General features: G+C 63.4%; 52 protein-coding genes (2 of these 52 cut by a window edge). 19 read left to right on the top strand and 33 right to left on the bottom strand.

Going from position 1 to position 57,404, the window contains the following annotated elements; genetic code table 11:
* The 7 genes from ACZ9H4_RS19475 to ACZ9H4_RS19445 all read left to right on the top strand — a co-directional run.
* Positions 1–190: the final stretch of a bifunctional DedA family/phosphatase PAP2 family protein gene (locus ACZ9H4_RS19475; RefSeq protein WP_476120347.1), read on the top strand. 1,814 nt of this gene lie to the left of the window's left edge; only the last 190 of its 2,004 coding nucleotides appear in the window; its start codon lies beyond the left edge, outside the window; the stop codon is at positions 188–190.
* A 378-nt stretch (positions 191–568) separates the two neighbouring features.
* Entirely contained in the window at positions 569–784 is a 216-nt protein-coding gene (locus ACZ9H4_RS19470; RefSeq protein ID WP_476120345.1) for a sulfotransferase, read from the top strand.
* A gap of 257 nt (positions 785–1,041) precedes the next feature.
* The gene (locus tag ACZ9H4_RS19465) at positions 1,042–1,833 is read left to right on the top strand and encodes a phytanoyl-CoA dioxygenase family protein (RefSeq protein ID WP_408149701.1); all 792 of its coding nucleotides are present in this window, start codon (positions 1,042–1,044) and stop codon (positions 1,831–1,833) included.
* A gap of 89 nt (positions 1,834–1,922) precedes the next feature.
* Complete coding sequence (locus ACZ9H4_RS19460) at positions 1,923–2,426, top strand: hypothetical protein (RefSeq protein WP_408153002.1); 504 nt, start codon at positions 1,923–1,925, stop codon at positions 2,424–2,426.
* A 441-nt stretch (positions 2,427–2,867) separates the two neighbouring features.
* A complete protein-coding gene (locus ACZ9H4_RS19455; RefSeq protein ID WP_408323915.1) occupies positions 2,868–4,184 on the top strand; it encodes a phospholipase A in 1,317 nt (438 codons plus the stop codon).
* A gap of 737 nt (positions 4,185–4,921) precedes the next feature.
* A complete protein-coding gene (locus ACZ9H4_RS19450; protein ID WP_476120342.1) occupies positions 4,922–6,148 on the top strand; it encodes a hypothetical protein in 1,227 nt (408 codons plus the stop codon).
* A gap of 16 nt (positions 6,149–6,164) precedes the next feature.
* Complete coding sequence (locus ACZ9H4_RS19445) at positions 6,165–8,717, top strand: hybrid sensor histidine kinase/response regulator (RefSeq protein WP_408149693.1); 2,553 nt, start codon at positions 6,165–6,167, stop codon at positions 8,715–8,717.
* A gap of 42 nt (positions 8,718–8,759) precedes the next feature.
* Here the strand turns inward: ACZ9H4_RS19445 and ACZ9H4_RS19440 are convergent, their stop codons facing one another.
* From ACZ9H4_RS19440 to ACZ9H4_RS19420, 5 genes are all read right to left on the bottom strand, one after another.
* Positions 8,760–9,890 (bottom strand): hybrid sensor histidine kinase/response regulator, encoded by a 1,131-nt coding sequence (locus ACZ9H4_RS19440; protein ID WP_408149691.1) that lies wholly within the window; start codon positions 9,888–9,890, stop codon positions 8,760–8,762.
* Between the two features lie 464 nt (positions 9,891–10,354).
* Positions 10,355–11,332 carry an aliphatic sulfonate ABC transporter substrate-binding protein gene (locus ACZ9H4_RS19435; protein ID WP_408153007.1) on the bottom strand — a complete coding sequence of 326 codons (978 nt, stop codon included), beginning with the start codon at positions 11,330–11,332 and terminating at the stop codon, positions 10,355–10,357.
* A gap of 192 nt (positions 11,333–11,524) precedes the next feature.
* Positions 11,525–12,364, bottom strand: a complete 840-nt coding sequence (locus ACZ9H4_RS19430) for a CmcJ/NvfI family oxidoreductase (RefSeq protein ID WP_408149687.1) — start codon at positions 12,362–12,364, stop codon at positions 11,525–11,527.
* Positions 12,365–12,382: 18 nt separating this feature from the next.
* Positions 12,383–13,138, bottom strand: a complete 756-nt coding sequence (locus tag ACZ9H4_RS19425) for an SDR family NAD(P)-dependent oxidoreductase (protein ID WP_408149686.1) — start codon at positions 13,136–13,138, stop codon at positions 12,383–12,385.
* 166 nt (positions 13,139–13,304) lie between these two features.
* Positions 13,305–13,547 (bottom strand): hypothetical protein, encoded by a 243-nt coding sequence (locus ACZ9H4_RS19420; protein WP_476120338.1) that lies wholly within the window; start codon positions 13,545–13,547, stop codon positions 13,305–13,307.
* A 489-nt stretch (positions 13,548–14,036) separates the two neighbouring features.
* Between ACZ9H4_RS19420 and ACZ9H4_RS19415 the strand changes: the two genes are divergently transcribed.
* From ACZ9H4_RS19415 to ACZ9H4_RS19395, 5 genes are all read left to right on the top strand, one after another.
* On the top strand, positions 14,037–15,104 hold the full coding sequence (locus tag ACZ9H4_RS19415; RefSeq protein ID WP_476120336.1) for an ABC transporter substrate-binding protein: 1,068 nt from the start codon (positions 14,037–14,039) through the stop codon (positions 15,102–15,104).
* 12 nt (positions 15,105–15,116) lie between these two features.
* Complete coding sequence (locus ACZ9H4_RS19410) at positions 15,117–15,968, top strand: ABC transporter permease (RefSeq protein WP_476120334.1); 852 nt, start codon at positions 15,117–15,119, stop codon at positions 15,966–15,968.
* Between the two features lie 35 nt (positions 15,969–16,003).
* The gene (locus ACZ9H4_RS19405) at positions 16,004–16,885 is read left to right on the top strand and encodes an ABC transporter permease (RefSeq protein WP_476120332.1); all 882 of its coding nucleotides are present in this window, start codon (positions 16,004–16,006) and stop codon (positions 16,883–16,885) included.
* Between the two features lie 29 nt (positions 16,886–16,914).
* Entirely contained in the window at positions 16,915–17,778 is an 864-nt protein-coding gene (locus ACZ9H4_RS19400; RefSeq protein ID WP_476120330.1) for an ABC transporter ATP-binding protein, read from the top strand.
* 68 nt (positions 17,779–17,846) lie between these two features.
* Positions 17,847–19,214, top strand: coding sequence for an LLM class flavin-dependent oxidoreductase (locus ACZ9H4_RS19395; protein ID WP_476120328.1), 1,368 nt, complete (start codon positions 17,847–17,849; stop codon positions 19,212–19,214).
* A 365-nt stretch (positions 19,215–19,579) separates the two neighbouring features.
* On the opposite strand, the gene ACZ9H4_RS19390 is transcribed toward ACZ9H4_RS19395, so the two are convergent.
* The 9 genes from ACZ9H4_RS19390 to ACZ9H4_RS19350 all read right to left on the bottom strand — a co-directional run bounded on the left by ACZ9H4_RS19390 (position 19,580) and on the right by ACZ9H4_RS19350 (position 30,595).
* Positions 19,580–20,278 (bottom strand): amino acid ABC transporter permease, encoded by a 699-nt coding sequence (locus ACZ9H4_RS19390; RefSeq protein WP_476120326.1) that lies wholly within the window; start codon positions 20,276–20,278, stop codon positions 19,580–19,582.
* On the bottom strand, positions 20,275–21,033 hold the full coding sequence (locus tag ACZ9H4_RS19385; RefSeq protein WP_476120324.1) for an amino acid ABC transporter permease: 759 nt from the start codon (positions 21,031–21,033) through the stop codon (positions 20,275–20,277). The genes ACZ9H4_RS19390 and ACZ9H4_RS19385 overlap by 4 nt, the downstream gene beginning before the upstream one ends.
* A 95-nt stretch (positions 21,034–21,128) precedes the next feature.
* A complete protein-coding gene (locus tag ACZ9H4_RS19380) occupies positions 21,129–21,947 on the bottom strand; it encodes an ABC transporter substrate-binding protein (protein WP_408149669.1) in 819 nt (272 codons plus the stop codon).
* 235 nt (positions 21,948–22,182) lie between these two features.
* Positions 22,183–23,838: a bifunctional aspartate transaminase/aspartate 4-decarboxylase gene (locus tag ACZ9H4_RS19375; protein WP_408149667.1), complete on the bottom strand. Its 1,656-nt coding sequence runs from the start codon at positions 23,836–23,838 to the stop codon at positions 22,183–22,185.
* Positions 23,839–23,896: 58 nt separating this feature from the next.
* A complete protein-coding gene (aspT, locus tag ACZ9H4_RS19370; RefSeq protein WP_476120322.1) occupies positions 23,897–25,642 on the bottom strand; it encodes an aspartate-alanine antiporter in 1,746 nt (581 codons plus the stop codon).
* 201 nt (positions 25,643–25,843) lie between these two features.
* A complete protein-coding gene (locus ACZ9H4_RS19365) occupies positions 25,844–26,194 on the bottom strand; it encodes an RT0821/Lpp0805 family surface protein (protein WP_408149663.1) in 351 nt (116 codons plus the stop codon).
* Between the two features lie 83 nt (positions 26,195–26,277).
* Complete coding sequence (locus tag ACZ9H4_RS19360) at positions 26,278–28,044, bottom strand: SulP family inorganic anion transporter (protein WP_476120319.1); 1,767 nt, start codon at positions 28,042–28,044, stop codon at positions 26,278–26,280.
* 210 nt (positions 28,045–28,254) lie between these two features.
* Positions 28,255–29,220 carry a DUF2950 domain-containing protein gene (locus tag ACZ9H4_RS19355; protein ID WP_476120317.1) on the bottom strand — a complete coding sequence of 322 codons (966 nt, stop codon included), beginning with the start codon at positions 29,218–29,220 and terminating at the stop codon, positions 28,255–28,257.
* A gap of 4 nt (positions 29,221–29,224) precedes the next feature.
* Positions 29,225–30,595, bottom strand: coding sequence for a DUF3300 domain-containing protein (locus ACZ9H4_RS19350; RefSeq protein WP_476120315.1), 1,371 nt, complete (start codon positions 30,593–30,595; stop codon positions 29,225–29,227).
* 389 nt (positions 30,596–30,984) lie between these two features.
* Between ACZ9H4_RS19350 and ACZ9H4_RS19345 the strand changes: the two genes are divergently transcribed.
* The 3 genes from ACZ9H4_RS19345 (at position 30,985) to ydiK (ending at position 33,430) form a co-directional block, all read left to right on the top strand.
* Positions 30,985–31,410, top strand: coding sequence for a glycine zipper family protein (locus ACZ9H4_RS19345; protein ID WP_408142489.1), 426 nt, complete (start codon positions 30,985–30,987; stop codon positions 31,408–31,410).
* A 59-nt stretch (positions 31,411–31,469) separates the two neighbouring features.
* Positions 31,470–32,054, top strand: a complete 585-nt coding sequence (locus ACZ9H4_RS19340; protein ID WP_476120390.1) for a hypothetical protein — start codon at positions 31,470–31,472, stop codon at positions 32,052–32,054.
* A 218-nt stretch (positions 32,055–32,272) separates the two neighbouring features.
* The gene (gene ydiK / locus ACZ9H4_RS19335; protein ID WP_408153020.1) at positions 32,273–33,430 is read left to right on the top strand and encodes an AI-2E family transporter YdiK; all 1,158 of its coding nucleotides are present in this window, start codon (positions 32,273–32,275) and stop codon (positions 33,428–33,430) included.
* Between the two features lie 54 nt (positions 33,431–33,484).
* On the opposite strand, the gene ACZ9H4_RS19330 is transcribed toward ydiK, so the two are convergent.
* The 17 genes from ACZ9H4_RS19330 to ACZ9H4_RS19250 all read right to left on the bottom strand — a co-directional run bounded on the left by ACZ9H4_RS19330 (position 33,485) and on the right by ACZ9H4_RS19250 (position 52,262).
* Positions 33,485–33,781 (bottom strand): hypothetical protein, encoded by a 297-nt coding sequence (locus ACZ9H4_RS19330; RefSeq protein WP_476120313.1) that lies wholly within the window; start codon positions 33,779–33,781, stop codon positions 33,485–33,487.
* 34 nt (positions 33,782–33,815) lie between these two features.
* Entirely contained in the window at positions 33,816–34,838 is a 1,023-nt protein-coding gene (locus ACZ9H4_RS19325) for a hypothetical protein (RefSeq protein ID WP_408323937.1), read from the bottom strand.
* 17 nt (positions 34,839–34,855) lie between these two features.
* Positions 34,856–35,113, bottom strand: coding sequence for an RNA recognition motif domain-containing protein (locus tag ACZ9H4_RS19320; protein WP_408153023.1), 258 nt, complete (start codon positions 35,111–35,113; stop codon positions 34,856–34,858).
* A 63-nt stretch (positions 35,114–35,176) separates the two neighbouring features.
* Entirely contained in the window at positions 35,177–35,773 is a 597-nt protein-coding gene (locus ACZ9H4_RS19315; protein ID WP_476120311.1) for a PqiC family protein, read from the bottom strand.
* Positions 35,770–37,389, bottom strand: coding sequence for a PqiB family protein (locus ACZ9H4_RS19310; protein WP_408323938.1), 1,620 nt, complete (start codon positions 37,387–37,389; stop codon positions 35,770–35,772). The genes ACZ9H4_RS19315 and ACZ9H4_RS19310 overlap by 4 nt, the downstream gene beginning before the upstream one ends.
* A complete protein-coding gene (locus ACZ9H4_RS19305) occupies positions 37,373–38,665 on the bottom strand; it encodes a paraquat-inducible protein A (RefSeq protein ID WP_408323940.1) in 1,293 nt (430 codons plus the stop codon). Before ACZ9H4_RS19305 ends, ACZ9H4_RS19310 begins: the two co-directional genes overlap by 17 nt.
* Positions 38,662–40,203, bottom strand: coding sequence for an efflux transporter outer membrane subunit (locus ACZ9H4_RS19300; protein ID WP_408323942.1), 1,542 nt, complete (start codon positions 40,201–40,203; stop codon positions 38,662–38,664). The genes ACZ9H4_RS19305 and ACZ9H4_RS19300 overlap by 4 nt, the downstream gene beginning before the upstream one ends.
* 1 nt (position 40,204) lies before the next feature.
* Positions 40,205–43,423, bottom strand: coding sequence for an efflux RND transporter permease subunit (locus ACZ9H4_RS19295; protein WP_476120307.1), 3,219 nt, complete (start codon positions 43,421–43,423; stop codon positions 40,205–40,207).
* 13 nt (positions 43,424–43,436) lie between these two features.
* The gene (locus ACZ9H4_RS19290; RefSeq protein WP_476120305.1) at positions 43,437–44,741 is read right to left on the bottom strand and encodes an efflux RND transporter periplasmic adaptor subunit; all 1,305 of its coding nucleotides are present in this window, start codon (positions 44,739–44,741) and stop codon (positions 43,437–43,439) included.
* Positions 44,742–44,757: 16 nt separating this feature from the next.
* Positions 44,758–45,150, bottom strand: coding sequence for a hypothetical protein (locus ACZ9H4_RS19285; protein ID WP_408153030.1), 393 nt, complete (start codon positions 45,148–45,150; stop codon positions 44,758–44,760).
* A 211-nt stretch (positions 45,151–45,361) separates the two neighbouring features.
* Complete coding sequence (locus ACZ9H4_RS19280; RefSeq protein ID WP_408142511.1) at positions 45,362–45,748, bottom strand: response regulator transcription factor; 387 nt, start codon at positions 45,746–45,748, stop codon at positions 45,362–45,364.
* 161 nt (positions 45,749–45,909) lie between these two features.
* Positions 45,910–46,623, bottom strand: coding sequence for a response regulator transcription factor (locus ACZ9H4_RS19275; RefSeq protein WP_476120303.1), 714 nt, complete (start codon positions 46,621–46,623; stop codon positions 45,910–45,912).
* The gene (locus ACZ9H4_RS19270) at positions 46,551–47,984 is read right to left on the bottom strand and encodes a PAS domain-containing sensor histidine kinase (protein ID WP_476120301.1); all 1,434 of its coding nucleotides are present in this window, start codon (positions 47,982–47,984) and stop codon (positions 46,551–46,553) included. Before ACZ9H4_RS19270 ends, ACZ9H4_RS19275 begins: the two co-directional genes overlap by 73 nt.
* An 886-nt stretch (positions 47,985–48,870) precedes the next feature.
* Complete coding sequence (locus ACZ9H4_RS19265) at positions 48,871–50,292, bottom strand: DUF2252 domain-containing protein (protein ID WP_476120299.1); 1,422 nt, start codon at positions 50,290–50,292, stop codon at positions 48,871–48,873.
* Between the two features lie 2 nt (positions 50,293–50,294).
* Positions 50,295–50,483 carry a hypothetical protein gene (locus tag ACZ9H4_RS19260; protein ID WP_408142517.1) on the bottom strand — a complete coding sequence of 63 codons (189 nt, stop codon included), beginning with the start codon at positions 50,481–50,483 and terminating at the stop codon, positions 50,295–50,297.
* Between the two features lie 83 nt (positions 50,484–50,566).
* Complete coding sequence (locus tag ACZ9H4_RS19255; protein WP_408142519.1) at positions 50,567–51,154, bottom strand: BPSL1445 family SYLF domain-containing lipoprotein; 588 nt, start codon at positions 51,152–51,154, stop codon at positions 50,567–50,569.
* A gap of 427 nt (positions 51,155–51,581) precedes the next feature.
* A complete protein-coding gene (locus tag ACZ9H4_RS19250; protein WP_408142521.1) occupies positions 51,582–52,262 on the bottom strand; it encodes a hypothetical protein in 681 nt (226 codons plus the stop codon).
* Between the two features lie 203 nt (positions 52,263–52,465).
* Here ACZ9H4_RS19250 and ppk2 point away from each other — a divergent pair, with 203 nt between their 5' ends.
* Positions 52,466–53,281 (top strand): polyphosphate kinase 2, encoded by an 816-nt coding sequence (gene ppk2, locus ACZ9H4_RS19245; protein ID WP_408142523.1) that lies wholly within the window; start codon positions 52,466–52,468, stop codon positions 53,279–53,281.
* A 134-nt stretch (positions 53,282–53,415) separates the two neighbouring features.
* On the opposite strand, the gene ACZ9H4_RS19240 is transcribed toward ppk2, so the two are convergent.
* Positions 53,416–54,048, bottom strand: a complete 633-nt coding sequence (locus tag ACZ9H4_RS19240) for a PH domain-containing protein (RefSeq protein WP_408142525.1) — start codon at positions 54,046–54,048, stop codon at positions 53,416–53,418.
* 595 nt (positions 54,049–54,643) lie between these two features.
* Here ACZ9H4_RS19240 and ACZ9H4_RS19235 point away from each other — a divergent pair.
* On the top strand, positions 54,644–54,946 hold the full coding sequence (locus tag ACZ9H4_RS19235) for an ArsR/SmtB family transcription factor (protein WP_121321401.1): 303 nt from the start codon (positions 54,644–54,646) through the stop codon (positions 54,944–54,946).
* A gap of 83 nt (positions 54,947–55,029) precedes the next feature.
* Complete coding sequence (locus tag ACZ9H4_RS19230; RefSeq protein ID WP_408153036.1) at positions 55,030–56,091, top strand: alkene reductase; 1,062 nt, start codon at positions 55,030–55,032, stop codon at positions 56,089–56,091.
* A gap of 154 nt (positions 56,092–56,245) precedes the next feature.
* Here ACZ9H4_RS19230 and ACZ9H4_RS19225 read toward each other — a convergent pair whose 3' ends face one another.
* On the bottom strand, positions 56,246–56,773 hold the full coding sequence (locus tag ACZ9H4_RS19225) for a GNAT family N-acetyltransferase (protein WP_476120294.1): 528 nt from the start codon (positions 56,771–56,773) through the stop codon (positions 56,246–56,248).
* A 114-nt stretch (positions 56,774–56,887) separates the two neighbouring features.
* Here ACZ9H4_RS19225 and ACZ9H4_RS19220 point away from each other — a divergent pair, with 114 nt between their 5' ends.
* Positions 56,888–57,404 carry the 5' portion of a VTT domain-containing protein gene (locus ACZ9H4_RS19220; RefSeq protein ID WP_408142531.1) on the top strand. Its footprint extends 131 nt past the window's final position, so 517 of the gene's 648 nt are visible here — the first part of the coding sequence; its start codon is at positions 56,888–56,890; its stop codon lies beyond the right edge, outside the window.

Raw genomic sequence — 57,404 nt, 5'->3', positions numbered from 1 at the left:
GTGGGTCGGCGCGCTGGCGCACGAGCGGCTTTCGCGGCCGACGTGGCCCATCAACATTCTGCGGGTGGACAGGCAGGCGGCTGCTTTCGATGCGCGCGGGAAACCGGGCGCCGGATTCGGCGCCGCGATTCTGGCCAAGGTGGATTGTCACGGCGTGCCGGTGTCGTTGCTGGCGTCGCCCGTGGAATGAGCCGCGGGAGGGCGGCCGTTTGGTGCGGGCGCGCACAGTGCGCACGTTCGTTGGACCACCTGACAATTCGTCTTGCGCTCAAGGAGTTAGAGCGATTGGCCAGGACTTGTCCACAAGGATATGAACATTTTCTGTGGATAAGCCTGGCAGTGCGGATGGCATTCTTCCGTGGCGTCGTTTTGTGCCCTTGCCCTATGTCTCCATGGTCGGCAAGCATGCCGAAGCGTTCGGACTGCGCACGTCCCGCACGCTCCACAAGGCCCCCACCGAAGTCCATTCCTGTCGAATGGCTGTCAATCGCGAGCCCCTCGCCAAACCCGCCCGACCAGCCGACCGTCGAGCCATCCCCGCGTCAGCTTCACGCCACCGTCGACCGGTATGCCGGGACCCGTGCGATTCCGAGGAGCGAGACGTGGCGTCGTTCCGCTGTTCCTCGTTGGCTCGCCCAGGTCAGGCACGACCTGTCTGTGCGGCGTCCTCAATGTGCGCCCGCTGATTCAACCGACCAACGAGTGCCGGGTCTTTGCACGGGCTCAAAGACACACTGAAAATTGGCAGCAACCGGCCGGGCCTGCTGAGTTCCGCGTGCCGTGAGCGCTTTGGCCGGTTCAGCCGGCGCATGCTGCTGGCGCTCGCGGGAAATGCAGCGACGCATCTGGGGTATGCGGCCGCGTAAACCTGGTATGCCTACGGATCGGTCAGCATCAGCCTCCCCTCGGACACCCGCCGTCCCCTCCTCCCGCAAAGCGGAAAACATTCACACCTGTCATCCACGTGTCGCTCGCATCGTCGGGAGAAGCTAAGATAAGCGCTGGCCTATCGGGCCCGACGACGATATCAAGGAGACGACGGTGGAACGCTTCACGGCCGGACAACTCGATGAATACGCCGCGACATTCGAGCGTGACGGCATGGTCATCCTGCGGCGCCACTTCGCGAAGGCGACCCTCCACGCGTGGCGCGCGGCGTTCGCCCCGCTACTCGAAGAACGCATTGCATCGAATGCGACCGCCGTGCGCGGCGCGAACCGGCACTACATCACGCTGCCGTTCAGCGGCGTGTTCGCCGATGAAAGCATCTTCTGCGATCCGGACGTGCTCGGCATTGTCGAGCGAGTCGCGGGCGACGACCCGGTGATGTGCCAGCTCGCCACCGACACGCCGCTGAACGGCTCGACGTATCAGGATATCCATCGCGATACGCCGGCCCTCTTCGACGGGATGCCGGAAACGCCTTCCTTCCAATTGGCTGTCAATTTCCCGCTGTGCGACGTCACGCCGGAAAACGGTCCGTTCGAGACCACGCTCGGCACCCATCGTATGCGCGCCGAGGACGCGATGAATGCCTGGCGCGAAGGCCGCCTGCCCTTGCACGCAATTCCGATGGAGCTTGGCGACGTGATGATCCGCGACGTGCGCGCTCTGCATCGCGGCACGCCGAACGGGACCGACGCGCCTCGTCCGATGGTGGTGATCGGCTACAGCAGGAGCTGGTACTTCCGTCCCGAGGTGCACATCGACGTGCCCGTCGCGGTAGATGAACAGTTGAGTCCGCGCGCGAAGCGGCTGCTTCGCCACATGCCGCGGGTCGATCAGGCGGACGGCGCGTCGGCGCCCGAGCAGTACCGGAAATTCGCCTACTGATCGCACTGGAGTACCGTCCCGGCCTGCCGTTCAAAGCGGCGAGAGTGCCGGGCGAGATTGTGACAGCCCCCCCCTCTGGAGAAGCGTGTATGCCCTCACGCCCGGACCCGCTCTTCGCCGTCGCCGAGCGGCTGATATTGAGCCTGTACGACGGCGGTGTATTGTCGCCCGCCGTGCTGGAACGTGTGATTGCCTCGCTCGCCGGGACCCGGTGGGAGACTCGTCCCGGCTCGCACGCGAACGACCAACGCTCATTGCCGGAAGTCGTGGTCTCGGTCATGATGCCCGGCAACGCACTCGACAATGTCGAGCAGGATTACGCGGCTGTGATCGACCATATCGTCGGCGCGGCGAAGGAAGCCGCGCGGCCGGCCAGGAGCGGCGACAGGCGCGCTCCCGGCAAGCCGCGCAAAAGCTCCGCGGCCCCGCCAATCGAGAACGACGATGACCCGGACTCCGAACTGCTTGAACAACTGGCAGGGACACGCGCTACGTCGAACAAAAAGCCGAAGCCGTCTCGCACCGGTCGCAATACTCGGGCGGGTTCCGGCTTCAACCCTCTGCAAAACGCGGCCCCCCCGAGGAAGCGCTAACGATGTCGACCGAAGCTCTTGTCGACGCGACGCTCGCACTGACGAACCTCAACGGACATCCCACCATTCGTTCGTTGCAGAAATGCAACGGCGATCAGATTCTTCGCGCACCCTTGCGGTTCGAGTAGAAGAAGTTCTGCGCAAATCTTTTTTTCACTTGCGCAATTCATCGGACTGGCTGGCAGAATCAGCTAGTACCCACGCCCGGAGAAGATACCGGTCAATCAATCGATCGACGCTGAAGAAACGCGGTCGCCGCACAAGAACCTCGGGAGTACCGGTATTTGAAAGCAGGAGAGCCGATCACCGACATGTATTGGCGCTTCTGTCGTTGATAACACATGCCCCTAATTTTTTTACCCAACGGCCCGCTTTAACGCTATCGTTTCACTGCAACCCGAATTCGTAGATCAATGGGAGTTCCGTGTGTGGAATCGATTGATGTTTCGAGTAAAGAAAGGCGGCAAATTTATTGTCGGCGGCAAACACTCATATGTGTCGGGGTTATCTCTAGGAATAAGCGCGTTGGTGTTGTGCTATCCGGCGTTCAGCTTTGCCGGCGTTGCCGTCCTGCGTCCGCCGCGCGAGGCACTGTCGAGCGCCCCACTCGAAGTCACGATTCTCTATTCCGGCGATCAGCCGGACGGCTCGGAATACAACGTTCCCGCCCAATTGAAAGTCGCCGTTAGCAACATCGACGTCATACCGACTCCATTGATGCTCACTCGCGATAGCGGCACGCCCAATCACATCAAGCTGGCAACGGGCGATCTCAAAGCGGTCCGCTATCGCGGCACGTGGCCCAAATGGGCTCGCGGCGCGATGAAGATCGATATTCCCGAGCTCGATGCTTCCCCCTCTTTCGTGATGCTCACCCGTCCGCCCAACGCCGGCAAAACGACGGAACTGGCTGCATCGGAAGGCGCACCGGGCACGCCGGCTCAGGTGTCGACTATCGCGGAACAGCCCGCGAGCACCTTCCCTGTTTCACCCGCGCCGGCACCCGCCCGCGCCGATGTACCCTCACCGGAGGTGAATAGCTTCCTGAGCCGTTTCTCCGCATTCGAACCCATGTATTTCGCCGATGGCTCGAATGGAGAGAACCTCGCGAGGTTTCAGTTGAGTTTCAAGTTCCGCGTGGTCATCCCGGACGACCCGCGCTCGAAACGTTTCGTCGACAACCTGTACTTTGGGTATACGCAAACTTCGCTGTGGGATCTCGGCGAGTACTCCGCGCCCTTCCGCGACACGAGCTACATGCCTCAATTGTTCTATTCTCTGGACGACACGGGCTGGAAGAGTTCGCTATTCAGCAAGATGAGTCTGATGGCGGGCTACGGTCACGAATCGAATGGCCGCGACGGTCCGGAATCGCGTGGCATCGATATTTTATTCGTGCGCCCCACGTGGGAGTTCGGCGACCTGAATGCCAACCATCTGACCGTGTCGCCGAAGTTCTATTACTACGTGCATATCGCGGGCGAGAACCACGATATCGCGGACTACCGCGGCTACGTGGATCTATTGCTCAAGTACGGCAGTACCGATGGCTGGCAACTGGCCACCACGTTGAGAAAAGGCACGAAGTCCACCAAGGGCAGTATCGATACACAGTTCACCTATCCGTTGGCAAAGCTGGTCAACAGCGCGTGGGGCGGCTATCTGTGGGTCGGGTTCTTTACGGGTTATGGCGAGGATATTCTCGACTACAACCAGCATCGATGGATTGCGCGAATCGGGTATAGCATCACGCGGTAGTGAGTGGGTGAGAGAGCATTCTGGCAAATACCCGCCACGGCCAGTTTCGGATGCGACGACACGCGGATAACGACCCGAAAGAAGGGCCGCCCGACGAAGCGGCCCTTCGCATTGATAGGCATGCCAACCAAAATAACATGATCGGCGGCTCACCACGTCGGTCGCCGCGGCGTTCGCGGCACCTGCCGTCACGGCTTGCGCGTTGACCGGAGCCGCCAGCGCCGACCGCTTGCGCGGCCAATGTGGAAACCGTCAGCTGGAGTGCGAGGCGGCGCGAATCGGAATGTGGGACAGTTGATCTCGTAGCGGCGGTTAGGGTGATCAGCGACAGTATGGACGACCCCCCCAAGCCGCGCTACGCCAAGGCCCCCGCGCGGCCTCGGGCTCCGGCGTCCAGGCTCGCACGGCGGAACATCCGCGTTATCGTTCGGTCATTTGTTCCGCTCCCGCGCGATGCCATTTGCATCGACGGCAGGGCGCTATTGCCCCACGAGCCTGTCAAAAAAGCCGGACGCCCAGACGCCTCTCACCCTATTCGTAGTCAATTCATCTCCGCTTGCCGGTTCACCGACAATAACTCCGACGCGCTGACTCGCTGAACGCCGGACTCAATGCTCTGTGAACGAACAGACGGGCACACAACAGCACTTTTCTCTAGAGTTGAAGGGTCGCCCGTCAATCCTGACCGGCAACATTCCGCTGATTTAGCAGCGTAATTCCAACATTAGGGAAATCCAATGAAAACTTCTGTTCTCAAGGAAGTGTCGACCCATTCCGAACCGCACGCCGGGCTGAATTTGCATCTGAATAGTGCACCGCTGGCACTCAAAAACACCATTCACCCTGAACAGATCCGGGATAACCTGCCCGCGGGTCACGGCGGAGTCGGCTTTTTATTTCACGCTACGGATTGGGATACGCTTTCATTTTCTTTTCACAATGTCAAGCATCGAAACGCATCATTTGAAGAGGAGCTTTGGAATACCAAACCTTTTATTGCATCGCCGATCTATTCGGGATCCCAGGTCATCGGAGCGAATATCGCCTGTCCGGTGCCGCTCGAAATGTGGCTCGGCAGTCCACGCGGCATCAAGCGGTTCCGGGAGACGCAATTTTTCCCGGCTCTGGAACTGGCGAGGCAAGCGGGTCTGAACATGCTGGCGATGGGCGCGTCCACGCCGTACGCGTGCAACTACGGCGCCCTGCCGCGCCATACGAAACCGCCCCACATCACGACGGGCCACGCGGCCACGGCGGCGATGCTCAAGGACTGGGCGGTCCATTGCTGCAACGAGCTCGACCTCGAATTCGGCAACACCAGGCTCGCCCTTTTCGGGGCGGCCGGACGGCTCGGCGCGACGGTGGCCAAGTATCTGCTCTACAAGGATGCCCCGCAAGAGCTGGTGCTGATCGACCTGCCCGACAAACTCAATCTGCTCACCGAACAGGCCAAAGAACTGCTGGCATCGGACCTGCTGGGCAAGTCGCGGGTATCGGTGCATACGTTCAGCCCCGATACGCCGCTGCCGCGGTTCGACGGCGCGATCCTCGCGAGCAGCACCAGCGTGCCCTACCTCACCGCGTCCGACCTCGGACGCGCGCAGTTCTGGATCGACGACTCCCATCCCCGGGCGGCGAGCGTCGAGGCCGAACTCGCGTCACGCGGCCAGACGCTATATATTGAGTGTTTCGCCCGTGGTCCCGCCGGACTCGACACCACCTTCCCGTTCAGGCTGCCGTCCACGCGCGACTGCTATACCTGCTTCGCCGAGGGCTACTCCGCCTGGCAGGAAGGCATTGCGTCCGATTTCATCATCGGCAGTCCGCCCGTGTGGTCTGTCTCTTATACTCACGGTCTCTTGAAGACGTACGGGTTTTCGGTCGGCCCTTTCCACGGGAAAAACGGCTCGCCGATCAGCCTCGAAACACAACAACGCAGCAACCCTGAATTGATGGGGTCGTAATATCAACGGAGGCCTGATGGCGATATCGCGCGAAAACATGCGGGATATGCTTGAACGAAGCAGGTTTGCAATTCGATGGGGGGGCGCACTTGGCCTCCTGTGCCACCCCATCTATTACGTCGTGTGGACCTATATCCTGCCGCAGCCATACGACAATCTTCTGCTCCGGTTGAGCGCGGCGTTCATCTGTATTCCATTGCTTTTTCAAGCGTACTGGCCAAAGCGGTTTAACCATTACCTGCTGATTTACTGGCATTGCGCGCTGATCTACGTATTGCCATTCGTTTGCACATTCCTTACGGTCAGGAATTCATTCTCCACGATGTGGATGATGACCGAAGTCATGATGGTCTTCATTCTGGCGCTCTGTATCGACAACCCACTTTTGCTGATCGCGTGTATCGGCATTGGCGCACTGTCCGGCACGCTGGCGGCGGTCGTGTCGTCGCCGGAGCCGATCGTGCTCGCCGCGGACGACAAGTCGAATCTCGCAGTGATGCCGGTGGTCGTTCTGTGCAGCATGGCCTTCAGTCACGCGATCAGCAAAGGACGCATCTTCGTCGAAAAGAACCGTGCGCTGCAGGCACTCGCGGGTTCCATCGCGCATGAAATGCGCAATCCTCTGAGTCAGTTGCGGCACGTTCTGGATCGCGTGGAAGAAGCGCTGCCCGTCACCACGGAATCCAGCCGCGCGCCCGCTTTGTCGCACGAGAATGCGGCCTCGTTGTACGGTCATCTCGCCCACGGACAGTTGTCGATCGAGCGCGGCCTGCGCATCATCGCCATGACGCTCGACGAAGTCAGCGCGAAGTCCATCCGCTCGGACCGGCTGATCTATCTGAATGCGGCGGCCGCCACGCGCAAGGCGCTGGAAGAATACGGCTTCGACGACGATAAGGCGCGCGCCAAGGTCAGCCTCGTGGTGAAGGAGGATTTCGTCTTCAAGGTCGACGAAACGGTCTATCTCTTCACGCTGTTCAATCTGATCAAGAACGCGCTCTATCACATCGCCACGCATCCGCTCGCCACGCTCACGCTCACCGTCGACAAGCAGTCTGTGATCGTTCGCGACACGGGCGCCGGTATCGCGCCCGAGATCCTGCCGCATCTGTTCGAGCCGTTTCGCACGGCGGGCAATTCGGGCGGCACGGGGCTGGGACTCGCGTATTGCCAGCGCGCCATGCACGCGTTCGGCGGCACGATCGCCTGCCGGTCGGAACTCGGCAGGTTCACAGAGTTCGTGCTGCGCTTTCCGGTCGTCTCGAAGGACGAAGCCGACGATTACGAGCGCAGGATTTTCGAACGCGCGGCGCCGGTCTTCCAGGGCAAGCGCATTCTCATCGTCGATGACGACGCCGGTCAGCGGGCAAGAACCCGTCGCGCGTTGACGAAGGCAGGCGCCTATGTGAGCGAGGCGGAAAACGGCGAGATCGCGTTGACGACGCTGCGGCGCTCGTCGCCCTACGATCTCGTGCTGATGGACATCAGCATGCCGGTGCTGGACGGCTACGCCGCCACCGAGCGGATTCGCGCCGACCACGAGTGTCCGAATCGCAGCGTGCTGATTGCCGCCTATACGGCCGAGCCCGGCAACGCGGTGCGCGTCCATGCGCGGCGAGCCGGCATGGATGAAATCATCAGCAAATCGGCCAGCGTGCAGGAATTGATCAGCGCGTTGCAGGCGCTCTTCGAGAACGGCGCCCGCCACCATCTGAGCCAGCGATCCGACGGCTTCGCCGGCAAATCGATTCTGATTGCCGACGACGACACGTACAGTCGACTCATCTCCAAAGCCTATCTGGAACGCTGCGGGGCGACCGTCCTCGAGGCGGAACATGGTCAGGCCGTGCTGGCCCGTCTGCAGGAGGACGGGGTGATCGACGCGATCCTGATGGACATCAACATGCCGGGCATGAGCGGCGTCGAAACCACCGCGTCGATTCGCGCGCGCACCGACGCCTATGCGCAGGTGCCGATCATTGCGTTGACGGGCCAATCCGACATCGAGTCCGTGCAGGCGTGCCTCGCCGCCGGCATGAATGAAGTCATGATCAAACCCGTGCAGGCGGGCTCGCTTCACGCGTGCCTGACGAGACAGTTCGCGCCGCAAAGCGCATCGGACTCGCCGGACGCATCGGCGCAACAGGATTTGCCGGCAACACCGGAGTCTGCCGGCCAGCTTGCGCCGATCCCCGATGACGATCTGCTCGACGAGGAACACCTCGAAGAACTGGTCGCGCTCGATCTGCTCGACGAAACGTTCCTCAACGGCATCGAGCAGATTCGCTCGCTGATCGCGCGGCTCACCACCAGCGTCGCGGCGCTCGACATCAAAGCGACGCACAGCGCATTGCACGTCCTGCTTGGCGTCAGCGGCAATATCGGCGCCAAGGCGCTGCATCGATTCGCGCGGCAGATCTATCCGCGCGTGATTGACGGCGAATGGCCCACGGAGCCCGACTGGCTCGCGCACATCGGCACGTTGGGCGGGCGTTCGGCCGACGCGCTGCAGAAGTATTACGCGTCGGCCAAAGCACGCCACGATCATCGGGATGCGTTGAGCGATTAACAGTGCGGCGCGAACGGAAGGGTTATCGCGTGCGCCGCCTCACTAGCCGCCGTCTTGCAGTCGGCCTTTCGGTTGGGGAAAGCCCATCGTGACCGTGGTCCCCTCACCGAGCGTGGACTCGATCCGCAGGCAGCCGCCAAAAGACTGCATGATGCGGTTGCAGAAGATCATGCCCATGCCGTGACCGCCCGCGCCGGCGTAAGTCGTGACCGGGTCCAGCAGCAACCGCGCCTTGATCTCCGGTGCAATGCCGGGGCCGTTGTCGCACATGCGGATCTCGGGCTCGGGGCTGTCCACCACTTCGAGGCGCAGTGCGGGAGCCGCCGTGCCTTCGAGCGCGCGCAGCGCATTGGACAGCAGCGAAGACAGCACGAGCGCCACGCAATTGGGCATCGCACGCACCACGAAATCGCCGCGCACATCGACCTGTATCCCGTCGCGCTGCGACCCGACGAACGGATAGGTGTCGAGCAACGTGGCGATCAGGCGCGTCGCCCTGACCTCGCGAATGCCGCCCTCCTGCGCGGACTGCTGGCCGCCGCTTTTGTGCACCGTCTCCCAGAACGACGAGATCAGCGTGAGGCAATACTGCGCATTGTTCAGCATCGATCTGGCCGCGTGACCGATCTCCTGCTGGCGTTGCGGATCGTACTGCTCGGCCACGTCGGTTTCGACGGAGCGCGCAAACAGCGAGATCGTGGCGAGCGGCGTATTCAGTTCGTGCGCGAGGAACGCCAGCGTTTCGTCCATCGCCAGGAGCCGCTGCTGCCGGGTTTCCCGCTCGGCGTAGCGCGCAATGGCCAGTTGCAGGACTTCCCGAACCTTTTCCGTGCGCAGCGGTTTTTCGAGGATACGGAACACCTCGCCGTTATTGACCGTCTGCAACAGCATGTCCTTGTCGGCGTACGCGGTCACGAGAATCCGCACGATCTGCGGATATTCCTGCGCCACCTGGCGCAGCAGGTCGTCGCCGTCGCGCCCGGGCATGCGGTAGTCGGTCACGAGGACGGCGATCTCGGCGCCGTGCTCGCTCAGCACGGCGATCGCCTCGTCTGCGCTCTGCGCGACGTGCACGCAGTAGTCCGCGCGGATCGCGCGGGCGAAGTGATTGCGCGACAACTCCTCGTCATCGACGAAGAGGATGGAAAACGGGGGCTGCGTGGTATCGCTCATTGCATTCTCGGCGGATCGCGGCAGGTAAAAATTGAAGCGGGCAACCTGGCGGGTGATGAAAACGAAGTTCGCCAGGATCATAGCGAAAGCTTGAGCGCCTGAGGGTTTCCGTTGCTGATTCGCACGGTCCGGTTTGGGCTGCAATCCTGCGCATTGTGCCTGAACTGCCATGCGGGGCGCCTCGTGCTCTCGCCCGGTGAAATACGCGAGCTTCAACCGGGCGCTATTGCGCCGCTCGATGCGTCTATGCGTAGTGGGTTGCGTGATGACCAGGAACGCGGCGCACTGTGCGACCGGTTCGGAATGGCTGCGGCTCGTGAGTCCGCGAGCAGGCGCGAAGCGCGTGCTGCGACCGCCGGCGTCGGCGGTTCATGCGCGGCTTTCAATGCTCAGGCTGTGGCCTGTTTGCGTTCACGCTGGAGTGAACGGCGCGGTACGGGGTTGTCGAGGTGTTCCTGCGCGCCCTATCCGCCCGGCGTCGCGGACGCGGATGCCGTAGTCGAAGCGCCCGCCGCTTCGGCCCGCTTCGTCGTGAAGTTCCAGCGCAGCGCCGTGGCCGTATCGACCGGCGCGGGCAGAAGACCCGCGCGGTAGAACGTGTCGGCGATCTTTTGCTGCTCGCCGAAATTCGCCACATCCACGGCGCGCACGGCATAGCTGCGGCGTCCGTTCGCACGTTCGATCGTGGCCGCGTCCAGCCCCCATACCGGCGCGAGCAGCTTCGCGGCATCGTCGGGATGGGCGCGAACCCATACGCCCGCCGACGTCAACTGCGCAAAAACTGTGCTGATCACATCCGGGTGCGCCGCGGCGAAACTGCTCGACGCGAGGTAGTACCGTTGATACGACGCGAGGCCTTCGCCATTGGCGAGAATGCGCACGTCGGGCGCCTTGTCGACCGACGCGACGTACGGGTCCCACGTAATCCACGCGTCCACGCTGCCGCGTTCGAACGCGGCCCGTCCGTCGGCGGGCGTCAGATAGCTGATGCGCACGTCGGCCGGCGTCAGGCCCGCTTTGGCGAGCGCGGCCAGCAGCAGATAATGGCTGCCCGCCGCCTTGGTCACCGCTATGCGCCGGTCCTTCAGATCGGCCAGCGTATGCAGCGGCCCGTCCCGCTTCACGATGATGGCCTGCGCGCCCGGCGAAGGCGCTTCCTGCGCGACATACACGAACCGTGCATGCGCGGCCTGAGCGAACACCGGCACGGTATCGGCGACATCGGCACTGAAGTCGACCGCGTCCGCATTGAGCGCTTCGGTCAGCGGCAAGCCGCTCGCGAACTCGTTCCAGCTAATGGTCACGCCGAGCGGCGCCAGCGCCTGTTCGAGCGAGCCGCGCGCTTTGAGGATCGTGATGAGCGTCGACGACTTCTGGTAGCCGATCCGCAGTTTCACCGGCGTCGGCGGATGAGCGGCGGTTTGTGCGTGGGCGGCGCTCATGAGGAGCGCCGAAGTCAACGTCGCGCGGGCGAGCAAACGAAAGAGTGAAAATGTCACGGCTCGAAATTCCGGTGGGGTCAATCCGACAAGACCTCGATCGTAGCAATGCCGGATCGCACGGATAAGCGAGCGTTTTTTCTATGCTTAGCAGGTAAAGGCATAACGACGCCGGCCTGCTTCGCACGCATGAAATCAGAAGAACAGCAGTGCGCGCAGTTCGATGCTTCGGCGCGGGGGTGCATCCGCCGCCGACGTCGGATCGTCGAATGCCGAATGCGCGGTGAGCCGCGCAATCGAATCGCCCGCGGAATCGTAGATTTTCAGCAGCAGGAATTCGTCGGGCGTCATGTGCGGGAAGTAATACCAGCGGTGCCGCGGATTGAACACCAGCGCATAGGTCTCGCCGACCTTGTCCGGATAGACGAGGTCCGACGCAACCAGATCGTTCAGCGCGATGCTGCGCGAATCGCACAGCGCAAGCGGCGACGATTGCACGGTTTCGCCGATGGGCCGCCACAGGTTGACGATCGCCACGCGCCCTTGCAGCAGACGCTGCGCTTCGCCCGCCGGCAGATGATCGCGCACGCGGCGCGGCCCGGACACGAAGGTCTGGTCGTTATGGATGTATTTGACCGGCTCGCGCACGCCTTCGGCACGCCGAGGCTTGCCGTCACGCAGCGTGTGATCGAACACCACCACGCGCCGCGCGCCGGTGGCCTGCTTGAGCAGGGCTTCTGCTTCGAGGTAGTAGATGGATTCGATCCGCGCCGCGTCGGAGAAATCGCTCAGCGCGCTCGCATGCCGATGCAGTTCGAAGCCGTTACGGTCGAGCGACAACCCGCCTGGCGGCGGCGCTACGCGCGCATTCGCAATCCGCACCCGATGCGACCGGTATACCCCGCTGCGCTTCGGCACACCCGGCGGCGGCTCGTACTGGTACGACACGGGTTTCTCGCCGGTGAATTCGAGGTAGTTCAGCTCGGCTTCGATCGCCGCGGCCGACGCAGGCGCATCGATGACGATATCGCTCATGTTCACGTCCCCATCACGCTAAAACGATTCATTGAAGGGCCGCAGATCGATTTCCTGCGACCACGCACTGCGTCCCTGACGATGCAGATACCAGTAAGCCTCCGCGATATCCGCCGGATCGAGCAGGCCATCCGGGCCGCGCTCGGCAACCCGCTGCGGCGCGGAAGCGCGCAGACGCTCGCCGTCGATGCCGCCATCCACCACCACATGCGCAACGTGGATATTGCGCGGACCGAATTCACGCGCAAGACTCTGCGTGAGAGAACGCAAGCCGGCCTTGGCCGAGGCGAACGCCGCAAACGGTGGACGTCCCCGCAGCGATGCGGTCGCGCCGGTAAAAAACAGCGAGCCGCGCCCGCTCTCCAGCAACGGTTGCAGCGCCGCGCGGGCAAACAGGAACGCGCCGAACGTCGTGACACGCCAGGCCGCTTCGAACTGCGCCGGCGTGAGTTCGAGCGTAGGGGCGCGCGTCGCGCCGGCGGCGTTGAAAATGGCGACTTCGAGCGTGCCGGCATCGGCGAGTTGCCGGGTGATCGCGGCCAGATCGTTTTCGCTGCTGACATCGCCGGGCAATGCAAGCGCGTGGCCGCCTGCGCCGCGAATTTCGCCGGCCAGCGCGTCGAGCCGCTCGCGCGAACGCCCGGTCACGCCGACCGTGAAGCCCTCGCGGGCGAAGCGGCGCGCGAGCGCGGCGCCGAGTCCGGCGCTCGCGCCGACTCCGGCTATCCACGCGAGACGCGTGGCGTCATGTTTGAACTCAAGGGGCTCGGTCATCGGAATCTCCATCGCATCGGGCCGCGGCACGCGGCGCGTGGCGGCAATGGGCATGCAACGCCCTTCGTCTCAGCGTAGGCGATCGCCGTGCGCGAGGGAAATAACGAATCGTGAAAACGAATCGCGGGAAATGCATCGCCGACAATGACACGTCAGAATCGGACCGTCATTCGGGCGGAATGTCGAGCGGCACCACGAACATGCCGGCCGTGTACTCCATATGAAAGTAGCCGCAGCGCGCATAAGCCGCGATGCGCTCAAGCCGCTCAGGCGAATTGCATCCTCGCACCGACGCCACCCTCACCTCGTACGAGCGCAAGCGCGCCGCCGACGCGTGTCTGACCCAATTCCGCAGAAAAGTGCGCGGGTGCCGGAATCCCTCCCAGATGACTGCCGCCGAACTGGCCATGATGCTCGCTCCGTCGATTCGATACGCTGCAAACGAATCTAGTCATCAGGAGCGCGAATCGCAAACAAGCTTTTGTGGAATGGTTTCGCGGAATCGGGCAGATAGCCTGAAAACGCCGTGGCGATCGCGCAAAGAACAAACGCCGATAACGATCCGAGGATTCGTTATTGGAGCGCGCCGCGGCACGTTCCTATACTCGATTCCGGTCAGCACTGCGCTGCGGCGAGTGCCCGATTTCCGACAACCGGCGAAACAACCATCGACTTCGACTCATGAGCCCACGCCCACTGCACGACCGTCCGATCGTCAAACGACCTGATCAGGAAACCTGACTAAAGTCGGGAATCGTCATTTCAGAAAGCCCCGCGGAAAAATCTGTTCAGGCGAAACGATCGTCATCAGCCCCGGCTTCGACTTCTGACCTTCCTGCCTGCACTGGCGCGCTCGCCCGTTTGAATGCGCCGGCCGACCTCGTTCACCATGGAAACCATGCGCTATTTCAAGCTACTGAAGTCCCTCGCCGTCTTCGCCGCCCTCGCTACCGCGACGCTGCACGCGTATGCCGACAAGCCGTCCGTCATCCGCATCGGCGTCGCTCAGCAAGGCGCGGGCGATCCGCCCACGTTCGGCGGCTCGCCCGCCGCGACCGTGCAACTGCAGCAGTTGCTCGAAAAGGAATTCGCGGCGGACGGCATCAAGGTGCAATGGCTCTTCTTCAAAGGCGCCGGCCCGGCGGTCAACGAAGCGATTGCCGACAAGTCGCTCGACTTCGCGTTTCAAGGCGATCTGCCCTCGGTGCTCGGACGGGCCAACGGCCTGAAGACACACATCCTGCTCGAATCCGGCGTGCGCGTCGGCATCAAGATCGCCGTGCCGACGGACTCGGACATCCGTACGATCAAGGACCTCAAAGGGCGCCGCGTCGCCCTCTTTCGCGGCACCAATCTGCAACTCGTCGCCGACAACGCGCTCGCGGCGAACCAGCTCGACGAGCGCGATCTGCGCGTGATCAATCTCGATACGGCAAGCTCGCTCGCGGCGCTGGCGTCCAAAGGAATCGACGCGTCGGTCAACGATTACCACGTTTATAAGCTGCGCGACCAGGGGCTGGCCAAGGTCGTCTACGAATCGCAGACCGACGGCCCGCAGTTCACGCGGCAATCGCATCTGCTCGTGCTCGACGATTTCGAGCACGCCCATCCCGACCTCGTGCAGCGCGTAGTCAACGCGTTCGTCAAAGGCGCACAGTGGTCGTCCGATGAAGCCAACCGCGATGCGCTCTTCAAGTTATGGGCGCAAAGCGGCGTGAGCTACGCGTCGTGGCAGGCCGAGTTTGCGCACCAGCCGCTGAAGGACCGCAACACGCCGCTGATCGATGCGTTCATCGTCGCGCGCTACAAGGCGGTCGCTCAGGACGCGCTCCGGTTGAAGCTGATCCGCCAGCCGGTCGAAGTCGACGGCTGGTTCGAGCCACGCTATCTCGACAATGCGTTGCGTACGCAAAAGCTCGATCACTACTGGACCCGCTACGACGCGGCCGGTAAGCCGCTCAGCTAACGGAGCCCGACGATGAGCGACACAGCGATCCCCCTCGCGACAGCCACCGCTGACGATGCGCACCGTCAGCGCAAAGGGCGCAGAACCAGCGAACGGCTGCGTCTCCTGGCCTGGCGTCTGGCACCGTGGCTGCTGCCGGCCGTCCTGCTCGCGCTCTGGACCATCGGCTGCGAGCGCGGCTGGATCGCCCCGCAGATTCTGCCGCCACCCTCGCGGGTCTACGAGACCTTCGTGGAACTCGCGCAGAGCGGCGACCTCGCCCGTCATACGTTGGTCAGCCTGCAGCGGGTGCTGGTCGGCTTCGGCATCGGCACGCTGGCAGGTCTCGCGATCGGCGCGGCACTCGGTCTGTCGCGCACGCTGGAAGCCTACGTGTTGCCCGGCTTCAACGCGCTCGTGCAGATTCCCGTGCTTGGCTGGCTGCCGTTTCTGCTACTGCTCGTCGGCGTCGGCGAGCCGCTCAAGTACATCCTGATCGCACACGCGGCGTTGGTGCCCGTCACACTCAGCACCTTGCAGGGCTTTCGCCAGTCGCCTCACGAGCTGGAAGAAGTGGCGCGCGGGTACGGTTATGGCCCGTGGCAGCGGATCGTTCACGTGGTGCTGCCCGCAGCCGTGCCGACGCTCGCGACCGGTGTGCGGCTCGCCTTTACAAAGGCCTGGCTTGCGCTGGTCGTCGTCGAACTGGTCGCGTCGTCCGAAGGGCTCGGCTATCTGATCGTGTATGGGCGCCAACTGTTTCAGCTCGATCTGGTGATGGCGGCGGTCGTCGTGGTCGGCGCCATCGGCTTTATCGTCAACCGCCTGCTCGACTCTCTCGAAGCGCGTCTGCGGCGCGGACGGCCGTCCGCGTTCCGCGAGTGAAGCCGCTGCGACGCATTGGCGCAAAGGAACCCTGAATGAGTTTTCTGTCGACACTCCCCTCCCGCATCGCTGCGGCACGCGCCAAACGAAAAGGACCGCCGCCCTGCAGTTGCGCATTGCCGCCACCACGCAAGAAGGGCGCAAGCGCCGTCGCGCGACACAGTGGCGCATGGCGTGGCGCGGTGCTGCCGATTGCGGCCATCGCGATCTGGGCCGTCGTATCGGCGTTGCATCTCGTGAAGAGCGGCTTGCTCGTCAGCCCGCTCGCGGTCCTGCAAACCGGCTGGCAGCAAACCGTGAGCGGCGCGTTGTTGCGCGCGCTCTCGGCGTCGCTCGCACGCGAGGCGAGCGGCTTCGTCATCGGCACGGTGGGCGGCCTGCTGCTCGGCAGTCTGCTCGGCTTTTCGCGGATTGCACGCCGGGTGGTCGGACCGAGCTTCGACACGTTCAAGCAGATTTCGCTGTTCGCATGGATACCGCTGATTTCCGTGTGGTTCGGGCTGGGCGATGCGGCCAAGGTGGTGTTCCTGTCGCTGGCCGCGCTGCTGCCGGTGACCGCGCACACCTGCGACGGCATTCATGCGGTGCCGCGCAGCTACATCGAAGTGGCGCGCGCGTTCCGCTATTCCCGCCTGCAGCTGATCACCCATGTGATCTTGCCCGCGGCGCTGCCGTCGATCTTCACCGGCATCTACCTGGCGCTGATCTATTCGTGGCTCGCGACGCTCGGCGCGGAATATCTGCTGGTGTCGGGCAGCGGCATCGGCAATCTGCTGATCGACGGCAGCGAGCAGTTCCGCATGGACCTGGTGCTGTTCGGCATCATCGTGGTGGGCTTGACCGGCTGGGCCCTCAATGCGCTGGCTCGTGCGATCGAACGGGCCGTTTTCGCACGCCGTCCGGCGCGCGCGTCGTAGCCCACGCCCACTTTCACAGGATTGTTTTCATGACCCTCGCGACATCGGAAGGACTCGACATTCGTCACGTGCGCAAGCGCTATGTTCAACAAGACACGGCGCTCGATGTGCTCGACGACATCAGCCTACGCGTGCGCCCCGGCGAATTCGTCAGCGTGCTCGGCGCGAGCGGCTGCGGCAAATCCACTTTGCTGCGGCTGATCGCGGGGCTCGACACCGACTATAGCGGCGAGATCCTCGTCGCCGGCGAGCAGGTGCGCGACACCTCCTTGCAACGCGGCATCGTGTTTCAGGACCATCGGCTGTTCCCGTGGCTCACCGCGTCGCAGAACATTCTGGCGGCGCTGCGCAACGCGCCGCTCACGACGAAACAGAAACGAGATGCCGTTGCCGAACACATCGCCCTCGTCGGCCTTACGGGCTTCGAAAACGCGTACCCGAATCAGTTATCGGGCGGCATGGCGCAGCGCGTGGCGATAGCGCGCGGGCTGGTCAACCGGCCGCGCGTGCTGTTGCTCGACGAACCGTTCGGCGCGCTCGACGCACTGACCCGCGGCCGCCTGCAAAACGAATTGCAGCGCATCTGGGAACAGGAGCGCATCACGATGATTCTCGTCACGCACGACGTGGACGAGGCCGTCTATCTCGGCGATCGCGTCGTGACGATGGCACCGCGCCCGGGCCGCATCAAAAGGATCGTCGACGTCACGTTGCCCCGCCCGCGCGATCGGGCCGATGTGCGCTTTATCCGTCTGCGCGACGAGATCGTGGCCGACTTCGGTGAGCCTGGCGAAACGCGTCACGACTCGCACAGTTCGCACGATGGACACGACGGGTTGCCGTCTGCGCCGGTCGTGCATCCACCGATCACCGAGTGGCGTCTCGCGGGGTGACGCGCGGCGCAAAACCAGAAACCAGCGTGAAAACAGCGTAAAAACAGCGACATTCGACGGAGCAAACGATGAGCGAGAGTAAACGGCGGATCAGGCTAGGCGCCTTTCTGATGGAGACCGGCCACCATATCGCCGCATGGCGGCACCCCGACACGCACGCGAGCGGCGGACTCGACTTCCAGCACTACGCACAACTCGCGCAGATCGCGGAGCGCGCGAAATTCGACGCGATCTTCTTCGCCGACAGCGTCAGCGTGCGCGACACCAACCTGCCCTCGCTATCGCGTACCGCGCGCGCCGATCACTTCGAACCGTTGACGCTGCTGTCGGCGCTATCGGTGGTCACGCAAAACATCGGGCTGATCGCGACGGTGTCGACCACGTTCAACGAGCCCTACAATCTGGCGCGCAAGTTTGCATCGCTCGATCATCTGAGCGGGGGCCGCTCGGGCTGGAATCTCGTAACGTCGAGCACGGAATCCGAGGCGCTGAACTTCAGCTTCGAGCGGCATCCGGAGCACAGCGAACGCTATGAGCGCGCGAAAGAGTTCTACGACGTGGTCGCCGGACTCTGGGATAGCTGGGAAGACGACGCGTTCCTGCGCGACAAGGAAAGCGGCGTGTACTTCGATCAGGACAAGCTGCACGTGCTCAACCATCGCGGCAAGCACTTCCAGGTGCGCGGGCCGTTGAACGTCGCGCGCTCGCCGCAAGGCTGGCCGGTCGTGGTGCAGGCCGGCGCGTCGGAGGCCGGCAAGGAACTCGCCGCGCAGACCGCTGAAGTCATCTTCGTCGCGCATCAAACGCTGGAAGAAGCGCAGACGTTCTACCGCGATATCAAGAGCCGGCTCGCGCGTTATGGCCGCCAGCCGGAGCACCTGAAGATCATGCCGGGCATTTTTCCGGTGATCGGCCGCACCGAGGAGGAAGCGCGCGAGAAATTCGACGCGCTGCAGGATCTGATTCATCCGACCGTGGGTTTGTCGTTGCTCACCAACATGTCGGGGGGCGTCGACCTGTCGCAATACCCTGTGGACGGACCGTTCCCCGAGCTGCCGGAAACCAATGGCGGCAAGAGCCGGCAACGTCTGCTGCTCGATCTCGCGCGGCGCGAGAATCTGACGATCCGCGATCTGTATCTGCGTATCGCGGGGGCGCGCGGACATCAGCAGGTGATCGGCACGCCAAAGAGTATCGCGGATCAGTTGCAGCAATGGTTCGAGGAAGAAGGCGCGGACGGCTTCAACATCATGTCGCCGTGGCTGCCTGGCGGGCTGAGCGAATTCGCCGATCTGGTCGTGCCGGAATTGCAGCGGCGTGGACTGTTCCGAAGCGAGTACGAAGGACGCACGCTGCGTGAAAATCTTGGACTGCCGCGACCGGTGAATCGCCATGTTCTGGTGAAAGAGGAACGGCAAGCGGTGGCGGCACGCTAGTGCGCATGGGCTCGGCGTAGTCCTACCTGGCAGGCACAGCGCGGCTACAGCGACGCCTGCCAGGACGACTATCAGCAGCGTGCCCAAGATGATGCCGGCGAGCGAGGCAGCCAGAGCATGTCGGGGTATGCCGCCGCTGCCGTCGCGCACCGTGATGCCGTATTCGAATCTGGCCGATCAACAGGCGCGCCGTTCGCTGCGCACGCTTTCGGCGGCGATCCGACCGACAGCGGGCTGACCGGTGCTTCGCCGTAATGGCCCGCCGCCATGTGCGCGCGGGCAAGTTGAAAATGCATGCAGCCTTCAATGCCGCCGCGTCACGCGCGAACACGCGACACGACACCATCTATCGCCTCGCCGCGCGCTTAGCGACGCACCTCGGGACTCGCACGGAACGCGCCAGCCAGCAGACGCGTGACACCCCACTGAAAAGCGCCGCACAACACGAGATACACCAGCCCGACGAACAGAAAGATCTGCGCCGGATAGACCATCAACCGGCTATTCACCTGATTGGCGAGAAACGTGAACTCCGGCACGCCGACGATATAGGCAAGCGACGTGTCCTTGATCAACGAGACCCACTGGTTGACGAACGACGGCGTCATCGTGCGGATCGCCTGAGGCAGCAGCACGTGGCGCAGCGCCTCGCCGCGCGTCATGCCGAGCGACAGCGCCGCCTGCCATTGACCCTCCCCCACCGCGACGATGCCCGCCTGAACCGAATGCGACAGATACGCGCCGCCGATCAACGCCAGTGCGCAGACGACGGTCGCCAGTCCCGGGATATCGATATGCAGCAGCACCGGCATCAGGAAGAACGTCCAGAAGATCAGCATCAGCACCGGAATCGCGCGGAAGAAGCCGACGACGGCGAGCAGCAGCACATGCAGTGCGCCCCGCGTCATCACCAGCGCGATGCCGCCCGCCACGCCGAGCAGCGCCGAGAGCACGGCCGAACTGAGCGTCAACGTCACGGTCAGCGCAACCCCGCCGAGCGGACCGTTGGGAAACGCGCCGGTCAGCAGATAGCGCAGGACCGGCAGCCAGTCCGCAGCACTCATGACCGGCCTCCGCGTGAAATCCGCGCGCCGCTCGCGCCCGATGCACCATACGTGCCGCGGCGCTGCCAGATCAGCAACGCGACTTCGATCGCGGCAATCGCCGCGATGTAAAGCACGGTCGCCATACCGAAAGACTGGAACGTCCTGAGCGTCTCCGTCTCGACCTGGCGCGACGAGTAAGACAGTTCGGCGAGACCGATCGCCATCGTCAGCGACGAGTTCTTGATGACATTCATGTATTGCCCTGCAAGCGGCGGCGTCGCGATCCGCACCGCTTGCGGCAGGATCACGTGGCGGAAGGTCGCGAAGCGCGTCAGACCGAGTGCGGCGGCCGCCTGATACTGCCCATCGCCCACGCCGCGCATCCCCGCACGGAATTCCTCGCCAATGAAGGTTGTCGTATAGCACGTGAGGCCGAACCACCCCGCCACGAATTCGAACGTCGGCCAACTCAGCGTGAGCGGTCCCACCGCGGCCACGTGCGGCGTGTTGAGCCAGGTCATCAGAGCGTCCGGCAACAGCACGGCCGCGCCGAAATACCAGAAAAGCAGTTGCACGAGCAACGGCGAGTTGCGGAACACCAGCACGTAGCCGGCTGCCGCGCGGCGCCACGCGGCATGGGAGGCGCTGCGCGCGAGCGCCAGCACAAAACCCAGCAGCGTCGCGCCAATGATCACGAAGACCGACAGCGTCAGCGTCATCGCGAAGCCATGCCATATCCACGCGACATAGCGAGGTTCGAGCCACGCGTTCATCGTCATCATCCTGAAGCTATTGCAGTTGCTGGAAACAAAACAAACCGGCCCGCCGTCACATGGACGGCAGGCCGGTCAGTGAGCGTGAAAAAGGCTCAGCTCTTTTGCGGATCGCCAATCTTGAACAGACGCGGCAGCGGCGCCTTACTGGCCGGACCGAACCACTGGTCGTAGATCTTCGCGGCGTTGCCGTTTGCTTCGAGCCCCGTCAGCGTTTCGTTGACGGCGCCAAGCAGCCGCGCCTCGTTCTTCGGCACGCCGACACCTTCATAGTCGTTCGAAATCGTGAACGGCGGGATCTCGTACTTCTCCTTGTCGGGCACGTTGGCGAGCAAGGCGACCAGCTTCGGGCCGTCCTGCGTGATCGCCTGTACGTTGCCCGCACGCAGCGCGGCGAATGCGAACGGCGTGTCGTCATAAGCGACGATGGTCGCGGACGGGAACTGCGCGCGGACCTGCTGCTCGTTCGTCGTGCCCTTGTCCGCGCCGATCCGTAAGCTGCCCAGTTGCTGCGGCGCTTTCAACACGCCCTTCTTCGCGATGAACTGGGTGCCCGACGCGAAATACGGCGTGCTGAAATCGATTTCCTTTTTGCGCTCGTCGGTGATCGTGAAGTTCGCGAAGACCAGATCGACCTTGTTCGACTTCAGGAAGGCAATCCGGTTGGCGGGATTGGTCGTCTGAATCTCCAGTCTGACGCCGAGCTTCGCTGCGACGGCGCGTGCATAGTCGACATCGAGGCCGACGACCTGATTCGTCTTCGGGTCGACGAAGCCAAAGGGAGGGTTGCTGTCGAAGGTCGCAACACGTAATACGCCGGCTTTTTTGATGTCGTCGAGTCGATCGGCATGCGCGACGCCCGACACGGTCAGCAGCAGCCCGAGGACAGCGGCGCTGCGAGTCCAGATTTTCATATGCGAATCCCGTGGTTATCGGTTCAATGCTTTTGTATTGTTTCGGGCAGCCCCGTGCCCTTGGCGCAGACTGTAGCAGCGCGCCATATCGAACCGAACCAACGATTTGTCAGGTGCTAAGTCGTCGCCGTCATAACGGCGACGTCACGGTTGTGCGCAGCGAGGATTCTCGACGGGCAAAAGCGAAGGCGAAGGCCGCCGTGCGCGGCCGTATCGCCCCCGGGTCCTCCGCTATCTACAGAACCCTGTTCTTGTCGAGCTTCTTACCAGCCGCGGCGTTGTAGCGCTCGACATAGTCGCCAAGCAAGGTCCGAATGGCGTGGCCTATCTTCCGATAGTCGGACTCGTTCAGGTTGGCGAGCGATACCCGCCCGGACGGATGCGCCGTGCCGAAGCCGCGCCCCGGCAACAACACCACGCGCGCTTCCCGCGCGAGCCTGAAGAGCAGCTCGGACGGCTCGGTATTCTTCAGGAGCCAGTCGACGAAATCGCGTCCATACGCCCGTTCGCCGAGGAACTCCAGGTCGAGAATCGTGTAGTAATCGACCTGATTCGTGTCGGTGTCCTCGAATGAAATGCCCACCTCGTCGTATAGCGCACGCTTGCGGCTGCGGATCAGGCGCTTCAACGCGTTCTTGTAGGCGTCCGGTGTGTCCATCAGCGAGAACAGCGAAAACAGCACCATCTGCACCTGCTGCGGCGTCGACAAACCCGCTGTATGGTTCAGCGCGACAGTACGGCTGTCGGCCACGAGACGGTCGATGAACTTGAGCTTGTCCGGCTCGGTCGTGATCGACTCGTAACGCTCGTGCAACTGCTTCTTCGCGTCTTTCGGCAACTCGGCGATCAGCTTGTCGAGCACGTTGTCGCGATGCGTCGCGATCGTCCCCAGACGCCAGCCGGTTGCGCCGAAATACTTCGAATACGAGTACACGAGGATGGTGTTCTTCGGCGCGAGCGCGAACAGCGACACGAAGTTGTCGGCGAACGTGCCATACACGTCGTCGGTGAGCAGGATCAGGTCGGGCCGCTCTTTCACGATGTCGGCAATGTATTTGAGGCTCTCGTCGCTGATCCGCACGGAAGGCGGGTTGCTCGGATTCACCAGAAAGAACGCCTTCACCTTCGGGTCGCGCAGCTTGTCGAGTTCTTCGTTGGAGTATTGCCAGTTGTTCTCGACGCCGGCATTAAGATTGACGACGTTCAGTTGATAGTCGTTCAGACGCGGAATCTCGATGTAGGGCGTGAAGATCGGCATGCCGAGTGCGATCGTGTCGCCTGGTTTGATCAGGTGATTCTCGCGCATCGTGTTGAAGATGTACGTCATCGCGGCCGTCCCGCCTTCCACCGCGAAGATGTCGAACTCGCCGATGAATGGATGATCGCCGATCATCTCGCGGCGCAGATACTGTCCGACGATCAGTTCGGACAGCTTGAGCATGCGGTCGGGCACCGGATAGTTCGATGCGAGGATCCCCTCGCACATTTCATACAGGAAGTCGCCGGCCGAGTACCCCAGCTGATCGCGCACATACGACACCGCACCGCGCAGGAAGTCGATACCCGCGACGCCCTTGTTCTCGCGCAGAAACAGATCGAAGCGTTCCGTCAGGCCTTCGCGCTTCGGAAACCCGCCGATGCCTTCCGGCATATACGCAAACGAACGCTCCGATTCGCGCATCGCAAAGAGGCCGAGTTGCCAGAAGCCGTGGCGCGGAATGGTCGCGAGAAAGTTCGGATTGCCGCGCCCGGCGTTGAGCATCGACAGGTTCGCCCCTCGCTCGACCGCGCCGCCACCCGCCGCCTTGATCAATTCGTCTTTCAGTTCGAACGGACTGAGTGCGGCCAGTTTCGCCGCCTTGCCGGCATCCTGCTTGTCCCGCTTGCTCATTTGTGCTCTCCAGAATGAAGTCGCCCGGATCGACGTCGCCCCTTGCCACGCCCCAGGCTCAAGCCAGAATCATGATGATGATCATCCCCCAGATCGTCAGGAGCGTATTGCCCACCGCGTAGGTCACGGTGTAGCCCAGTCCCGGGATCTGGCTTTTCGCCGCGTCGCAGATCATCCCCAGCGCAGCGGTCGTGGTTCTTGCGCCGGCACACACACCAAGCAGAATGGCCGGGTGAAAATGAAACACGTAACGCGCGATGAACATGCCGAGGATCAGCGGCACGGTGGTCGCAAAGATCCCCCACAGGAACAGACCCACGCCGAGGCTCTGCAGTCCGGAAACGAACCCCGGACCTGCCGTCAGACCGATCACCGCGATGAACACGTTCAGGCCGACCGAGTTCATGAACCAGACGGTGGGCTCGGGAATCCGGCCAAAGGTCGGGTGAATGGCGCGCAGCCAGCCGAACACGAGACCGGCGATCAGTGCGCCGCCGGCCGTCGACAGCGTGAGCGGTATTCCCGCGACATTGATGACGATCGCCCCCACCATTGCGCCGACGGTGATCGCAAGCGACACGAAGGCCACGTCCGTCATGTTGGTCGGCCGGTCCAGCACGCCGAGCACTTTGGCGGCGGCGCTCGTGTCCTGAGTCCGTCCGACGATCGTGAGCGTGTCGCCGCGATACAGTTTCGTGTTGGGCAGCACGGGAATCTGCGTTTCCGTGGGCCCCCGCTTGATCTTCCGAAGATAGACGCCGCGCGCGAGCGGCAAGCCGGCAAGCTCCTGCAAGGTCTTGCCGTCCACCGCCTTGCTCGTGACATAGACGTCCACACCTTCCGCCGGTACGGACAGCAGTTCGGCGTCGTCCACTTCCACCGCGCGCCCCGTGCGAACCGGGATCACCGGATCGTCCGCAGCACGCCCGCTCGTGCTGCTGGTCCCGAGCACCGAGACCAGTTGGTCACGCGGACCCGCTATCGCGATGACATCGTCCGCCTCCAGAACCAGATCGAGGGTCGCCTCCTGAATCGTGCCGCCGCGCCTGACGCGCTCGATAAACAACCGCGTATTCTCAGGCTGCAGCGCTTCGACCTGACTGACCGTCTTGCCGCATATCCGGCTGTCCGACGCGATCCGGTACGCGCGCAGTTCGTACCGGTGCCAAGCCTGGCCTGCGCCCCCCAGTTCGGTGGTGCCGCCAAGGCTCGCCTCGTATTCCTTGCATGCCGCCACCAGGTCGATGCGCAGAAGCCTGGGCCCAAGTGTCGCGAGGATCAGCGCGGAGCCGACCGTGCCGAAGATGTACGTGATGGCATAGGCGGTCGGCATCGCATCGAGCAGCGTTTTGGCCTGATCGGGCGGCAACGCGAGCCGGTTGATGGCATCCGTCGCGAGCCCCATCGAAGCCGAGATGGTCTGCGATCCGGCGAAGAGTCCGGCCGCGGAACCGATGTCATAACCCGCCATTTTCGCCGCGAGAACCGCCGCGCCTAAAGACAGCAGACATTGCACGACGGAAAACAGCGCCTGCGGCAAGCCGTCCTTGGCGATGCCGCGCACGAACTGCGGCCCGACCCCATACCCCACGGCAAACAGAAACAGCAGGAAGAACACCGATTTGACGTTGGGCGAGACGGTGATATGAAGCTGCCCGATTGCGATCGCAGCCAGCAACGTTGCGGTGACCGCGCCGAGACTGAAACCCTTGAAGCTCTTTCCGCCGACCCAATAGCCGATGCCAAGTGAAAGGAATATCGCGATCTCGGGATAATGTTGTAGGGTTGCAACTATCCATGCCATCGTAGCCCTCGTCTGCGGTTCACCCGTTGACACCGATGGGCATACGGGTGTGTTGTCGATGAATCGTGGCCGCCGCCTTTCGTCCGGAGATGTGCAGTCTCCCGAATCGGTCGCTCTCCGCCGTTACGATGGTTCTTTTCGCGGCCTCGGACAATACGACCTTGGTCCCACAAACCGCGTGAAAGCCGCCCTGACCGTTACTCATTGCTTGAGGATCTTCCAGGGTCCGTTGCCCTGCTTGCAGACAGTCGGCGTCCAGCTTTGGGTCTGGCCTTTGGCCATCGCGACCAGCGTTGCGGTGCGGCAGGTTTTATCGCCCTTCTTCGTCGTGCCGTGCGGCGTTATCGTGCCGGTGATCGAAACGGAGTTGCCGGTGCCGGCATTGCTCCACGCCAACGATTCGTCATCCTTCTTTGTTTCGAGCGCAATTTGCGCCGCATCGTTAAGCGCTTTACGGTCAGCGTCCCTCATATAGCTGACGGGTGTGTCCTTCAGGAAATTCAGGTTCGTGGCATGGCTGAAGCTCGCGCCGGCCAGCAGCGCGGCGCCCACGATCCATTGCGGGAACCGGTGTACGGCCATGCGCACTGGGGCTGGCATAGGTCATCTCCGTTAATAGCCGATGCGGCCACACGCTACGTCGTAGCCCTGGGCGCCGCATCGGGATTATCGGCAACGTTCCGGTTCGCCTGGAACTCGTCGATGAGCTCCGCCACCGAACTGCGTCGGCCGATATGGCCAAAGCGCTCTTCGAGACCTTCCGCGCGCAGGATGTCCCGCACCTCCGCGTGGGCGGCCACCACTTTTATGGCCGTGCCGGAGGCCTGGAGCGCGTCGTGTAACGCCTTGAGCATCCGCGCCCCCGCGAGGTCGACAACCGGCGACGCGGACAGGTCGCAGATCACCAGCCGGACCGGCTCGGGCGCCGCGCGAATCTGCCGCCAGATCGTCTCGCGCACGTGCTCGACATTGAAGTACAGCAGCGATGCCTCGACACGCACCGTCAGTACATGCGCAATCGCTTCGTTCTCGGCGTGCCGCTCGATGTCCGAAAAAAAGCGCGTGCCCGGAATGCGCCCAAGAATCGCCACGTGCGGGTGCGCGGCGCGCCGGATGATCAGCAGCATCGATACCAGCACCGCGACGATGACGCCGTTCAGGATTCCCAACATGAGCACCGCCGCGAACGCGACCATGGAGATCGCGAATTCAAAGCGGCTCACTCGCCAGACATGGCGCAATTCGCGGAGATCGACGAGTCCCTTCACGGCCACCAGCACGATGGCCGCCAGCACGACGTTGGGCAGATTGGCCAGCAACCCGGCAAGGAACATCAGACAGAGTCCGATCGCAATCGACGCGAATACGAGTGCGAGCGGGGTCTTCGCCCCGGCCTTGTCGTTCACCGACGATTGGGAAAGTCCGCCTGCGACCGGGTAGGACTGGAACAGTCCCGCGGCCAGATTCGCCGCACCCAGACCGAGCAGTTCCTGGCGGGCGTCGATTTCGTAGCCGTTTTGCTGGGCGAGCGCGCGCGCCGCCGAGACGCTCTCGACATACGCCAGCAGCAGACACGCAAAGGCGAGCGGGATCACACCATCGACATCGCGCAACCGCAGCCCCGGCAGGTGGAACTCGGGCAAGCCTTGCGGCAGCGCGCCCACGACCTTGAATCCGGCGCCCGCCAGCGGCGTGATGGACAACACGACGATCGAAGCCGCGACGACGACCAGCGCAACCGGGCGCCCCGGCAGGAATTTCTCGCCGAGCAGCAACAAGGCAACGCAGGTGAGCCCAAAGGCGAGCACGGCGAGGTTGGTCTGCGAAAGCTGGCCGCCAAGCACGGTGATCCGCTCGAAGAACGACTCGCCCCCTCCCTTTACTCCGAACAGTTTGGGCAGTTGTGTCATCGCGATGGTGAGCGCCGCCCCTGCCTTGAAGCCGAGCAGGATCGTCTCGCTGATGAAATTGACCAGCGAACTCAGGCGCAGCAGCCAGGCCACCAGACACATGCCGGCGATCAGCACGGCCGTGAGCGCCGCGATCGAAGCCCAGCGCACCGGATCGCCGCCGGCCATCCCTGCGACCGTCACGCCGACCAGCATCGAGATCGCCGAAGTCGGACCGATCGCCAGTTGTCGCGACGAGCCGAACAGCGCGTAGAAAAGGCCGCCGACCAGATACCCGTAGGTCCCATATTCCGGCGGCAAGCCGGCCAGCGACGCATAGGCGAGCGATACCGGAATGCCGTAGGCCGCGAGCGTCACGCCGGCTATCGCGTCGTGCGCGAGCCATCGGGGCTCGTAGCTGCGCAGCCACTGCGCGGGAGGAAACGCTTGGCGCCACCCGTGTGCGGGCGGGTCGGCCGTCACCGGTTCGGTGACGCTGGATTCCCTGGTCAACGTAGCGCCTCGCGTACAGAAGCCGGCTCGATGGAAAGACGGGCGTACTTTAGTCAGGTGCTCGAAGGCATGACGACGTCCGCGCGGCCCGTTCCCTTTCTCAAGCGTAGCCGGTGCGCCGCGCAATCCACATAGGACCTTGGTCCTAGGTGATTTCGTGCACGCATCGGCGCTGTCCGGTTCAAAACGGGTTCGTCGTTCCAAGCGGACTCAGAACGGTTCCTTGATGCGCTGCCACGTGCCGTCCGGGTCGAACACCGTGACAGGCGCCGCATGCTCGCCGCGATTTTTCTGGTAGATCACGCCGTTGTTGTTGACCACGAAAGTCATCACCCCGCTCGTGCCATATCGGGCCGGGTACGCGACCATCGCGAAGCCGGCGATCATGTGCCCGTTGATGACATAGCTAAAGACCCCGCCCGGGGCGCTCTTGCCTTGCCTCGTCAGGATGCGGAAGTGATAGCCGCGATAAGCGTCACCAGCCTTGTGCCCTTTCAGGTACGCCGAGCTCGCCGCGATCAGCGGTCCGAATGGACTGGCCTCCTCGTCGCTGCCCTCGCCCGTGCGCCAGTAGAGGCCATCCTGCTTGCCGGGCGTACTGGCCAGCTTCTGCGCGTACTCGAGCAGGCCATCGTTGTTTCGATCACGCGACGCGTATTCGCGCTGCGCGTCGAGATAGGCGCGCAGCACCGCGATCGCTTCGCGCTCGTTCGCGCCGATGCGGCGGTTCGTGATTTCTTCTTCGCCCTGTTCAGTGGCAAAGCGCCAGGTGCCGTTCTCCTTCACGACGGGAATCGGCATCGGCCAGGCCTCGTCGCCGACCAGCAGAATCCGGCGATCCGGTCCGGCGTCCTGCAGCACGTGAAAGGCGTCGAGCTCCGCACTCGCCTTGGCCCAGTTCGCGGCGTTCTCCGCCTGATCCGGCGACACCACGAGGCTCTTGTGGGTGTCGCCGAATATCGCCACGAGCGTCGCTTCATCGCGATCCTTCAACGCTGCGGACAGCGCCGCCACGGCCGCCTCTGGTGTGGCAAATGTTCGTTGCGCCGCGCCGAGCGCGCCCAACGGAATCGACAGCGCGACGATCACCGCGCACAACCCGCACCGTGCAACGAGGCGGCGGCGCCAGTCGGCGCGTGGGTTCTTGCCAGTCATGCTGCGGGCAGTCATCGTCATCCCCCTAGCGCCGTCCACCACCGCGACCGCCACCACCGCGGCCTGAAAAACTGCCACCGCCGCCGCGACCGCCACCGCCCGACAATCCGCCGCCGGAATGCGCCGCCGGTGCGGTCCGTGCGGGCGTCTGGGAGATCGACTGACGGCTCGCCGCGCCTCTCGAACTATTCGCCTGGGCGTCACGCGCCGAACCGTAGCCGCTGAATGCGTCGCCCCCGGGCGATTGCGAGGCCCGCGCGCCCGAGTCCCGCGCACCGGCTTCGCGGGTGGCCGACTCCCGCGCACCCGCTTCCCGTGTCGCCGGCGTGACGGGACGCTGAGCGGCCAGGTCCCGCCCGCCGGCCGCCGCATTGCCGCCTCCCGCGCTGCCGCGGGCCGAGGGATCGCCGACTCGCGGCGTGCTCGTGGAGCGGCCCGTCGTACCGCTCACCTGGCCGGGCTTCTTGTCGGATCGCCATGCGGACGATTGCCCTGTCTCCGATCGCGAGCGGTTGACGTCGCCCGTATTGATGTTGCCTCGTTCGACATTGCGTTCCCGGTTGATGTTGATGTTGTTGTTGCCGCCGCCTCCGTAATGCGCTTCATAGTGTCCGCCGTGCCAGACGGCGGCCATCGCCGCGCCCCAGACCAGCCCCGTCGCGAGCGCCGCCCCCGGCGGGTACGGATAGTAGTAGACCGGATAGGGAGCAGGCAGGTAGCCATAGGACGGCGGTGCGCCGCTGACCACGACGGTCGTCGGGTTGTATTGCGGCACGTAGATCACCTGCGGATCGGCCGGGACGATCTTGATCACCTCTTTTTCGACCACCACGACCTGCTTGTCGTCGGACTTGAGCTGGCCCGCCGACTGCGTTTGACGCCGGAAGCGCTGAACCGCCTCGAGCACCGCGCCCTGATCGGTGACGACGGCTTCGCCGAGACCGATCGTCCAGTCGAGATCGGCGCTCATTTTCCTGGCGACTTCGGGGTAATTCAGCAGCGCCTTCACCGGGTCGTGCCAGCTTTCGTTAATCGCGAGCGTCTTGTCGCTCTTTCTCTGTTCGAGGAAGCGATCCGCCTGCACGATCTCCACCGGGTAAGTCGCTGCGGGAAGGATGATGGCGATGAGGTCGTCCGGATATAACGCAATGGGACCCACGAGTTTGTCGAGGGTCGCAGCGGGAATCGCGGCGGGTGCGCCGCCTTCCGCGGCCGGAGCTTGCGCTATCGAGGACGTCGCGCAAAACATGGCGCAGACCGCCAGCATCGCGGCAATCAGCGCATGGTTCGCTACCCGGGCGCGCGTCGAAACGTGAACCATCGCAGCGCGCCGCCAGCGCTCGACCGCCCATGCAAACGGGATGAGCCGTTCAAAAGCACGCGTAATGCGGTCCATTGATACTTCCCCTCACGCTTCGCCATTCGACCCGGACGGCGGTCTTTAAAAAGACAGTTATCCGAAACAACGGAAACGGGACGCGCACCTGGGCGTGCACAGATACAGTTTGGACCGCGGACGTGCCGCATTGCAAATACGACCTTGGTCCGATTGCGCGCCGCATGCCCGCGACGCCATCATGAGAGCGAACCTGCCATTGCTGCACGCACACCACCTCGCGCCCGACTCTGACAGGACCGCAATGATCGGGGCCGGCTAGCACGTCACGATCGCGTTGATGTTCGCGCGAACCGGCAACCGGCGATCTGCATTGGCGTGAGCTCACGCAAGGAGTCACCGTGACAACATGGACAAAGTACTGCCTGATCGCCGCTCTGGCAGGGTCGATGACGCTCGACGGCATGGCGCAGGGCAAACCCATTGCCTATCCCGCCAAGGGACAAAGCCCGCAAAAGCAGCAGCAGGATGACGGCGCATGTTATTCGTGGGCAAAGAGCAATACCGGCGTGGACCCGGCCACGATGGCCAACGCCCCGCCCCCGCCCTCCGGACCCGCCGTGGGCGGCGGTGAGCGCGTTCAGGGCGCCGCGCGTGGCGCAGCCGGAGGCGCGGTGATCGGCGCGATCGCGGGCGACGCGGGTAAAGGCGCGGCGATCGGCGCGACGACCGGAACGGTGGTCGGCGGATCGCGGGCGCGCCAGAACCGGCGTGCGGCCGCGGCCTCGTCGCAATCCCAGACACAGGGTGCCATGGACGCTTTCAATCGCGCCTATGCCGCGTGTATGGAAGGTCGCGGCTACACGATCAAATGAAGCATAGCGGCCAGCCAGGCCGCGAGACAACGCGCACCCAGGCGTTCAAGGAGAGCAGCATGAGAAGCAGCAAAATCATTGTCACGGCCGCGCTCGTGTCTTTCGCGACTGCAGGTTTCGCGCAGACGGAACCGAAAGTGGGCGTCAAGAGCGCCCCCGGCCAGGTCACCGTGACAGGCACGGTGAAGACGACGTCGACGGTGGTGGGTATCGAGCCGGCCACACGAACCGTGTGGCTGAAGAACGCCAAAGGGAAAGTCGTCCAGCTCGTGGTCGGTGAGGAAGCCCGCAACTTCGATCAGTTGAAGGTTGGCGACGTCGTCAACGCGGAGTATTCGGAGGCTATGACGATCACGCTCAAGAAGGGTGGCGCGCCTCTTGGCGCCAGTGAAAATCAGAGCATGGAGCGCACGCCGATGGGCGCCAAACCTGGCGGCACGGCCAGCCGGGAGGTGACGATCCTGGCCAATGTCACCGCCGTCAATCACCAGAGCGGCGTCGTGACGTTGAAGGGTCCGCAAGGCAATTCGGTGGATCTCGTCGTGCAGGACCCCGAACAGCTCAAGCTGATCAAAAAAGGCGATCAGATGGAAGTGCTTTACACCGAGGCCGTGGCCATTTCCGTCGAACCTAAGGCCAAATAGCCGCGCAGGTGGCGCAGGGGGAGAACGCCGGCCCAATCATCGTCCTCGCCGGGGTGTGCGTCGCATGCGTGCCGATCGAGTGCCGCTCGCCCGGCGTGTCTTCGACGGTTGCGCTCGATCGTGCCGTGCCGCACGCAAGGCGAGCGCTCAGCCCGGCCGTTTCGGCGAGATCTGTGTGCATGAGTTCCTTGCGCCGTTCCTCTGGATCCGAACAGACGATGGATGACCTCGCCCAACCCGTCCCGCAATCGCAGCCGCAACCGCCACCACCGCACCAGCCCGTTCGACCCACCGTCGATCTAGCCCGGATCGTGCTGGCGGTCAGCGCGCTTGTCCTGCTCGTCGGCGGCAGCCTCTACATCGTGCATCCGTTCGTGCCCGCGTTGATCTGGGGCGGCACGATCGTCGTCACGACCTGGCCGCTCATGCTCGCGATCCAGCAGCGGCTCGGCGGCCGGCGCGGCCTCGCCGTCGCCGTGATGCTGTTGCTGGAGATCGTGGTGATCTGCATCCCGACCTACGCCGCCGTGTCGACGCTTGCCGATCATTCGACCGAGATCATGAAGTTCGTCGAAGGCCTGCCCAACTATGCGCTGCCCTCGCCCCCTCGCTGGCTCTCCAGCGTGCCGCTGACCGACCGTTTCACGCAGGAATGGCAACGCCTGTCCGATGCGGGACCGGGCGGCATCCTCGCCAAAGTGGAGCCGTACGCCGCCGTCGTCGCGAAATGGCTGCTGGTTCAGATGGGTCTGGTGGGCGCGTTTGCCGTGCACCTGATCCTGATGCTCATCGTGTGCGGACTGCTCTACGGCAAAGGCGAGGCCACGGTCGGCCTCGTGACCGCATTGGCGTTGCGCGTCGCGCCGGGCAACGGCGCCAACATCGTGCACCTGACGGGTCAGTCGATCCGCGCGATCGCACTCGGTGTGGTGGTCACGGCGCTCGTCCAGGCTTCGCTCGGCGCCGCGGGAATCTGGCTGGCGGGCGTTCCATTCGCCGGTGTGCTGAGCGCGTTGATGCTCGTGATGTGCCTCGTACAACTGGGTCCGCTGCTGCCGATGCTAGGCTGCGTGATCTGGCTGTTCATGCATGATTCGCAGTTGAGCGCGATCGTGCTGCTGGTCTGGACCGTCTGCGTCTCGACGCTCGACAACGTCCTGCGGCCGATCCTCATCCGCCGCGCCGTGGCGCTGCCGCTGGTGCTCATTCTCTCGGGCGTGCTGGGCGGGCTGATTGCCATCGGCGCGGTCGGCCTGTTCATTGGCCCGGTCATTCTCGCCGTTACCTACCATCTGCTGCTGGCGTGGATCGACCAGCCGAACCGGGCGGCGGTGCAGGACAATGCGGCTGGTGTCATCCTGCACAGAAGCGATTGACGCGAGACCGCGCGCGGCTGAATCAACGCAGCGGCATCAGCGCTCATGAACATCTCACGGAAAATCAACTGCCGTGAGCCGGATGCGCTCGCCATGCCGTGGCCGTACGGCCCGGCACACCGCCCTGCGGATTCTGGCGTGTCCCATACCGAACGCCAGCAGGATCTGCCTGGGCGACGGGTCGACGCTCCCGAGCACCTCATGCGCGACGGCGGCCTCCAGCGAAAAAGCGCAATAGCCCCAACCGATGCCGTAGGCGGAAAAACATAGCGTATCGTCGCGGTCGAAGAACGGACGGCCGATGCGAATGAACGTCGAGCCTGGCGCATGATCGCTTACGACGATGCTCACGATGCATTCTCCACAGGGTGCGAACGGCGCTCCGTCAAATCAGCAGGCGCCCGGCTTCCTTCAGCATGTCTCGCGCGGGCAGAAGATCACCACGTTTGAAGCGCACCATCGAAAAGGCGCGCATCGCATGGGGACTCGCCGGCAGGTGCACCATCTGGAACTCTACTTCCCGCGCCGGGCGGGTGTCGCCGTCCTTGACGACGACGTTCATACGGTCCAGCAGAAACGTTTTCTGCTGCACGTACACATGTTGCTCCGGCGAGGACAGGACGTTGCACACCATCTCCAGCGCACGCTCCAGGGCCTCGGTTTTCAGGCCCAGATTCGCCAGTGCCCGATCGTTCTCGTCGATCTGCGACTGTAGTCGCGCCACTTCCGCGAAGCTGCGCGATGCGTCGCCTCCCATCAACGAACGCACCCCCGTGCCCTGCCGTTCGAGGATCGTCAGGCGCGTCCTCAGCAGCGCCCGTTCGTGCTCCAGCGAATCGCGCCGCAGCGTGTCCGCCTCGATCGCGCCGAGTCCTTCGAGCGCGAGCTGATCGACGACCCGCAAAATGATTTCCTCCCGCAACGCTGCTTCCGACAGGGCGCACACACGCACCTGGTGGTCGCTGAAGTTGACTGTCGTCTGGGCTACGTCGGTACGTGTCGTGGCGCCATATTGCGCAACGCCGAGAATGTTCCGCTCGTTGAAGGCCATCCCGAGTACGGCGAAGACCTCGGCCGCCGCGGGATGATCGTTGAAGCACTGGCGTAACGGTTCGGCGTGGCTGAAAACCGGCGCGACATCTTCAGCCGTGGCAAAGAACGCATGAATGTACGGGTCCGTCGCCCATGCCGCCGCGCTGGCTTCGCGCGCGGCCGGCGCCTGCGCGACGAGGCCGCGCAGATAGCCGAGCGTGTGCTGCACGGCGGGCGCCATACGCGCCTCGTAATCGCTCGCGAGACGCAATTGCGGGCTGAGCCGGACGATCCGCTCGACGATCTGCTTCGTCTGCTGGGAATCGCCTGCCTCAGACGCGCCGCGCCTGCCCGACCACCACGACAGCAGACCCATGCCCGGCTCCCGGCGGTCTATGATTCGTCGCGCTCCGGAAGCAGCAGCGCCGTGATCGTGCGGCCCTTCCAGAACAGGTTGTGAACGCGCGGCTGCAGGTTTCGCAACCCATCCGCCGTGACGTCGTCGAAAACCACCAGCGCGGCGGGCCTGGAGCCCGCGCCTGGAATACGCCGGATCGTACTGAATTGAGGGAATCCGTACCGTGTCAGGAACTCGCCGATTTCTTCATCGGAGACACTTTCCTCCACGTTGCCAAGCATCAGTTCTGCCATGATGGCTGCTCCTCGACTGTTACCTTGCCGCGGCGCCGCGGCACGATCCCGACGCAAGCCGCGTCACCGAGCCGGACCCGCTTGCAGCGCCGCCGCGATATCGCGGCTGACCGACGCCAGCGCGCGATCGTGAGCCGCCACCATCGGTTCGAAGCCCGGACCGGACACCGCCTCGCGCGCGACGGAGCGGCCCGTGACGGCGCGGCCTTTCGCGGGCGGGCGCACGGCCCACAGCACGTCGACGGTGACGTCCCGCCCCGGCGCGGACTCGAAGCGCATGACGTCGATGCGCACATGCCAGACACCCAGCGGATCGTGCGTCGTGTCGTACACCGAAATCTGCGGTGAATTCAGCAGCACGGCCAGGTCGGCGGCAATCACACGGCCAATGTCGCCGCTCAACGGTTGCGCCCAGCGGGCGAATTCGTTGACCTCGACCGTATTATCGCCGAGTTGCGTCACGATCTGCGGCCGATCCACGATGTCCGGTATCGTGACAGGACCGATCACCACGGCGATCGACCGGGTCGCGCCCGAGCTGGCGAGCGACCGGTCGGGCCTGAGCGTGTAGAAACTGGCCGAGGGCGACTTGCATCCGCCGAGCCCGCCGACGACGAGCGCAATTAACAGGCATGGGAAACATGCCGCCGCGTACCTCATGGTTTGTCCTCCGACTTGCCGCGCACGAGCGCTTCCGGATGCCGCGACAGATAGTCGGCCAGCGTACGCAGCGTCGCGGCGGTGCGGGTCAATTCGTGCATCGCCTCTTCCGTCGATTGCTGCAGCGACGAATCCGGTTGCAGGGCGGTATTCGCGGAGTCGAGCGTGGATTGCGCCGACGCGAGCGTGTCACGAGCCTTCGGCACGACTTCGTTATTGAGCTGCGAGATCATCGTGTTGGTCGAGCGCAGCATCGTGCGCGTGTCGTTGCCGATCGCTTCGAACGGAATATTGTTGAGCTTGGCCAGCAGGCGCGTGACGGAGTCCTGCAGCGACTGAAGCGTACGCGGTATCGCGGGCAATTCCGGCGGCGTCTTGCTCCAGTCTATCGTCGCCTTGGGGGCATCCGGGAAATGATCCAGCGCGACGTAAAGCTGGCCGGTCAGCGGATTGCCGCTTCTGAGCTGGAACCGGAAGCCGTGTTCGACCAGATAGTTCGCAACCCCGCGCGGGTCGTCACTGATCCGTCCTCCGGTGCGGTCGCCCTGGTAGCGCGACGTAAAGCGCTCCGGATAGATCTGTATTTCGACAGGAATGCTGAAGCGATTGTTCGCGGGGTCGAAGCGCGTATAAATGGCCGTCACTTCGCCGATCACGACGCCGCGGAAATCGACCGGCGCGCCAACGGTCAAACCGCGCACCGAGTCTATGAAGTTCACGATGTATTTGTCGACGATCCGGTCGTGCTGTCTCATCGCGTCGGCGCGCGTGGCGTACAGTTCGAACCGTGTGTCGGCCGGGGCGTCGGCCTCTTCCTGCGATCCCGGCGGCGACTCGAAAGCCACGCCGCCGATGATGATGGAGACGATCGACTGCGTTTCGATCCGCACACCGTTGGTATCGAACGCCATGTCGACCCCGCTTGCGTGCCAGAAGCGCGTGTCGGTCTTCACGAAGCGGTCGTAAGGCGCATTGACGAACACCTTCAGCGTGACGCCGCGGCCATCCGGGTCCAACTGGTAGGAGGCAATCTGACCGACGCGAAGTCGGCGGAAATAGACGGGCGTGCCCACATCGAGCGAGCCGAGACCGCTGCCCTTCAACGTGAATTCGCGCCCCGGCACGTCGCTCGCGAATACCGGGGGCTCTTCGAGTCCGGCGAAACTACGCCGCGCTTTCGTCGCATTGCCGACATCGACATCGATATACGATCCGGAGAGCAGCGTGCCGAGCCCCGAGACGGTGCCGCCCGAAATACGCGGGCGCACCACCCAGAACCGCGTGTTGTCGACCATCAGGCTCGCCGCGTCGCGCGCGACCTCCGCCACTGCCACCACGTTCTTGTGATCCGGCGACAGGCTCACCGCGTCGACCACGCCGATATCGACGTCCTTGAACTTGAGTTTCGTCTTCCCTGCTTCAAGACCCTCGCCGGTCTTGAAGCTGATGGATATCTTCTCGCCGCGTTCCAGCACCGCCTTGGTGGCAAGCCATCCGCCGATCAGCACCGCCACGATCGGCACGAGCCACACCAGCTGCATGCGCCAGCGTGAGCGCGGCACCGGCTCCGCCGCGGGCAGATCAGGAACGTCGGACTCGTCATTTGACCCGGCCATGATCCCTCTCCGCTGCATCCCAGATGAGACGTGGATCGAAAGCCATCGATGCGAGCAGTGTCAACACGACGACCGCCCCGAACGCGATCGAGGCCGGGCCCGCCTCGATCGTCGCCAACGCGTGGAATTGCACCAGCGCGACGAGCATCGTGATCACGTAGATATCGAGCATGGACCAGCGCCCGACCAGTTCGATCGCGCGATAGATCCGGGTGCGCTGCACGGGAAGCCATTGCGAGTGAAGCTGGGTCGACACCGCGAGATACGCGAGGCCCAGAATCTTGAGCATCGGCACCACGATGCTCGCGATGAACACCAGCACGGCGAGCGGCCATGATCCGGAGACCCACAGATAGACCACCCCGCTCATGATCGTGTCTTTCTGTGCGCCGAAGAGCGAACTCGTGTTCATCACGGGCAGCACGTTGGCGGGGATATACAGCACCATGGCGGCGGTCAGAAACGCCCAGGTCCGCGACAGACTCGCGGGCTTGCGCCGATGCAAATGCGCTTTGCAGCGTGGACACGCGTGCACACCCGAGCGCGCCGGATCGCGCAACAGGAGCCCGCACTCCTCGCACAGCACGAGCCCATAGGCGGATGCCGTCACCGCGCTGCGCCGCAGCTTCAGAGGCCGCGGCCGCCACGCGCCGTTGCCGTTTTTGCCGGCGCAGATGCGCGACCATATCTCGTGCGGATCGAACGCCGCCGATGCCGCGGCGAGCAGCAGCATCAGCACGACGAACGACCATAAGGCCGTGCCCGGCACCACCTTCGCGATGTGCGCGAGCTTGACGAGCGCGACCAGCAGACCGAGGATCAGCACCTCCGTCATGCCCCACGGCCGCGACAGTTGAAACAGCCGGAATCCCTCGACCGCGCGCCACGGCACGCGCCCGAAATGCAGGGGGACGAGCAGCCACAGCATCGCCAGGGTCTGCAATACCGGCATCAGCATGGTCGTCATGAGGACCAGCACCGCGAGCGGCCAGGTGCCGTGCGTGTAAAGCATGCGGACCGAGCCGGCCAGCGTGGTTTGAACGAGATTGCCGTTGATCGACAAACCGACGATCGGAAAGACGTTCGAGATGACGAGCAGCACGGCCGACGCGAGGGTAAAGGCGAGTGCATATTCGGGGCCGTTCGTGCGGCTCCTGCCGAGCTCGGCCCGGCAGCGGCGGCAACGCAAGGTGCTGCCGGGCGTGAGCGGCGTTCCGAGCTGAAGCAGGTCGCACTCCTCGCAGGCGATGACCTCCCGCTGGTTCGTCTCGCTCATCTCGCCTCCAGAGCGACCGGCAGGTCGCGCGCCGGAGCCGCGCCGCGCGCGACGGGCGCTTCGGCGGGCGCAGGGGCGGCGGGGGCGCTATCCGGCGGCGTGGCCGATGCGGGCTGCGGATACGACAGTTTTTCGGCGGCGAGCACCCAGCCGCCGCCCATCGCCTTATAGAGGTTGACGAACGACGTCAGCTCCGCGCCCTGCGTCTGCGTATAGTTCAGCTGTGCGTTGAACAGGCTTCGCTCGGCGTCGAGCACTTCGATGTAACTCGTATAACCGCCTTCGTAACGCAGACTCGCGAGCCGCGCGTAGGTGCGCAGCGCTTCGACCTGGTTGCCCACCACGGCCAGCTGCTCATGCGTCTTCTGCACGGAGATGAGCGCGTCCTCGACTTCCTGGAACGCCACCTGAATCGACTTCTCGTACGCGAACAGCGCTTCCTGCTGGCGCGCCTCGGCCTGGTGCACCTGGCCCGAGATATTGCCCGCCGTGAAGATCGGCTGCGCCACGCTGCCGGCAAACGACCACACCCGCGCCGGCCCGGTAAAGAGATTCGAGAACTGCGAGCTGACCGTGCCGAACATCCCCGTCAGCGAGATGGACGGAAAGTAAAGCGCCTTGGCCGCGCCGATCAGCGCGTTTTCCGACACCAGGGTCTGCTCGGCCTGCAACAGATCCGGACGGCGTTCGAGCAGGTCGGAGGGCAGTCCGTCCGGAATCGGTGGCGTGCCCAGCGTCGACAGTTCGCGGCCGCGCAGAATCGCGCCCGGATTTTTGCCAATCAGCACGGACAGCGCGTTTTCCTGCTGACCGATCTGCATTTCGATCTGCGGGATGGTGGCTCTCGCCGCCTCGTACTCGGACTGGCTTTGCGCCAGCTCCATTTGCGACACCTCGCCGCCCTTGAAGCGCAACGTGAAGACCCGCACCGACTCGTCGCGGCTTTGCACGGTTTCCTTCGCGATCTCGAGTTGCCGGTCGAGATTGCGCAGGTTGATGTACGCGGAGGCCACGGAGCCGACCAGCGTCAGAATGGTGGCCCGTCGGCCCTCCTCGCTCGCCAGTAGATTGGCGCGGGCCGCCTCGGTCTGCCGGCGAACCTTGCCGAACAGATCGATTTCCCACGCAACCGACACCGTCGCGTCGAACTGGTTGTAGATGGGGCTGACACCGTTCGGAATCGGTATGCCGGCCGCCGCCGACGCACGCTGGCGCGACGCATCCGCGCCCGCGCCGATCTGCGGAAAGAGCCCGGAGCGCGTCGTCACGAACTGGCCGCGAAACTCGTCGACCCGGGCCGCGGCGATCTTCACGTCGCGGTTCTCCTGCAGCGCGGTGGCAATCAACTGGTCGAGCACGGGGTCCTGAAACTGTTCCCACCATGCGACGTTGGCAATCTCGGCGGCCTCGCCCTGCGCGAAGCGATACGTCGCAGGCACGTCGACCTTGGGCCGCGCATAGTCGGGGCCGAGCAGGCACCCGCTCAGCGCAAGAAGCGCAGCGCAAGCCGACAAACGCGCGAGTAGCGTCCCGTCCATGTCAGTTGCTCTCTTGCGACGGCGCTTGCGGCGGCAAGCCGGGCTCCGCCGCTGTCGCGCCCGGCCCCGCTCCGGCCGCGCCCTTGTCCGGCGTCGGCTTGCCGCCGCGCGAGCGCGACGACATCGTTTCGAGCAGGTAATAGAACATCGGAATGAAGAACACTGCGATGGCCGTCGCGCCGATCATCCCGCCGATCACCCCGGTGCCGATCGAATGGCGGCTGTTGGCCGACGCGCCCGTCGCGATGGCAAGCGGCACGCAGCCGAGAATGAACGCGAGAGACGTCATCACGATCGGACGCAAGCGCTCTTCCGCGGCCGTCATGGTCGCGTCGAACACCGACGCGCCGGTCTCCCGGTTCAGCACCGCGAATTCGAAGATCAGGATCGCGTTCTTGGCGGCGAGCGCCACCAGCATCGTCAGCCCGATCTGGAAGTAGACGTCGTTGCTCAGGCCGCGCAGCAGAACGGCGAGCAATGCGCCGAACAGCGCGAACGGAACCGCCATCAGCACGCCGACCGGCAAGCTCCATTTCTCGTACTGCGCGGCGAGGATGAGGAACACCATCACGAGGCCGAACACGAAGACGAGCCCCGACGTGCCGCCCGATTGCCGTTCCTCGAAGGCCTCTCCGCTCCATGCCACGTTATAGCCGGGCGGCATCTGCGCCGCCAGTTCCTCCAGCGTCGAAATCACCTGCCCGGAGCTGAAGCCGGGCGCGGCATTCGCCGTGATCTTGATCGCCGGGAAGTTGTTGAAGCGCGTGACCAGATCGGGCCCGACGACGAACCGGTAGGTCGCCACCGACGTGACCGGCAGCATCGTGCCGGACTTGCTGCGCACGTAGATCTGATCGAGGTCGGCGGGCTTCAACCGGTACGACGGTTCGGCCTGCAGGATCACCTGCCAGAGCCGGCTCGAACGGTTGAACTGCGACACGTACAGCGAGCCGAACATCGTCTGCATCGTGCTATACGCGTCTTCGACCGGCACGCCGAGCGTCTCGGACTTGTCGCGGTCCACCTCGACCAGCAATTGCCGCGACGACGCGTTGAACGTATTGGTCACGCCGGTCAGCTCCGGACGCTGCCGCGCCTTCTGTACGAACGCTTGCGCCACCTCTGCAAGCTGCGCGATGCTCGAATCGCCGGTGCTCTGAATCCACATTTCGGTGCCGCCGGTCGTGCCGAGGCCCGGAATCGACGGCGGGTTGACCGGGATCACCACGCCTTCCTTCACGTCCGCGAAGTGGCGGTACGCATCGAGCAGCACCGTGCGCGCGTTCTGCGTCCTGATGTTCGCCGACGTGTAACGATCTTCGAAACTCTTCAGGCCGACGAAGAACGTCCCCGAATTGTTTTTGTTCTGGCTGTCGAGCAGGCTGAACCCATCGACCACCGTGATACTGCCGACCGCCTCCTGTTTCATGAAGTAGTCGGTCACCTTCTGCGACACCTCTCCGGTCCGATCGAGGCTCGCCGCGTCCGGCATGATTATCGCGCCGAGCAGATAGCCCTGGTCCTCCGGCGGCAGGAAGGCCGACGGAATCGAGCGCACCATGAGTACCGCGAGGACGATCATGCCCACGAAAAACAGCAGCCCGAAAATGAACCGCTTGATCACCAGCTTGACCGCGCGCGAGTAGCCCGCCGTCATTCGGGCGAACTGCTTGTCGAACCAGCGGAAAAAGCCCTTTTTCTCGTGATGGGTTCTCTTCAGCAGCAAGGCGGCGAGCGCCGGCGACAAGGTCAGCGCCACGATGCCGGACAGCACGACCGAGATCGCGATCGTAATGGCGAACTGCTTGTACATTTGCCCCGTGATGCCGCCGAGGAACGCCACCGGCACGAACACCGCGCACAGCACGAGCACGATCGCGATGACCGGTCCCGCCACCTCGTCCATCGCCTTTTTGGCGGCGTCCTTTGGATTGAGCTTGTACACCGTCATGTTTCGTTCGACGTTCTCGATCACGACGATCGCATCGTCCACGACGATCCCGATCGCGAGCACCATCCCGAACAGGGTCAGCATGTTGATCGAGAAGCCCAGCAGCAGCATGAACATGCAGGTGCCGACAATCGACACCGGCACCGCGACGATCGGGATCAGCGTCGCGCGCAGGCTTTGCAGGAATATGAACACGACGATGACGACGAGCACCAACGCTTCGAAGAAGGTGTGAATCACGTCGGAGATCGAGGCCCGGGTGAACTCGGTCGTATCCATGGCGATTTCATAGGTCAGCCCTTCCGGAAACGACTTGTTCAACTCCGCCAGCGTCGCGCGAACCTTCTTCGAGACTTCGAGCGCATTGGCGCCCGGCTGCTGATAAACGGCGAGAACGGTCGCGGGCTTGCCCTGGAACCGGCTGCGAATGGAGTAATCCTTTTGCCCCAGCTCGGCCCGCCCGATGTCCTTGATCCGCACGATCGCCGCCCCGCCGCTCGCCGCGCGCACGATGATGTTTTCGAATTCCGACGGCTCGGCGAGACGGCCGGTCGTCGTGACGGCGAATGACTGTTCGACGGATTTTCCCGTCGGCGACTGGCCGATGCTGCCTACCGCGAACTGCTGGTTCTGATTGGCGACCACCCGCTGCACGTCGGCGGCCGTCACGCCCAGTTGCGCCATCCGGTCGGGTTTCAGCCAGATCCGCATCGCGTAGTCCGGATTGCCGAAAATGCTGGACTGGTTTGCACCCGGAACCCGCTTGATCGCATCGAGTACGTAGATGTTGGTGAAGTTCGCAATGTAGACCGAGTCGTACCGGTCCGTTGGCGAATAGACCGCGATCACCATCATGAAAGCGGACGACTTCTTCTGCACCTGGATGCCCTGCGCCTGCACCGACTGCGGCAACTGCGGCAGCGCGAGGTTCACGCGGTTCTGCACGTCGACCTGAGCCAGTTCCGGGTTCGTGCCGATCTCGAAGTACGCGTTGATGGTCAGGTTGCCGGTGGATGAACTCGACGAGTTCATATAGATCATGTTGTCCGCGCCATTGACCTGCTGCTCGATCGGCGCGGCGACATTGTTCGCCACGACCTCCGCATTGGCGCCCGGATAGGTCGCGGAGATAGTGATCTGCGGCGGCGTGATGTCCGGATATTGCGCGACCGGCAACGAGAACATCGCCAGTGCGCCGCCCAGCGTAATGACGATCGAAATGACCGACGCGAAAATCGGACGATCGATACAGTAGTGCGAAATGCTCATATCGGCGGCCCTTTCATTGGGTCGTACCGCTGTGGGTTCCTTGCGCCGTCCCCGAAGCCTGCGCGGAAGGCGGCGGCGCGGCACTCTCGGACGCGGCCGCCGCGGCGGGCGCGGCACCTGGCACCGGGCCCTGGACGATCTTGAGCTGCTGCCCCGCCGAGACGCGCAGCGCGCCATCCACCACGATGCGCTCGCCCGGTTTGAGCCCTTCCGATATGAACCAGTCCTCGCCCTGCCAATCGCCCACTTCGACGACTCGCTGGTGCGCCTTCGACTCGTTGTCGACGACCCACACGAAGTGGCTCTTCGAGCCTTGCAGCACGGAGCGTTGCGGCACGAGAATCGAGTTGGGCCGGATGGCCCCCGAGACGCGGGCCTTGACGAACTGACCGGGGCGCAACGTCCCCTTCGGATTGGCGAAAACCGCCCGCACGAGGAACGTCCCCGTTTCGGTGTTGAAGGCGGGATTGGCAAAGTCGATCCGACCCGACTGCGAGAACACCGTGCCGTCGGCCAGAATGATCTGCACCACGAAATCGTTGTCCTGGGGGAATTTCAGTTGACCCGCGGCAATCTGGTCGCGGTACTTCAGCATCATGTTTTCGGAGATGCTGAAGTTCACCCACATCGGGTCGAGTTGATAGACGTAGGTCAGCAAGCTGTTGGAGGTGGCCGTGACATAGCTGCCGTCCTGCTGACGCGCAAAGCTCGACAGCCCCGTGAGCGGCGACTTGATCGTCGTGTAACTGAGATTGAGCAGCGCCGTCTGGACCTCTCCCTGCGCGGCGATGACCGCTGCGGCGGACTGTTTTTCGTTGCCGATCGCGTCGTCGAGGTCTTTCTTGCTCAACGCGTTCTGGGCGGCCAGCGGTTCCACGCGCGCGAGATTCGCCCGGGCGACCTGCAGCCGTGCCTGCTGCTGCGCCAGTTGCCCTTTGGCCGTTTGCAGCGCGGCCTCGAACGGCTTGCTGTCCATCTGGAACATCGTCTGACCCGTCTTGACCACCTGCCCTTCGACATACATGCGCTTGTCGAGAAAGCCATCCACCCGGGCGCGAATCTCCACCTCGCGAGAACTCTGGGTTTGAGCGGTAAATTCGAAGTCGACCGGCGTATCGCGCTGGACCACGGTCGTGACGGTCACTTCCGGCGCGGCGGCCGCTGGCGCAGCGGGCTGCTTCCTGCAGGCGACCAGCAGGGTCATGGCCGCCGCCAGAAACAGCAGCGCGCGCCCTGAACGATGGAAACGGCCGGACAGCTCCGCGGGTTCGCGGAGATGCCGCCGCGGCGCGGAGTGGAGGACGGAGACGGTTTTCATTGAGCGACCCGCCTGATCACAAGACCGTACAGTTGCCGAACAGCACCATGGCGTCCTGGCTATTGACGATCGTCAACGTCATCGATCCGTCTGTCGAATCGACGACGAGCGTCCACCCGAAGCCCATCTCCGTGCCGTCCATGATGATCTGGTTGGCGTCCTTGCTGGCGACATGCATGGGCGTCGTTCGCGCGGGTCCGGTGATCACCTTCTTGTCGAAATCGAGCGACAGGAACCGCGGGGCGCCGATGTCGTCCGGCAACGAACGGGTGCAGGCGATGCCCGGATCGCACGCGTGCGCGTCGATCGTCGCGCACAGGAGCGGCTTGCTGCCGTCGAAGCCGGCGGCCCACGTATCGAGTGCGACGACGCTGAGCAGAATCGTGAGTAAAACGGACCCGGATTTCATCGCGTACTCCCGCGTTTTCTTTGAAGGCTGCGCGCGCAGTCAACCCGCGCACGCGCCGTCACCCAGCGAACGCGTCGGGTCAGGTAGCCGCGCATCCAGTTCGAAGCGGCCGGCCGCCCGGTTGACGCGCGGACTTAGGTCAGTTTGGTTGTAGCCATACCGGGAGACAATGGGACTTTGGTCTCATATCGCCAGGTGGGGTGAGCGTGCTTCAGGGGCGCAACGGACCGTTTATCGCCAGTTCCACCGCCTTGAGCAGAATCGCCGCATTGAAAGGCTTGCGCAGATACGCTGCGGCGCCCGCCGCCAGCGCCGCCTGTCGAACGACGAGTTCGTCGTGTGCCGTGATCATGATGATCGGCAATCCCAGCGGCGCGAGTTGACGCTGAACTTCCAGGCCGCCGGTTCCCGGCATCTGGATGTCCAGAATGACACACGCAGGCCGATATGACGGAATCGCCGACAGCGTATTCAACAGTTCGTCGCCACTTGAGAATGTCTCCGCCTCGATCCCTGCGGAGTGCAGCAGACGCTTGATGGCCCGGCAAACCGATTCGTCATCGTCGACCACAGCAACGATTTGGTTGGGGTTGACCATATGGCGACGCGAACACGCTGTCGCTCCATGAATAGATCATTGGAGCTTCAGACTAACGGCAGACGGGGAAATGAGATATAGGACTTTGGTCCACTAGCGGCAGCGTGCGGCGGAACCGGGGACGATAGACGTTCCCCGGCCCCTGATCGGACCATGCAGGACTACTTGTCGTCGGCCGGGTACAGGCCGGCTTTTTCCGCGAGCCGAACGAGTTCGACGATCGATCTGGCCTTCATCTTCTCCATCACGCGAGCCCGATGAATCTTGATCGTCTTTTCGGCCGCGCCAAGGTCGCTGGCGACCTGCTTGTTCAGGCGCCCCGTCAGGACGAGCGTCATGACCTCGCGCTCGCGGCGCGTGAGATGGTTGACCCGCTCCTGAAGCTCCGCGGTTTCGTTTCTTTTCGCAAACTCGATGCAGGCCCGTTCGAGCGCGCGATCGATCGCGGCCAGCAGCAGCGATTCGCACACCGGCTTGGGCAAAAAGTCGAGCGCGCCGCCCTTCATGGCTTCGACGCTCGTGCTGACGTCGCCCCGCCCTGTCAAAAAGACGATGGGGAGCAACTGCTTGAGACTGCGCTGCACGTCGAGCCCGGTCATCCCCGGCATCTGCAGATCGAGAACGAGGCAGGCGGGCGTGCTGGCCAGACCGGCTCTGTCCAGAAAAGCCTCCGGACTCTCGAAGGATTCGACGTGATAACCCGACGCGCGCAACAGTCGGGCAAGCGCGCACCGGACCCGCTCGTCATCGTCGACGATGAAAACGCGGGTGGCGGGTTGACTCGCGACTGGCGGAGGCGGCCCTATCGCAGGTCCGCGCCCCGTGGCAGCGTTATGTGAAAGGATGCTCCCTTGCCCTTGTTGTTCTCCGCCCATAACCGGCCTCCGTGCGCCGTCACGATCGTGCGGCTAATAGACAGACCCAGTCCGAGTCCTTGAGGTTTGGTCGTGAAAAATGGCCTGAATATTTTGCTCATCTTGTCGGCGGTCAATCCCTGACCCCGGTCTTTCACCGTAATCCGCACGCCTGCGCCGGATTCTTCCCGCACGGTCGTTTCGATCAGACGGTCCTTCGGATCGCATTCCTTGACCGCGTCGAAGGCATTCAGCAGCAGATTCAGTACGACCTGCTGCAGTTGAACCTTGTCGCCGAACACCATCGACAGATTCTCGGCAATGTCGAACGTCGTGCTGACCTCGCGCGCCATCGCATCGCTGTGCACGAGCAGCGCGATGTCGCGCACCACGCCGCCGACGTCCACCGGTTGCAACTCCATGTCGCCCTTTCGCACCATCGTGCGGATCTTCTTGATCACTTCGCTCGCGCGACAGCTATCCAGAACGATGTCGTCCACCGCCTCGCGCAGGTCAGCCGTATTGGCCTTATTGGATTCGATGAATTTCTGCGCGGCTTGCGCGTTGCTCAGGATGGCCGTAAGCGGCTGGTTCAGCTCGTGGGCAAGAGAACTCGCCAGTTCTCCCAACGAAGCCACGCGCGCCAGATGCGTCAGCTCCTTGCGGTTGCGATCGACTTCGCGGCATGCATTGCGACTCGATATCGCGATGATCTGCACCTGCTCATTGCCTGCGCTGTAATTCGTCGTATTGGTTTCCACGTGGAAACCTTCGCCGTCGCTGCGCCGCGCGAAGCGCATCCGCGTGGTTTTTCCATGACTCGTGCTGCTTGCGACGTCGTCACCCGCACCCGTCGAATGGCCATCGCGCAGACCACGGATCGGGAACAGCATCTCGCTCGATGCGCCGATCAATTGTTCTCTCGTGTAGCCGAATAGTTCGATCGTGCTGGCGTTCGCAAAAGTGATCTGATTTTGCGGGTCGACCGTGAGGATCGGGACCGGCAACATGTCGAGCGCATCGCGCCACGGAATTCGCTGCTCCGGCATCGCGCGCTTCACGCGCCCGCCACCGCCCAGCCAGGACACGCATGCGCCCGCGTAGCCCCGCCATCGCGACCTGGAACCGGCAAGCTCACGCTCGTCAGCCGCGACGGGCAGCCTGAATCGATTCGTAGCGTCGCGAATGAAAGCGGCCGATCCGGCTTCAGGCGATCCCATACGAGGATCGCCCCCCTCACGAATCGAACCGGTGTTGGGAACTAAGGCGTGTGCATCCCGATGGGAGCATGAGGAAGGACGGCGCTGTTGCACATAGAAGGTCATCGCAAATCCAACCACGCCTTGCATCAGGTCCTTGCCATGCGCGATCAGGTTGATCATCGGGTAGCTCCGTCACCGGTGCTTAGTGCATGTATGGAGTCAGTCAACACCACCGCAACGCTTGGTCTGCCGGATTACACCACTTATGCCGATTCCGTAGCCGATTACGTCTACACCAGTAACTTGGAAACAGTATAGGCCCATCAAGCGTCGATTTCATGAGAAAAAGATGCAATTTTTCCCGACTGACGTGCCCACTGTAAGCGAAGGCGTCTGGTACTTTCTGACATATATCAGCTGTTGTCGGAATAATGGCACATATGACTTCGTACCTGGTTAATAATTATCCATACGCTTTTCCAGAAGTTAGATATAACCTGACGACGGCGTCTTTTTTAATATGCAACAGGCATTCGTTCGATGGCGGGGCGCTGAACACCGCATGCAGCATGGTTTTCGAGCGCGACAGAACTTCTATGCAAGCCCTCCGGTGAAATGATTTTTGTCGCGGCTTTCGCTCGTACGAAGCGCGTCTCCCGCTTTCCGCGACATGCTTTTCCCCAACGAATATCATGCCGAAAATTTATAACGACACAATCCACTCGTGGTTAACCCGCTTACCAAAACCGCGATATTTAGAGGACGTTTAATTTGTATTCGGCATTTCTCGATGCGGCTCTTATCATCATGCAGCGGATTTTTAAAATGCATCCCGATCCGGCACTATAATCCACAGCGATGTACTGCGAATCCAGTCAGGAACGCCAATGAATAGGGGCGCCGTTAGCGGCGAAGACATGGCCTGAACTGCGTCGCGAATGACGAGTCATTGCGCTGGCCCGCTGGATAGAGATGACCGCCGCCCCGCCGGGTCGCGGCGAGCCCAGGCCTATGCGCGGGAAGGACAACGATCAGGAGAACGGTGAAATGGCATCGCCGAAGGCCGTCATTCGTCGGCCACGGCTTCGATTCGCCCATCCCGGATCGCGCCGACGAACGCGCGATAGTCGGCCCGGTTCTGTGCGCTGTATTCGGTCGCGAACTCGCTGATGGCGTCATCCAGCGTTCGGCCGGAACCGATGTACCCCGAGATCATGGCTGCGTCGCCGGAGCGGGCGTGCGCGCGTGCCAGCGCATGGGCGCACATTCTCGCGTACTGCCGCAACATCCCCGCGTCCCAGTCCTCGATGAGCGCCGACATCTTCATGTCGCGCAGTTGACGCACATAGAAATCGCGGCCGTTCTTGCCGCGCGTCCATCCGAGGAACATGTCGCTCGCGGTCTGCATGATCCGTTGACCCGCTATCACGCGCTGACCATGATTCGTATGCAGGCTTTTGCCGGCATACGGTTCGAGTACCGACGCGCGCGCCTCCTTCACTTGCAGGAAGAGCGGGTCGTTATCCGCCGCCATGAAGAGCCCGACGCTGCACATGGTGCCGACGCTGCCCACGCCGACGACCTTGAGCACCAGATCGAGAAAGTGGAACCGGTCGAACAGAAGCCGGATGTGCTCGGGTAGCGTCTCGCGATAGGACGCGATGGCATCGGCATAGCCGGAATCGAGTCCGGGAGCGAGCTCAGCGTCGGGATGATAGATCAGCGGCGGCTCGTCCTTGATTCTGGGCCGCGCCCCGTCCAGTGCAACCAGCTTCGGATAGAAATAGTCCGGCACCGTCTTCTGTCTCTCGGCTTCGATCCGCTCGGCGAGGCGCTTTCGCACCTGTTCGACGATCTGCGGATCGCCCGTGCGGTCGCTGTATTTCTGCAAGTCGATCCGGTCGTACCAGACATCGAGCGCTCGCATCGACGCGTAGTCGATCATCCGTTCACGATAGGTGCCGACGAGATCGCGCGCCAAACGCGCTTCGTCGCTGCGCGGCAGTCCGAGATGCTGCGCGGCAATCACGGCGCTCGCGGCAAGCCGCTTGAGGTCCCACTCGAAAGGCGCCGGCAGCGTCTCGTCGAGATCGTTGATGTCGAAGATGATATTGCGCTCGGGCGTCGCGAAGCCGCCGAAATTCATCAGATGCGCATCGCCGCACGCCTGCACGCGGATGCGGCTCGTCGGCGTGCCCGCCAGATCGGCGGCCATCAGCACGGCGGAACCGCGATAAAACGCGAACGGAGACGCCGACATGCGCGCGAAGCGGATCGGTATCAACGCCGGAATGCGGCCCTCGTTGGACTTGATGAGCAAGTCGACCGGATCCTGACGATCCGCGGGCGCCCGCCAGCCCGCCTGCGACACGCGTGGCACCGTGTCGCGCAGGAGCCGGCCATCGCGGGCCCGTTCATCGGCGGTCAGATACGTGCCCGCGCTCTGCGACGCCGCGATCATACGCGGAGAGTTGACGGCCTTGCGCATGGTTATTCCCCGTTGTCCGGCTCACGCCCAGCCACGTCATCCATCACGACGCTTTGCGACATCGACTGCAGCGCCTTGCGGTCTGTTCTGACCGACGTCGCCACATGGAGCCAGGCAAACGCCGACTCCGGCAGCGCACCGACGCGCCGGCCGTACCCCACCCCCGCCGCCCGCGATAGTGGGTTCGCCACGCGATTGCACGACCGTCCGTCGGCTACCGTGCCTGATTCAGCGTGGCGGAACAGTCCCGCACGTTTCCCGCTCGCTTGCCCGCTTACAGGTCGAGCCGGTTCACCTTCGTTCCGGAGAGCGAAAGATCCGCCATCAGACCGGCATTGGTCAATACCAGCGCCACGACCTGCGAATTCACGGATGACGTGTCCAGCGCACCGTTGGCGCCGGTTCTCGCGACCGAGACGCCCGCATCGGCGCCGGCGGACCAGCCGTTCGAACTGCGGAACTTGTCCAGCGCATCCTTCGTCATGAAGAGGAAGACAATCGCGGTCGACTGAACGCCGGCCTGAAATCCAAATGATGCGGCGGTCGTACTGTAGTAACCGACGGTCGCACCGCCGACACGCAACGCACCATCGCCGTGAGAGCCACCCACGATGAAGGCCGCCTTCTTCACATCCGGGAAAACCAGAACCCCCTGGGCCTTCGCCATGAGTTCATTCGAACCCTTGACCGCCGTGCCCAGCCGCGACAACGTGCCGTTCACGGCTGCATCGATCTGCTGCCGCTTCGACTCGGCGGTCTCGGGGCTCTTGTCGCCACCCGATGTCGTGGTGCAACCCGTCAACGCCAAACTCGCGGCAGCGCCTGAAATCGCGATTGTTTGCACAAAGTTCCGTCTGTTCATTATCGAGCTCCGTTGTGGTTACAGTGCGAATCGCCGGCCCCGGTGTCTGGCCGCTTCGGTCCCTTGCTCTATCGCAATCCGGCAGTTGGCTGCCATGCAGCCTGGCTTGCCGGTCCATCACGCGCCACGGGGGCTGGTGCGCGACACAACCGTGAGGTCCTTACCGCATCTCCCCCTTCTGTCCGCGCAGCACAGACGTCCGGATTGCGCCGGACATATCGAGCCGCCATGCCTTCGGCGACCCAGAACCGCGACTGCAACGCCTCCGCTTACATGATGTCACGGCGCGGCATTTGGGAAATCGGACCTTGGTCTTACAGGGGGCGCCCTGGATGCGTCGGGTGAGCGCTGGAGGGACCGATCGCCCGACGGCACCCATGTCGCCCCAGGCTTCGTGAATGCGCCATCCGCAATCGCCGCCTGTCCATCAACCACCCAGTGCAATGATCGCCATGGTCAGCACGACGCCGAGCGCCGCCATCGCCAGTCCCGCTCTCCATCCGCCGAAGCCGGCGTGGTAGCCCAGCGCCATCCCGCTGCCGAATAGCATGGCAATCGTCAGCACGCGCGAAACGATCAACGCCGTCGAGACGTCCGCGAACAGTACGAACGGCAATGCCACCGGGAAAGTCGATAACACCACGATCACGAAGATGCCTGCCGCGCCGACGACGTCATCGCGCAAAAAGCGCGGACGGCTCGGCAAATCGGGGATGGTGGCAATACGCGCCCGGATCGGTTCCAGCTCCGTATCGGCGATCAGCGGTGAGATCCACGCCGGCAATGCCTTGCGAAGCGCACGAACGCCCGCGGCCGCGTCCTGCTCATGTTTGATGGTCAGCGCGAGGGTCAGCCGGCGGCCGCGGTTCGTCAGCGTGCGGACGAGAAACATCACCGCGTCGGCCAGACCCCACGCGAGGTTGCAGCCGAGTGCCGTGTAGAACATTTTGCGCCCGGCGCCTTCGCCGGCCGTCGCGGCCGACACGGCCCCGACGAACGTGAGCGCCATGAAGAGACCAAAACACAATTCCGATACCCGATCGACGGTATCCAGAATCGGCTCGCGAGCGCCGATGTCCTGCCGATCCATTAGACCAGTAAAGCCCATGAAATCTCCCGCCGAGGTTAGCGTGTGATCGCTCTCACTACCCGGCCGCACGCGCCGATGGCATTCGACACCACCCAGCATACGGCTCGCGAACAGGCACCGATATTGGACCAAGGTCGTATGGCCTTCCTGCGCGCCGCGCTCTACATTGCGAGAAGATCGTTCGGTAACGACTCAGCTCACGTATGCGCGGAGATAGGGGAATGGCGAAGACCCAGGCGAAAGCAGACTCGTCCGTCGAGGGCAAGTCACTCTCATATAAGGAGTATCGGAAGGCGTTGTTCGATCTGCACGTCGAACTCGTCAAGCTCCAGGAATGGGTGGTGCAAACGGGCAGCAAGGTCTGCATTGTTTTCGAAGGGCGCGATGGCGCGGGCAAGGGTGGCGCCATCAAGGCGCTCACCGAGCGCGTGAGCCCGCGCGTGTTTCGCGTCATCGCACTGCCCGCCCCCACCGAGCGAGAAAAGAGCCAGATGTACGTGCAACGCTATCTGCCGCACTTGCCGGCCGCCGGGGAAGTCGTGATCTTCGACCGAAGCTGGTACAACCGCGCGGGCGTCGAGCGAGTGATGGGCTTCTGTTCCGACGCGGATGCGGTGGCCTTCCTCAAGGCGCTGCCGCTGGTCGAGCGGGCGATCGTCGAGTCCGGGGTGATTCTCCTCAAATACTGGCTGGAGGTCAGTCCCGAAGAACAGACCCGCCGCCTCCAGGCCCGCATCCACGACGGGCGTAAGGTCTGGAAGCTCACGGATATGGACTTGAAATCGTATAGCCGATGGTATGACTACTCGCGTGCGCGCGACGCGATGTTCGAAGCGACGGACACCGGGATTGCTTCGTGGCGTGTGGCGAATTCGAACGACAAGCGGCGGGTGCGACTGAACATCATCAGCGATGTGCTGAGCAGGATTCCTTATGAGACGATACCGCGCAAGAAAGTGACGCTACCCAAAAGGCAGAAACCCGACGGCTATAAGGAACCGGACTATCCGTTCAAATACGTCGCCGAGCGATTCTGAGTTTGGTGGGATCGCGGTGGCGCATATCAGGGTCTCCTGTCCCTGCGTTCGCTCGTGTAAGGCCTGTTTTCGTCAGGGCCAGCGGAGTCAATGCGGCGAGATCCATTTTGCATTTGCGAACGGATGCCGCCCGTTCACATGCCGTGCACCTGAGAGTAACCTCGTGCGTTCGGATCATTCGTGTATGCGGAACCAAGCCGTTCCCGATGCATCGCTACCGCCTCGCCAAGCCTCTTGCAGAGCTGATCCGCGTTGCTGATGCCCGGCAAACGCCTCAAGGGATGAGCGGCGTCGGTGGTCGTCAGGATGACCGTGCCGATGCCGAACGGGCGCTGCCACCATGGGTGGATCGAGGTGATGCACTGAATCCGGGAAAGTTCGAGAGTCGACACACGGCGATGCAGAATGCCCTGCGTCCAGGAAATTCGGGCGGTATCGATGACGATTCGGGTGAACGCGGTCTTGACGAACGGCACAGCGACACCGATCAAAACCGCGCCGGCCTGTGCAAGCAGCACATTCCACTGAAACGGGAAAGAGTTCGACGTGCAGAGATGCACACCGCCAATCATTGCCATGACAACGCCCCCCTTCAGGAGCGCCGGAAGATTGCAGGCCTGCGACGGCGCGCCGCTGAAAATCACCTGATTAGCCATCGCGTATATCCCTTTTTCTGACCGACGGCTCCAGTCGTCCGTCGAAAAAGGCGGCGCCGCCTGATTGGGCTGCGCGTCGGCGAACTGACTGTTGACCGGCGACAATGCCATGACCGTTACGCCAAGCACACTTACATGGGGCGATTGTAACGCAGTGCTCGTTGCAGACCGGCCCACGGCCTCTTTCGGTGCGAGGAACTGTCGTTAGGCGGCCCGTTGCGAAAGGCTGCTGGAGAGCGACCTGCGGCGGTCGTTATCCGGCAAAGTGCGGCAGCGAGAAGCGCCTTAAGGGCGGCATCGCGGCACGAATGCATAAGAGGGGAAATTTGTCGGCGTTGATGTCTCGCTGCAACGAGCGGGATATTCGACTGGCCCGATCCGCGTCCAGAGAACGGGAAATAGCAAAGCATCTATCCCACAGCCGCCCGAGAACGAAAGACGAGCCACCATTGCCGGGCACGCTTTCACCGTATGGCCGCCTTAGCGAGACCTGCGGCCATTGCGGCCATTGCGGTCGGATGCGTGTACGTCGCAAGAGGGCCGAGTGTGCCTCCTTGCGCGTCCATACGCGATCGCCCCATCGCCAATAGTGCTTTCCTGCATATCGTAGAATTACGATATATACTTCGTCCTGTAGCGATGCAGATGCGTCGACGCCATCCGGCGTCCCGGCTGCCTGTTGTCGAATAGCTTGAACGAAACCCAGATGAAACCCGATATCGACGCGATCCACAAAGCGCTTGCCAACCCGGTCCGCCGGGAGATTCTCGGCTGGCTGCGGGAGCCGCACGCGCATTTCGCCGATCAGGAGTTGCCGCTCGATCACGGCGTATGCGCGGGCAAGATCGACGCGCGCTGCGGCCTGTCGCAGTCCACCGTGTCGGCGCACCTCGCGGCCTTGCAGCGCGCGGGGCTCGTCACATCGAAACGGGTCGGTCAATGGGTCTTTTTCAAGCGCAACGAGCCCGTCATCCAGGCGTTCCTCGATCATATGAACTCCCGGCTCTGAACGCTTCGCTCGCGTCGCCGCGCTACCTTCATCACGCAGTTTTTTCAGGCTCGGGCCGCGCCCGTCGCCAAAGGTGAACTCTTATGCCGACTCTTTTCGATCCGCTGCAAATTGGCGACATCACGTTGTCGAACCGCATCATCATGGCGCCGCTGACGCGTCAACGCGCCGAAGAAATCCGCGTGCCGAACGCGCTGATGGCGCGCTACTACGCCGAGCGCGCGACGGCCGGCCTGATCATCAGCGAAGCCACGTCGGTCACGCCGCAAGGTGTCGGCTACGCGGAAACGCCGGGTATCTGGTCGCAGGAACAGGTTGAAGGCTGGAAGCTCGTCACGAACGCCGTGCACGCCGCGGGCGGCAAGATCTTCCTGCAACTGTGGCACGTGGGCCGCATCTCGGACCCGCTGTTCCTGAACGGCGAATTGCCGGTTGCGCCGAGCGCGATCGCGGCACAAGGTCATGTGAGCCTGGTGCGTCCGGAACGTCCGTACGTGACGCCGCGCGCGCTGGAACTCGCTGAAATCGCCGGCGTGGTCGAAGCGTTCCGCCAGGGCGCGGAAAACGCGAAAGCGGCGGGTTTTGACGGCGTCGAAGTGCATGGCGCGAACGGCTATCTGCTCGACCAGTTCCTGCAGGACAGCACGAACAAGCGCACCGATGCCTATGGCGGCCCGATCGAAAACCGCGCGCGTCTGCTGCTCGAAGTGACCGACGCGTGTATCGACGTGTGGGGCGCGAACCGCGTCGGCGTGCATCTCGCACCGCGCCGCGACTCGCACGCGATGGGCGATTCCGACCCGGCCGGCACCTTCGGCTATGTGGCCCGCGAACTCGGCAAGCGCAAGATCGCGTTCATTGCCGCCCGTGAATCGCTCGGCGACGACCGCCTCGGCCCGCAGTTGAAGAAGGCGTTCGGCGGCCCGTACATTGCGAACGAGAAGTTCACGAAGGAGACCGCGCAGCAGGTGCTCGACGCGGGCGAAGCGGACGCGGTGGCATGGGGTCAACTGTTCATCGCCAATCCGGATCTGGTGCGCCGGTTCGAGACGAATGCGCCGTTGAACAAGCCGAATCCGGCGACCTACTATGCGCGCGGCGAAACCGGCTACGTGGATTATCCGGCGCTGGAAACGGTGGAATAAGCGGCCGCGTGTGAATCGCGGGACGCTGTAAAAAACGCGCGGCGGGCGATGAGCGAACGATACTCGGCTCATCGCCCGCCGCGTTTTTTTGCGCGTGATCCGTTCACAACGTTCGCACGTTCACTGCAATCCGTGCGCGCCGAAATCCCGCACGTCATCCAAGATCACGCCGCATGAACACGCGCTTCGATTCGTCGAGTCCTCGCGCGATATGGGCGTCGCGCCGCGCGATCAACGCCGCATCGAGTTCGGCTTGCTCGATATCGCGAAACCCCAGCCGCCGATAGTACGGCGCGTTCCACGGCACCTCACGATACGTCGACAAAACGAGTTGCGGCAATTGCCGCGTGCGCGCGAGTTGCGCGACCTGCTCGATTAGCGCAGCGCCGATGCGCCGCCCGGCATGCGAGGTAAGCACGTCGAGCTCCTGAACATAGACGCGCGCGGGCTGCGGCTCGAACATCACGAAGCCCGCGCACTTTGCATCGGCGTCCACCGCGACGATGATCTCGCACGCGGCGATCTTGCGTTCGACGAGCGCCAGCGCCATCGGCGGCGCATCGGCAATCCCGCTCATGCCGACACTGGCGAAGCGCTGGCCTGCTTCGAATTCGATCGTGCGAATCACGCTCGCCTCGCGCGGCGCGGCAAAACGGAAAGTGACAGTAGGTGCAGGCTGCATGGCGTTTCGAAGCGACGATATCGCCCGATATTTGACATCCCCATCGACAAATACACAAGTGCTTGCGCTGCCGCGGGACTACACTCCTGACATCTGACTCCCCTCCGGCCCAAGATGGATCTCCTGAATGTGTTGCAGGTCGCGCTGCATCTCGACCAGCACCTGAGCACACTGATCACGCAGTTCGGCAACGGCGCATATGTGCTGCTGTTTGTCGTCGTGTTCGTCGAGTACGGCTTCCTGCCCCTGTTCTTCCTGCCGGGCGATCCGCTGATTTTCATCTGCGGCGCGCTTGCGGCCACGGGTGCGCTCAATGCCTGGATCGTCGCTCCCGTGCTGTTCGTGGCGACGGTGGGCGGCAGCATCGTCGGCTATGCGATCGGCCACGCGGTCGGCGAAAAGGTCTATACCGCCGACTATCGCTGGCTCAGCAAGCGCGCGCTGCGTAAAGCGCACGATTTCAGCGAAGCACGCGGCGGCCTGACCTTTCTGCTGTCGCCATTCATCGCCGTGGTGCGCACGTTTGCGCCGTTCGTCGCCGGCGTTTCGCGCATGACGTTCTCGCGTTTCGTGTGGCTCGTGAGCGCGGGCGCGGTCCTGTGGGTCGTCTTGCTGATGGCGGCCGGCTTCC

This window comes from Paraburkholderia sp. TE9906 (assembly GCF_056279605.1).
Note: the sequence above shows the minus strand (reverse complement) of the source record. Positions and strands in the feature narration are given on the sequence as shown.

What these genes read in the sequence shown, in the direction of transcription:
- ACZ9H4_RS19265 (WP_476120299.1), bottom strand. Translation starts at nt 50,292, where the DNA reads ATGCGCAAGGCCGTCAACTCTCCGCGTATGATCGCGGCGTCGCAGAGC.
- ACZ9H4_RS19455 (WP_408323915.1), top strand. Translation starts at nt 2,868, where the DNA reads ATGTTTCGAGTAAAGAAAGGCGGCAAATTTATTGTCGGCGGCAAACAC.
- ppk2 (WP_408142523.1), top strand. Translation starts at nt 52,466, where the DNA reads ATGGCGAAGACCCAGGCGAAAGCAGACTCGTCCGTCGAGGGCAAGTCA.
- ACZ9H4_RS19385 (WP_476120324.1), bottom strand. Translation starts at nt 21,033, where the DNA reads ATGAACGCGTGGCTCGAACCTCGCTATGTCGCGTGGATATGGCATGGC.
- ACZ9H4_RS19275 (WP_476120303.1), bottom strand. Translation starts at nt 46,623, where the DNA reads ATGGGCGGAGAACAACAAGGGCAAGGGAGCATCCTTTCACATAACGCT.
- ACZ9H4_RS19300 (WP_408323942.1), bottom strand. Translation starts at nt 40,203, where the DNA reads ATGGACGGGACGCTACTCGCGCGTTTGTCGGCTTGCGCTGCGCTTCTT.
- ACZ9H4_RS19250 (WP_408142521.1), bottom strand. Translation starts at nt 52,262, where the DNA reads ATGGGCTTTACTGGTCTAATGGATCGGCAGGACATCGGCGCTCGCGAG.
- ydiK (WP_408153020.1), top strand. Translation starts at nt 32,273, where the DNA reads ATGGATGACCTCGCCCAACCCGTCCCGCAATCGCAGCCGCAACCGCCA.
- ACZ9H4_RS19305 (WP_408323940.1), bottom strand. Translation starts at nt 38,665, where the DNA reads ATGAGCGAGACGAACCAGCGGGAGGTCATCGCCTGCGAGGAGTGCGAC.
- ACZ9H4_RS19420 (WP_476120338.1), bottom strand. Translation starts at nt 13,547, where the DNA reads ATGGCCAGTTCGGCGGCAGTCATCTGGGAGGGATTCCGGCACCCGCGC.
- ACZ9H4_RS19445 (WP_408149693.1), top strand. Translation starts at nt 6,165, where the DNA reads ATGGCGATATCGCGCGAAAACATGCGGGATATGCTTGAACGAAGCAGG.
- ACZ9H4_RS19280 (WP_408142511.1), bottom strand. Translation starts at nt 45,748, where the DNA reads ATGGTCAACCCCAACCAAATCGTTGCTGTGGTCGACGATGACGAATCG.
- ACZ9H4_RS19375 (WP_408149667.1), bottom strand. Translation starts at nt 23,838, where the DNA reads ATGAGCAAGCGGGACAAGCAGGATGCCGGCAAGGCGGCGAAACTGGCC.
- ACZ9H4_RS19325 (WP_408323937.1), bottom strand. Translation starts at nt 34,838, where the DNA reads ATGGGTCTGCTGTCGTGGTGGTCGGGCAGGCGCGGCGCGTCTGAGGCA.
- ACZ9H4_RS19400 (WP_476120330.1), top strand. Translation starts at nt 16,915, where the DNA reads ATGACCCTCGCGACATCGGAAGGACTCGACATTCGTCACGTGCGCAAG.
- ACZ9H4_RS19380 (WP_408149669.1), bottom strand. Translation starts at nt 21,947, where the DNA reads ATGAAAATCTGGACTCGCAGCGCCGCTGTCCTCGGGCTGCTGCTGACC.
- ACZ9H4_RS19460 (WP_408153002.1), top strand. Translation starts at nt 1,923, where the DNA reads ATGCCCTCACGCCCGGACCCGCTCTTCGCCGTCGCCGAGCGGCTGATA.
- ACZ9H4_RS19285 (WP_408153030.1), bottom strand. Translation starts at nt 45,150, where the DNA reads ATGAAATCCGGGTCCGTTTTACTCACGATTCTGCTCAGCGTCGTCGCA.
- aspT (WP_476120322.1), bottom strand. Translation starts at nt 25,642, where the DNA reads ATGGCATGGATAGTTGCAACCCTACAACATTATCCCGAGATCGCGATA.
- ACZ9H4_RS19395 (WP_476120328.1), top strand. Translation starts at nt 17,847, where the DNA reads ATGAGCGAGAGTAAACGGCGGATCAGGCTAGGCGCCTTTCTGATGGAG.
- ACZ9H4_RS19410 (WP_476120334.1), top strand. Translation starts at nt 15,117, where the DNA reads ATGAGCGACACAGCGATCCCCCTCGCGACAGCCACCGCTGACGATGCG.
- ACZ9H4_RS19345 (WP_408142489.1), top strand. Translation starts at nt 30,985, where the DNA reads ATGACGCTCGACGGCATGGCGCAGGGCAAACCCATTGCCTATCCCGCC.
- ACZ9H4_RS19405 (WP_476120332.1), top strand. Translation starts at nt 16,004, where the DNA reads ATGAGTTTTCTGTCGACACTCCCCTCCCGCATCGCTGCGGCACGCGCC.
- ACZ9H4_RS19240 (WP_408142525.1), bottom strand. Translation starts at nt 54,048, where the DNA reads ATGGCATTGTCGCCGGTCAACAGTCAGTTCGCCGACGCGCAGCCCAAT.
- ACZ9H4_RS19255 (WP_408142519.1), bottom strand. Translation starts at nt 51,154, where the DNA reads ATGAACAGACGGAACTTTGTGCAAACAATCGCGATTTCAGGCGCTGCC.
- ACZ9H4_RS19470 (WP_476120345.1), top strand. Translation starts at nt 569, where the DNA reads ATGCCGGGACCCGTGCGATTCCGAGGAGCGAGACGTGGCGTCGTTCCG.
- ACZ9H4_RS19315 (WP_476120311.1), bottom strand. Translation starts at nt 35,773, where the DNA reads ATGAGGTACGCGGCGGCATGTTTCCCATGCCTGTTAATTGCGCTCGTC.
- ACZ9H4_RS19355 (WP_476120317.1), bottom strand. Translation starts at nt 29,220, where the DNA reads ATGACGATGACTGCCCGCAGCATGACTGGCAAGAACCCACGCGCCGAC.
- ACZ9H4_RS19310 (WP_408323938.1), bottom strand. Translation starts at nt 37,389, where the DNA reads ATGGCCGGGTCAAATGACGAGTCCGACGTTCCTGATCTGCCCGCGGCG.
- ACZ9H4_RS19235 (WP_121321401.1), top strand. Translation starts at nt 54,644, where the DNA reads ATGAAACCCGATATCGACGCGATCCACAAAGCGCTTGCCAACCCGGTC.
- ACZ9H4_RS19290 (WP_476120305.1), bottom strand. Translation starts at nt 44,741, where the DNA reads ATGAAAACCGTCTCCGTCCTCCACTCCGCGCCGCGGCGGCATCTCCGC.
- ACZ9H4_RS19270 (WP_476120301.1), bottom strand. Translation starts at nt 47,984, where the DNA reads ATGATCAACCTGATCGCGCATGGCAAGGACCTGATGCAAGGCGTGGTT.
- ACZ9H4_RS19430 (WP_408149687.1), bottom strand. Translation starts at nt 12,364, where the DNA reads ATGAGCGATATCGTCATCGATGCGCCTGCGTCGGCCGCGGCGATCGAA.
- ACZ9H4_RS19425 (WP_408149686.1), bottom strand. Translation starts at nt 13,138, where the DNA reads ATGACCGAGCCCCTTGAGTTCAAACATGACGCCACGCGTCTCGCGTGG.
- ACZ9H4_RS19450 (WP_476120342.1), top strand. Translation starts at nt 4,922, where the DNA reads ATGAAAACTTCTGTTCTCAAGGAAGTGTCGACCCATTCCGAACCGCAC.
- ACZ9H4_RS19390 (WP_476120326.1), bottom strand. Translation starts at nt 20,278, where the DNA reads ATGAGTGCTGCGGACTGGCTGCCGGTCCTGCGCTATCTGCTGACCGGC.
- ACZ9H4_RS19440 (WP_408149691.1), bottom strand. Translation starts at nt 9,890, where the DNA reads ATGAGCGATACCACGCAGCCCCCGTTTTCCATCCTCTTCGTCGATGAC.
- ACZ9H4_RS19340 (WP_476120390.1), top strand. Translation starts at nt 31,470, where the DNA reads ATGAGAAGCAGCAAAATCATTGTCACGGCCGCGCTCGTGTCTTTCGCG.
- ACZ9H4_RS19230 (WP_408153036.1), top strand. Translation starts at nt 55,030, where the DNA reads ATGCCGACTCTTTTCGATCCGCTGCAAATTGGCGACATCACGTTGTCG.
- ACZ9H4_RS19350 (WP_476120315.1), bottom strand. Translation starts at nt 30,595, where the DNA reads ATGGACCGCATTACGCGTGCTTTTGAACGGCTCATCCCGTTTGCATGG.
- ACZ9H4_RS19320 (WP_408153023.1), bottom strand. Translation starts at nt 35,113, where the DNA reads ATGGCAGAACTGATGCTTGGCAACGTGGAGGAAAGTGTCTCCGATGAA.
- ACZ9H4_RS19435 (WP_408153007.1), bottom strand. Translation starts at nt 11,332, where the DNA reads ATGAGCGCCGCCCACGCACAAACCGCCGCTCATCCGCCGACGCCGGTG.
- ACZ9H4_RS19225 (WP_476120294.1), bottom strand. Translation starts at nt 56,773, where the DNA reads ATGCAGCCTGCACCTACTGTCACTTTCCGTTTTGCCGCGCCGCGCGAG.
- ACZ9H4_RS19415 (WP_476120336.1), top strand. Translation starts at nt 14,037, where the DNA reads ATGCGCTATTTCAAGCTACTGAAGTCCCTCGCCGTCTTCGCCGCCCTC.
- ACZ9H4_RS19295 (WP_476120307.1), bottom strand. Translation starts at nt 43,423, where the DNA reads ATGAGCATTTCGCACTACTGTATCGATCGTCCGATTTTCGCGTCGGTC.